Source organism: Vreelandella janggokensis (assembly GCF_031451615.1).
Lineage (GTDB): Bacteria > Pseudomonadota > Gammaproteobacteria > Pseudomonadales > Halomonadaceae > Vreelandella > Vreelandella janggokensis.
Genome location: NZ_JARWAJ010000004.1, coordinates 287,181 through 344,851, shown reverse-complemented (window position 1 = coordinate 344,851; position 57,671 = coordinate 287,181). Strand labels below are relative to the sequence as shown.

General features: G+C 58.2%; 51 protein-coding genes (1 of these 51 only partly in view). 28 read left to right on the top strand and 23 right to left on the bottom strand.

What is annotated here, in order from left to right:
• Positions 1–102 precede the first annotated feature (102 nt).
• Positions 103–1,683 (top strand): L-aspartate oxidase, encoded by a 1,581-nt coding sequence (gene nadB / locus QC816_RS13450; RefSeq protein ID WP_199285083.1) that lies wholly within the window; start codon positions 103–105, stop codon positions 1,681–1,683.
• 20 nt (positions 1,684–1,703) lie between these two features.
• Here nadB and QC816_RS13445 read toward each other — a convergent pair whose 3' ends face one another.
• Positions 1,704–2,102, bottom strand: coding sequence for a hypothetical protein (locus QC816_RS13445; protein WP_139839339.1), 399 nt, complete (start codon positions 2,100–2,102; stop codon positions 1,704–1,706).
• Positions 2,062–2,355, bottom strand: a complete 294-nt coding sequence (locus QC816_RS13440) for an FAD assembly factor SdhE (RefSeq protein ID WP_085917476.1) — start codon at positions 2,353–2,355, stop codon at positions 2,062–2,064. Before QC816_RS13440 ends, QC816_RS13445 begins: the two co-directional genes overlap by 41 nt.
• A 206-nt stretch (positions 2,356–2,561) precedes the next feature.
• Between QC816_RS13440 and QC816_RS13435 the strand changes: the two genes are divergently transcribed.
• From QC816_RS13435 to lapB, 3 genes are all read left to right on the top strand, one after another.
• Positions 2,562–2,858, top strand: coding sequence for an integration host factor subunit beta (locus QC816_RS13435; protein WP_085917475.1), 297 nt, complete (start codon positions 2,562–2,564; stop codon positions 2,856–2,858).
• 126 nt (positions 2,859–2,984) lie between these two features.
• Positions 2,985–3,290 carry a lipopolysaccharide assembly protein LapA domain-containing protein gene (locus QC816_RS13430; protein WP_085917474.1) on the top strand — a complete coding sequence of 102 codons (306 nt, stop codon included), beginning with the start codon at positions 2,985–2,987 and terminating at the stop codon, positions 3,288–3,290.
• Positions 3,291–4,490, top strand: a complete 1,200-nt coding sequence (lapB, locus tag QC816_RS13425; protein ID WP_309782796.1) for a lipopolysaccharide assembly protein LapB — start codon at positions 3,291–3,293, stop codon at positions 4,488–4,490. It abuts the gene before it with no gap.
• Positions 4,491–4,502: 12 nt separating this feature from the next.
• Here the strand turns inward: lapB and pyrF are convergent, their stop codons facing one another.
• Positions 4,503–5,201: an orotidine-5'-phosphate decarboxylase gene (gene pyrF / locus QC816_RS13420; protein ID WP_199285082.1), complete on the bottom strand. Its 699-nt coding sequence runs from the start codon at positions 5,199–5,201 to the stop codon at positions 4,503–4,505.
• 220 nt (positions 5,202–5,421) lie between these two features.
• On the opposite strand from pyrF, the gene QC816_RS13415 reads away from it, so the two are divergent.
• Positions 5,422–5,706 carry a ComEA family DNA-binding protein gene (locus tag QC816_RS13415; RefSeq protein WP_085917471.1) on the top strand — a complete coding sequence of 95 codons (285 nt, stop codon included), beginning with the start codon at positions 5,422–5,424 and terminating at the stop codon, positions 5,704–5,706.
• 54 nt (positions 5,707–5,760) lie between these two features.
• Here QC816_RS13415 and QC816_RS13410 read toward each other — a convergent pair whose 3' ends face one another.
• From QC816_RS13410 to QC816_RS13385, 6 genes are read right to left on the bottom strand one after another with little or no spacing between them, the layout of a single operon-like run.
• Positions 5,761–7,251 (bottom strand): bifunctional 2-methylcitrate dehydratase/aconitate hydratase, encoded by a 1,491-nt coding sequence (locus QC816_RS13410; protein ID WP_264826305.1) that lies wholly within the window; start codon positions 7,249–7,251, stop codon positions 5,761–5,763.
• Positions 7,252–7,262: 11 nt separating this feature from the next.
• Positions 7,263–8,447, bottom strand: coding sequence for a 2-methylaconitate cis-trans isomerase PrpF (prpF, locus tag QC816_RS13405; RefSeq protein WP_309782793.1), 1,185 nt, complete (start codon positions 8,445–8,447; stop codon positions 7,263–7,265).
• Positions 8,448–8,461: 14 nt separating this feature from the next.
• Positions 8,462–11,086: a Fe/S-dependent 2-methylisocitrate dehydratase AcnD gene (acnD, locus tag QC816_RS13400; RefSeq protein WP_309782791.1), complete on the bottom strand. Its 2,625-nt coding sequence runs from the start codon at positions 11,084–11,086 to the stop codon at positions 8,462–8,464.
• A gap of 12 nt (positions 11,087–11,098) precedes the next feature.
• Positions 11,099–12,226 carry a bifunctional 2-methylcitrate synthase/citrate synthase gene (gene prpC, locus QC816_RS13395; protein ID WP_199285079.1) on the bottom strand — a complete coding sequence of 376 codons (1,128 nt, stop codon included), beginning with the start codon at positions 12,224–12,226 and terminating at the stop codon, positions 11,099–11,101.
• Between the two features lie 56 nt (positions 12,227–12,282).
• Positions 12,283–13,185, bottom strand: a complete 903-nt coding sequence (gene prpB, locus QC816_RS13390) for a methylisocitrate lyase (RefSeq protein ID WP_199285078.1) — start codon at positions 13,183–13,185, stop codon at positions 12,283–12,285.
• A 42-nt stretch (positions 13,186–13,227) separates the two neighbouring features.
• Positions 13,228–13,968, bottom strand: a complete 741-nt coding sequence (locus tag QC816_RS13385) for a GntR family transcriptional regulator (RefSeq protein ID WP_309782785.1) — start codon at positions 13,966–13,968, stop codon at positions 13,228–13,230.
• Positions 13,969–14,242: 274 nt separating this feature from the next.
• Between QC816_RS13385 and pabB the strand changes: the two genes are divergently transcribed.
• Both pabB and QC816_RS13375 read left to right on the top strand, forming a co-directional pair.
• Complete coding sequence (gene pabB / locus QC816_RS13380) at positions 14,243–15,598, top strand: aminodeoxychorismate synthase component I (protein ID WP_309782783.1); 1,356 nt, start codon at positions 14,243–14,245, stop codon at positions 15,596–15,598.
• A 117-nt stretch (positions 15,599–15,715) separates the two neighbouring features.
• Complete coding sequence (locus QC816_RS13375; RefSeq protein ID WP_264826312.1) at positions 15,716–16,336, top strand: phosphoadenosine phosphosulfate reductase domain-containing protein; 621 nt, start codon at positions 15,716–15,718, stop codon at positions 16,334–16,336.
• A 13-nt stretch (positions 16,337–16,349) separates the two neighbouring features.
• Here QC816_RS13375 and cysB read toward each other — a convergent pair whose 3' ends face one another.
• Positions 16,350–17,324: an HTH-type transcriptional regulator CysB gene (cysB, locus tag QC816_RS13370; protein ID WP_085917463.1), complete on the bottom strand. Its 975-nt coding sequence runs from the start codon at positions 17,322–17,324 to the stop codon at positions 16,350–16,352.
• A gap of 254 nt (positions 17,325–17,578) precedes the next feature.
• Between cysB and trxA the strand changes: the two genes are divergently transcribed.
• Positions 17,579–17,962: a thioredoxin gene (trxA, locus tag QC816_RS13365; protein ID WP_139839338.1), complete on the top strand. Its 384-nt coding sequence runs from the start codon at positions 17,579–17,581 to the stop codon at positions 17,960–17,962.
• 43 nt (positions 17,963–18,005) lie between these two features.
• Here the strand turns inward: trxA and QC816_RS13360 are convergent, their stop codons facing one another.
• Complete coding sequence (locus QC816_RS13360) at positions 18,006–19,109, bottom strand: AI-2E family transporter (protein ID WP_085917462.1); 1,104 nt, start codon at positions 19,107–19,109, stop codon at positions 18,006–18,008.
• Positions 19,110–19,313: 204 nt separating this feature from the next.
• Between QC816_RS13360 and QC816_RS13355 the strand changes: the two genes are divergently transcribed.
• Positions 19,314–20,147 (top strand): SIMPL domain-containing protein, encoded by an 834-nt coding sequence (locus tag QC816_RS13355; protein ID WP_309782773.1) that lies wholly within the window; start codon positions 19,314–19,316, stop codon positions 20,145–20,147.
• On the opposite strand, the gene serS is transcribed toward QC816_RS13355, so the two are convergent.
• Positions 20,092–21,369 carry a serine--tRNA ligase gene (serS, locus tag QC816_RS13350; RefSeq protein ID WP_309782771.1) on the bottom strand — a complete coding sequence of 426 codons (1,278 nt, stop codon included), beginning with the start codon at positions 21,367–21,369 and terminating at the stop codon, positions 20,092–20,094. The two genes, QC816_RS13355 and serS, sit on opposite strands and share 56 nt — an antisense overlap.
• A 162-nt stretch (positions 21,370–21,531) precedes the next feature.
• Between serS and QC816_RS13345 the strand changes: the two genes are divergently transcribed.
• The 4 genes from QC816_RS13345 (at position 21,532) to QC816_RS13330 (ending at position 29,622) form a co-directional block, all read left to right on the top strand.
• Positions 21,532–22,122 carry a DUF4202 domain-containing protein gene (locus QC816_RS13345; RefSeq protein WP_199285073.1) on the top strand — a complete coding sequence of 197 codons (591 nt, stop codon included), beginning with the start codon at positions 21,532–21,534 and terminating at the stop codon, positions 22,120–22,122.
• A gap of 88 nt (positions 22,123–22,210) precedes the next feature.
• Positions 22,211–25,309, top strand: a complete 3,099-nt coding sequence (gene ydiJ, locus QC816_RS13340) for a D-2-hydroxyglutarate dehydrogenase YdiJ (RefSeq protein ID WP_309782769.1) — start codon at positions 22,211–22,213, stop codon at positions 25,307–25,309.
• A 74-nt stretch (positions 25,310–25,383) separates the two neighbouring features.
• Positions 25,384–26,460: an efflux RND transporter periplasmic adaptor subunit gene (locus QC816_RS13335; RefSeq protein WP_254902834.1), complete on the top strand. Its 1,077-nt coding sequence runs from the start codon at positions 25,384–25,386 to the stop codon at positions 26,458–26,460.
• Positions 26,461–26,478: 18 nt separating this feature from the next.
• The gene (locus QC816_RS13330; protein WP_309782766.1) at positions 26,479–29,622 is read left to right on the top strand and encodes an efflux RND transporter permease subunit; all 3,144 of its coding nucleotides are present in this window, start codon (positions 26,479–26,481) and stop codon (positions 29,620–29,622) included.
• Here the strand turns inward: QC816_RS13330 and trpC are convergent.
• The 3 genes from trpC to QC816_RS13315 form a co-directional block, all read right to left on the bottom strand.
• Positions 29,619–30,422, bottom strand: coding sequence for an indole-3-glycerol phosphate synthase TrpC (gene trpC, locus QC816_RS13325; RefSeq protein WP_199285070.1), 804 nt, complete (start codon positions 30,420–30,422; stop codon positions 29,619–29,621). The genes QC816_RS13330 and trpC overlap by 4 nt on opposite strands.
• Positions 30,423–30,523: 101 nt before the next feature.
• Positions 30,524–31,543 (bottom strand): anthranilate phosphoribosyltransferase, encoded by a 1,020-nt coding sequence (trpD, locus tag QC816_RS13320; RefSeq protein ID WP_085917455.1) that lies wholly within the window; start codon positions 31,541–31,543, stop codon positions 30,524–30,526.
• A gap of 35 nt (positions 31,544–31,578) precedes the next feature.
• A complete protein-coding gene (locus tag QC816_RS13315) occupies positions 31,579–32,184 on the bottom strand; it encodes an anthranilate synthase component II (RefSeq protein WP_479694316.1) in 606 nt (201 codons plus the stop codon).
• A gap of 271 nt (positions 32,185–32,455) precedes the next feature.
• Here QC816_RS13315 and QC816_RS13310 point away from each other — a divergent pair, with 271 nt between their 5' ends.
• Positions 32,456–33,373, top strand: coding sequence for a metal ABC transporter solute-binding protein, Zn/Mn family (locus QC816_RS13310; protein ID WP_309782761.1), 918 nt, complete (start codon positions 32,456–32,458; stop codon positions 33,371–33,373).
• An 18-nt stretch (positions 33,374–33,391) separates the two neighbouring features.
• Here the strand turns inward: QC816_RS13310 and QC816_RS13305 are convergent, their stop codons facing one another.
• Positions 33,392–34,060: a phosphoglycolate phosphatase gene (locus tag QC816_RS13305; protein ID WP_309782759.1), complete on the bottom strand. Its 669-nt coding sequence runs from the start codon at positions 34,058–34,060 to the stop codon at positions 33,392–33,394.
• Positions 34,061–34,205: 145 nt separating this feature from the next.
• On the opposite strand from QC816_RS13305, the gene QC816_RS13300 reads away from it, so the two are divergent.
• Complete coding sequence (locus QC816_RS13300; RefSeq protein ID WP_199285067.1) at positions 34,206–35,504, top strand: NAD(P)/FAD-dependent oxidoreductase; 1,299 nt, start codon at positions 34,206–34,208, stop codon at positions 35,502–35,504.
• Between the two features lie 22 nt (positions 35,505–35,526).
• Here the strand turns inward: QC816_RS13300 and rpe are convergent, their stop codons facing one another.
• Entirely contained in the window at positions 35,527–36,222 is a 696-nt protein-coding gene (rpe, locus tag QC816_RS13295; RefSeq protein WP_309782755.1) for a ribulose-phosphate 3-epimerase, read from the bottom strand.
• Positions 36,223–36,453: 231 nt separating this feature from the next.
• Here rpe and cysP point away from each other — a divergent pair, with 231 nt between their 5' ends.
• Genes cysP through QC816_RS13275 form a run of 4 tightly spaced genes read left to right on the top strand, consistent with a single transcriptional unit; the run spans position 36,454 to position 40,258 of the window.
• Positions 36,454–37,461 (top strand): thiosulfate ABC transporter substrate-binding protein CysP, encoded by a 1,008-nt coding sequence (cysP, locus tag QC816_RS13290; RefSeq protein WP_085917449.1) that lies wholly within the window; start codon positions 36,454–36,456, stop codon positions 37,459–37,461.
• Between the two features lie 24 nt (positions 37,462–37,485).
• Complete coding sequence (gene cysT / locus QC816_RS13285) at positions 37,486–38,340, top strand: sulfate ABC transporter permease subunit CysT (RefSeq protein WP_085917448.1); 855 nt, start codon at positions 37,486–37,488, stop codon at positions 38,338–38,340.
• Positions 38,340–39,167 carry a sulfate ABC transporter permease subunit CysW gene (cysW, locus tag QC816_RS13280; protein ID WP_085917447.1) on the top strand — a complete coding sequence of 276 codons (828 nt, stop codon included), beginning with the start codon at positions 38,340–38,342 and terminating at the stop codon, positions 39,165–39,167. Before cysT ends, cysW begins: the two co-directional genes overlap by 1 nt.
• Positions 39,164–40,258, top strand: coding sequence for a sulfate/molybdate ABC transporter ATP-binding protein (locus QC816_RS13275; RefSeq protein ID WP_309782753.1), 1,095 nt, complete (start codon positions 39,164–39,166; stop codon positions 40,256–40,258). Before cysW ends, QC816_RS13275 begins: the two co-directional genes overlap by 4 nt.
• 77 nt (positions 40,259–40,335) lie before the next feature.
• Here QC816_RS13275 and QC816_RS13270 read toward each other — a convergent pair whose 3' ends face one another.
• Positions 40,336–40,953, bottom strand: coding sequence for an alpha-ketoglutarate-dependent dioxygenase AlkB family protein (locus QC816_RS13270; protein ID WP_085917445.1), 618 nt, complete (start codon positions 40,951–40,953; stop codon positions 40,336–40,338).
• Between the two features lie 174 nt (positions 40,954–41,127).
• On the opposite strand from QC816_RS13270, the gene QC816_RS13265 reads away from it, so the two are divergent.
• Positions 41,128–41,721 (top strand): YajG family lipoprotein, encoded by a 594-nt coding sequence (locus tag QC816_RS13265; protein ID WP_085917524.1) that lies wholly within the window; start codon positions 41,128–41,130, stop codon positions 41,719–41,721.
• Between the two features lie 35 nt (positions 41,722–41,756).
• Here QC816_RS13265 and QC816_RS13260 read toward each other — a convergent pair whose 3' ends face one another.
• The 3 genes from QC816_RS13260 to QC816_RS13250 are packed head-to-tail and all read right to left on the bottom strand — an operon-like array spanning position 41,757 to position 43,424.
• Positions 41,757–42,392: a class I SAM-dependent methyltransferase gene (locus tag QC816_RS13260; protein WP_085917444.1), complete on the bottom strand. Its 636-nt coding sequence runs from the start codon at positions 42,390–42,392 to the stop codon at positions 41,757–41,759.
• Between the two features lie 21 nt (positions 42,393–42,413).
• Positions 42,414–43,049 carry a TIGR04211 family SH3 domain-containing protein gene (locus QC816_RS13255; protein ID WP_085917443.1) on the bottom strand — a complete coding sequence of 212 codons (636 nt, stop codon included), beginning with the start codon at positions 43,047–43,049 and terminating at the stop codon, positions 42,414–42,416.
• 48 nt (positions 43,050–43,097) lie between these two features.
• Entirely contained in the window at positions 43,098–43,424 is a 327-nt protein-coding gene (locus QC816_RS13250) for a DUF1820 family protein (RefSeq protein WP_085917523.1), read from the bottom strand.
• Positions 43,425–43,798: 374 nt separating this feature from the next.
• Here QC816_RS13250 and QC816_RS13245 point away from each other — a divergent pair, with 374 nt between their 5' ends.
• A complete protein-coding gene (locus QC816_RS13245; RefSeq protein ID WP_309782750.1) occupies positions 43,799–45,841 on the top strand; it encodes a hypothetical protein in 2,043 nt (680 codons plus the stop codon).
• A complete protein-coding gene (locus tag QC816_RS13240) occupies positions 45,838–46,596 on the top strand; it encodes a TlyA family RNA methyltransferase (RefSeq protein WP_309782747.1) in 759 nt (252 codons plus the stop codon). The genes QC816_RS13245 and QC816_RS13240 overlap by 4 nt, the downstream gene beginning before the upstream one ends.
• Here QC816_RS13240 and mscK read toward each other — a convergent pair.
• Entirely contained in the window at positions 46,593–49,925 is a 3,333-nt protein-coding gene (gene mscK, locus QC816_RS13235) for a mechanosensitive channel MscK (RefSeq protein WP_309782745.1), read from the bottom strand. The two genes, QC816_RS13240 and mscK, sit on opposite strands and share 4 nt — an antisense overlap.
• A gap of 152 nt (positions 49,926–50,077) precedes the next feature.
• On the opposite strand from mscK, the gene QC816_RS13230 reads away from it, so the two are divergent.
• From QC816_RS13230 to QC816_RS13215, 4 genes are all read left to right on the top strand, one after another.
• Positions 50,078–51,115, top strand: a complete 1,038-nt coding sequence (locus QC816_RS13230; protein WP_085917439.1) for a phospholipase A — start codon at positions 50,078–50,080, stop codon at positions 51,113–51,115.
• A gap of 71 nt (positions 51,116–51,186) precedes the next feature.
• On the top strand, positions 51,187–51,519 hold the full coding sequence (locus QC816_RS13225) for an ElaB/YgaM/YqjD family protein (RefSeq protein WP_085917438.1): 333 nt from the start codon (positions 51,187–51,189) through the stop codon (positions 51,517–51,519).
• Positions 51,519–51,920 carry a phage holin family protein gene (locus tag QC816_RS13220; RefSeq protein ID WP_085917437.1) on the top strand — a complete coding sequence of 134 codons (402 nt, stop codon included), beginning with the start codon at positions 51,519–51,521 and terminating at the stop codon, positions 51,918–51,920. Before QC816_RS13225 ends, QC816_RS13220 begins: the two co-directional genes overlap by 1 nt.
• Complete coding sequence (locus tag QC816_RS13215) at positions 51,895–52,215, top strand: YqjK family protein (protein ID WP_199285063.1); 321 nt, start codon at positions 51,895–51,897, stop codon at positions 52,213–52,215. Before QC816_RS13220 ends, QC816_RS13215 begins: the two co-directional genes overlap by 26 nt.
• A gap of 19 nt (positions 52,216–52,234) precedes the next feature.
• On the opposite strand, the gene QC816_RS13210 is transcribed toward QC816_RS13215, so the two are convergent.
• Positions 52,235–53,419, bottom strand: coding sequence for a BaiN/RdsA family NAD(P)/FAD-dependent oxidoreductase (locus QC816_RS13210; RefSeq protein WP_309782742.1), 1,185 nt, complete (start codon positions 53,417–53,419; stop codon positions 52,235–52,237).
• A 177-nt stretch (positions 53,420–53,596) separates the two neighbouring features.
• Between QC816_RS13210 and QC816_RS13205 the strand changes: the two genes are divergently transcribed.
• Both QC816_RS13205 and QC816_RS13200 read left to right on the top strand, forming a co-directional pair.
• Positions 53,597–54,664 carry an efflux RND transporter periplasmic adaptor subunit gene (locus QC816_RS13205; RefSeq protein ID WP_309782740.1) on the top strand — a complete coding sequence of 356 codons (1,068 nt, stop codon included), beginning with the start codon at positions 53,597–53,599 and terminating at the stop codon, positions 54,662–54,664.
• A protein-coding gene (locus tag QC816_RS13200; RefSeq protein WP_309782738.1) for an efflux RND transporter permease subunit crosses the window boundary here: on the top strand, positions 54,664–57,671 show its 5' portion. 106 nt of this gene lie beyond the right edge of the window; 3,008 of the gene's 3,114 nt are visible here — the first part of the coding sequence; the start codon lies at positions 54,664–54,666; the stop codon falls past the right edge of the window. Before QC816_RS13205 ends, QC816_RS13200 begins: the two co-directional genes overlap by 1 nt.

Here is a 57,671-nt window from a genome sequence, read left to right as displayed (position 1 = left end):
CTGCCTGACACCGCGCTATGATGCCTGCCGTCACCCCAAACGCTATCAGCCGTCGCTGATCCGCTGACTCAAAGCCCAGGACAAGCCCGCTAAGGAGCCCCCATGACGACGCCCACCTCAGAGATATTGATCATCGGTGGCGGCGTTGCCGGCTTAACCCTTGCCTTGACCGCTGCTGAAACGCACCGGGTGGCGCTGATACGACCGGCTCAGGACGACAAGGGGGCCAGCCGCTGGGCACAGGGCGGCATTGCCGCTGTGCTTTCGCCCGACGATCATGTCGATGCCCACGTCAACGACACACTGATTGCCGGTGACGGCCTGTGCGATGAGCAAGCGGTGCGCTTCACGGTCGAGCACGGTCCGGAAGCCATTGCGTGGCTGATTGATAGCGGTGTGCCCTTTACACCCGACCACTCTGCCGAGGCACGTTATCCCTTTCACTTGACGCGTGAAGGCGGGCATAACGCACGGCGTATCATTCACGCTGACGATGCTACCGGGCGCGCCGTGGTCGACACCCTGTTACAGCGCGTCACGGCACATCCCAATATCCAGCAGTACCATCACCTTAGCGTGGTGGGGTTGATACAAGATGATCAAGGGATATGTCTAGGCGCTTACGCACTCGACGAGCAACACCAGTGGCATACGCTGACAGCACAACACACGGTACTCGCCACCGGGGGGGCCAGCGGCCTCTACCAGCACACCACGACCCCCGCCCCCAGCAGCGGCGAAGGCATGATCATGGCGGCAGAACTCGGTGCCACCCTGATGAACCTGGAGTTTCAACAGTTTCATCCCACTTGCCTGTACGACCCGGACGGCCCGGCCTTTCTGATTAGCGAAGCCGTACGTGGCGAGGGCGGTCACCTGCTCAATGCAGCAGGTAAGCGCTTTATGCCCGCACTGGACGCCAGAGCCGAGCTTGCCCCCCGTGATGTTGTCGCGCGCGCCATCGACGCCGAGATACAGACTCAGGCGCTACCCCATGTATGGCTGGACATACGCCACTTAGGTGTAGAGGCTATACAGCATCACTTCCCGACGATTCAAGCGCACTGCGCATCGCGCGGTATCGACATCACCCAACAGCCTATTCCCGTGGTTCCCGCGGCGCACTACAGCTGCGGAGGTGTCGCCACTGACCTTACCGGCGCCACTGGCGTGCCGGGACTATTCGCCATCGGCGAAACAGCCTGCACGGGGCTGCACGGGGCCAACCGCATGGCCAGCAACTCACTGCTGGAGTGCCTGGTGTTTGCCCGGAGTTGCGCCCATGCCATTCAAGCGACCGCCTCCGTCACAAGGCAATACGACGTCAACTTGCCGTCGCTCCCCGGCGCCGATGCGTTTATCGATACCCAGATCGCAGCGTTGCGCAAACAGCTACGTGCCACCATGAGCCAGCATGTCGCCATTGTGAGAAGCACTGCTGGCCTCGCTTCTGCCAGCAAGGCCCTCACTGAGATAGCCGCCGCACTTGGCGAGCTGAGTAATGGCCAGATGACGGTGGAGGCACAGCGTTTGCAGCAGTTGATCAACCTTGCACGATTAACGGTCACCGCGGCGCAGCAGCGGCATGAATCAAGAGGCTTGCACTACACCATGGATTGGCCTGGGCACGCTGAACACAGCCAGCCGTCCCGGCTCACGCTCAAGGATCTACCCAAGGGCTAGACACCTGTCGGACGGAACGTTTAGCGACCGGGAGAGTGAAACAAACGGCGCACCGCCCGGTGCGCTTCCCGGGGAACGCTATCAGGCCACAGCCAGACGCGCTGCTGGCCCACCTTCAGGCCTACCAGCCATGGCGTCAGGTAGTCACAGCTGACGACCAATGACGCATCAAGCTCGCCTTGCGGCAGCAACCAACGGCCAAGAGGGCCTTCCGCCCGAGGCAGAAGATAAAGGGTACCGCGAGGCAGGCAGCGAACGCTGCGCCACAAGCAACCCCCGCCCACCCCTATCACCATAGCGGCCGTTAGCCACCCCATAGTGGCCAGGCACATCAAAGCAAGCCCCAGCAGCAGGCCACTGTGTAGCCCACCCCATAGCCTAGAGCGTGCGATAGGCAGAATTATCGGTGCTTTCGGCATGCTCGACGATCATCTTCACAACACGGCGCAGGACGGGGTCGCCCGGCCATTCCCGGCGCATCAGCCAGACAAACAAATCTTGATCTTCTTCCTCAATCAGTTGTTGAAAAGCAAGCTGGTCACCCTCCTCCAACTGGTCGTAACGCTGTTCCAAAAAGGGAATTAACAGTAAATCCAGCTCCCACATACCTCGACGTGAGTGCCAATAAAGCCGCTTGCGGGCGATAGCGGCTGGGGATGTGTCGTCGCTCAACGTTGGCCTCTCTTGGGAAAAAATGGAATGAGGGATCAGTATACCTAAGCCACAGGGTCGCGCCAGGGCCTCGCTTGGCCTATGCTAATATCGATTGTAGTACCTTGTTTTATCTAAATTGTTTTATCTTCGATTGCGCAGTATGCTGAATGAGGTGACAGAAAGGCCGTATTGATCGACCTTAAACGTCCGCAGGGAGCCAACCGATGACCAAATCTGAATTAATCGAACAAATTGCCATGCACCAGCCCGAGCTGTCTGCCAAAGAAGTCGAGACCGCCGTCCGGATTATTCTCGACGACATGACCGACGCACTGGCCAGTGGCGGGCGGGTGGAAATTCGTGGTTTTGGGAGTTTTTCACTTCACTACCGCGAGCCAAGAACCGGGCGTAACCCGAAAACCGGCGAACCCGTCGAGCTTGACGGGAAGCACGTTCCCCATTTCAAGCCGGGCAAGGAATTACGCGAACAGGTCGATGCGAGCCGTGCATTGGGGTATTGATATAGCAGGGCGTTATTGTCCTTGGCCAGGCATTAAAAAGCGGATTCATGCCTTCTTTGGGATGACGTCGGGCGGCGACTCGTACACAATGTCACTACCGTGAAAGCTACTGATTAGGAACTTCTCATGCGTTGGATAAAAGGGCTGATTCTGGCCATCATTTTGCTGGTAGTGCTACTGGTGGGTATCTTGTTTGCGGTCAATAACCAGCAAGCCATTGCGTTGAACCTGATTTGGCTGGAGCTACCCGCCGTCTCGTTATCCGTCTGGCTATTGGCAACGTTAACGTTCGGCGTACTTATTGGCATGTTGGCCATGATCGGCGTGTATGTACGTCTAAAAGCCAGACTGGCTCGTAGCGAACGCCAGAACAAACAACAAAGCAAGGAACTTGACCAGCTACGTACGCAGGAGTTTAAGGAACTGGCTTAGATGCTGGACTTCGCACTGCTGGGCGTTATATTCATCGCTATTGCGATTGGCTACGGGCTCGGCTTTCGCAAGGCATCCCGGCGGTCAAACGAACGCTCGGGATCTACTCACGGTAGTCTATCCCGGGATTACTTTGTCGGGCTCAACTATCTGCTCAACGAGCAGCCCGACGAAGCCATCAATACCTTTATCAACGCACTGGATGTCAATAGCGATACGGTTGAGACGCACATCACACTGGGGCGACTATTTCGTTCGCGGGGCGAAGCCGACAAAGCCGTAAGCATTCACCAAAATCTTCTGGCACGTCCGGCACTCTCCGATGCCACTAATGCGAAGGTTCAACTGGAACTCGCGCGTGACTTTGTAGCGCTGGGTGTCCATGACCGGGCACAGCGACTGCTTAGAACGCTACTCGACCAGGACCACGACAGCGAGCTGCGCTACCCTGCCAAGCGACTGTTGATCGATCTGCTAGAGCGCGAAAAAGACTGGCAAGGCGCCTTGGATACCGCCGCCCCGCTGGTTAAGCAGCATCCCAATATCCGCCGAGCAGCGGCCCACTGGCAATGCGAACTGGCCGAACTCGAGACCGCCAATGCCAGCCGCGCACTTGCCAAACGCCATTTGAAAAAAGCCCTGCAGCTTGACTCCCATTGCGTCCGCGCCAACCTGTTGCTTGCCGGACTTGAAATGGAAAATGGTCATTATCCGCAGGCAACCGGCTACTTGACGCGCATTCTTGACCAAGACAGCGCCCATCTTCCGACCATGCTGCCCGCATTAAAGCGCGCCTATCTGCGCAACAACGATGAAGGCGGGCTTGAAGCCCATCTACGCCAGCTGATTACCATCGTGCCCTACACCAGCTTAATCATCGAACTGGGTGAGCTTATCCATCACCGGGATGGGGTCGATGCCGCGATTGGCGTCACCGGCGAACTTCTCGGCCAGGCCCCCAGCTTGCGGGGACTCAACTACCTGGTTGATCTGTATATCGAGAGCCAGCGCCTTCAGGGTAGAGACGCACCGGACACACGGCTGGTGCTGCTTAAGCATCATACCGAAGCATTGCTGAAGGGTCGCCCCCGCCACCGTTGCCAACGCTGCGGCTTTACCAGCGATGCCTTGCAATGGCAGTGCCCCACTTGCCGTTACTGGGGCACTATCAAACCGATTATCGGGGTTGAAGGCGAATAACGGTTTCGTTCCCTATTCCAGCTCTTGCTGGATAGCCTTCAACGCCTCCATGGGACGCTCTGCCTGGGTAACCGGCCGCCCGACGACCAAGTGCGTGCTACCTGCCTGCATCGCGTCCCTGGGCGTCATGATCCGCTGCTGGTCATTAGCCGCAGCGAAGGCAGGTCGAATGCCTGGCGTCACTTTCAAGAACTCGTCACCACATAGCGATGCAAGTTGAGTCGATTCCTGAGCCGAACACACAACACCGTGCAAGCCACTCTGTTTGGCGAGCTGAGCCAGCCGCGTCACCTGGTCGCTAACCGATGACGGTATACCGACATCCACCAGATCACGGTCCTGCATGCTGGTCAGCACCGTCACAGCGATCAGGTGCGTGGTGAGGCGCTGTTGCGCCAGGCGCGTTGCGGCGGCTTCCATCATTGCCCGACCGCCGCTGGCGTGAAGGTTGACCATCCACACCCCCTGCTCTGCTGCCGCCTCTACGGCGCTGGCCACCGTGTTGGGAATGTCATGGAACTTGAGGTCCAGGAACACATCGAAGCCACGCCCGTGCAACGCTTCAAGGACGGCCGGGCCGCTGCGGGTAAATAGCTCTTTACCGACCTTCAGCCGACACCAGGACGGATCCAACTGATCCGCCATGCATAGCGCCGCGTCCAGTGATGGGTAATCAAGTGCGATAATCAGCGGTGATTCAGTGACAGCCATACCAAGCTCCCCAAGTGTTTCGGCGCATTATATCAGTCCCTTTCGCTCGCCATGTAAGCCTTTTGCCATGCGTGTATAGCAAAAATCTTACATAACGTATCGCTAATTTCCGACAGCATCGCTCCGGAATCCAGTTAAGGTGAAAGAGCGGGGACTTCCCCGCTCACAATAGGACTGATAACCGCCATTAGGACTGAAACCACTATTAAAGGGGCTTAGGATGAAGCTATCACTGAAAGGATTATTCGCCGCATTACTCTTCAGCATCGGCATTGGGGTTGCAAGCAACGGGGTGGCCCAGGACATTGCCCCGATCAACGTCAACAGCGCCGACCCCGAATTACTCGATGAGCTACCGGGTATCGGCCCCAGCCGAGCCGAAGCTATCATTGAAGAGCGTGAAGCAAACGGCGACTTCGAAAGTGCCGATGACCTTACCCGCGTCAGCGGTATTGGACCGGCAACGGTTGACCGTATGCGCGATCAGGTCAGCGTTGAAGACTAACATGACAACACTAAACGCCGCCCGATTACGCTAGTGAATCGGGCGGTTCGTCGTTTAGGGTGTCATCTCCCATAGCGCCATAAAGCGGTTAACCGGCATGGATGCAAGCGCTGCATGATCCTCGCATACCCGCATGATCTGCTCGCACCGATGTGCCGGGAACCGCGTGGCAAGGTGGCGATGAAATTTGTCAAGTAACAACGGCATACCCTCGTCCCGTCGCCGCCGATGACCCAGCGGGTACTCCACGGCGACCTTTTCAGTGGCTGTGCCATCATCGAAAAACACCTGCACGGCATTGGCAATCGAACGCTTTTCGGGGTCCAGATAAGCGCTTGAATAATCAGGGTCCTCTTCCACTTCCATCTTTTCGCGTAGCTGATCAATCAGCGGGTGTGTGGCATGGAAGTCATCTTCATAGTGATCCGCGGTTAATGTCCCCTGTATCAGCGGGACGGCCACCATGTACTGCAGGCAGTGATCGCGGTCAGCGGGGTTGGCGAGCTGGCCGGTTTTGGAAATAATCCGGATAGCCGCCTCATGGGTCGTGATCACAACGCGCTCGATAGACGATAAGCGATCTTTAACCTGCGGATGTAATGCCACCGCCGCTTCACAGGCCGTCTGGGCGTGGAACTCAGCGGGAAATGCCACCTTGAAGAGAATATTTTCCATCACGTAGCAACCCAACGTGCGCTGGAAGCGAAGTCGACGCTCGCCGTCAGGCTTAAGACGGAGGTCTTTATTACTATGACTGAAGGCGATGTCGTAAAACCCCCATTGAGGCGCGCTCAAGGCACTGGGAATACCCATTTCACCGCGCATGGCGATATCCGCGAGGCGCACGCCGCGTGAGGTGGCATCGCCTGCCGCCCAACTTTTGCGGGAACCTGCATTCGGGGCGTGCCGGTAGGTGCGCAAGCTCTGTCCGTCGACCCAGGCATGGGAAAGCGCCGACAGCATCTGCTCACGGTCGGCGCCCATCAGTTTCGCGACAACGGCGGTGGAGGCCACTTTAACCAGTACCACATGGTCCAGCCCCACGCGGTTGAAACTGTTTTCCAGCGCCAGCACCCCCTGGATCTCATGGGCCATGACCATGGCGTGCAGGACGTCCGCCATCACCAAAGGTGCAGCGCCTTCGGCCACTCGCTTCTGGGAAAGATGGTCGGCAACGGCAAGAATCGCGCCCAGGTTATCAGAGGGGTGTCCCCACTCAGCGGCGAGCCATGTATCGTTGTAATCGAGCCAGCGCACCATCGCACCGATGTCCCAGGCCGCCTTGACCGGATCCAGTCGCAGCGATGTGCCGGGTACGCGAGCGCCATGCGGCACTGTCGTCCCCTCGACCAACGGGCCAAGGTGTTTGGTACACGCAGGGAAACGCAACGCCAACAACCCACAGCCCAGCGTATCCATCAAACAGTAGCGCGCCGTCGTCAGCGCTTCCTCGGAGGGGGCACGAAAGTTGAGAACGTAGTCGGCCAGCGTTTGCAACTCAGGGTCATAGTCCGGACGATCATTCACATCGGCGGTGGTATGCATGTCTTATTCCCCTACTGGTTCAGCGTATCACTCGGAACGCGCACGGTTCCTTCCATCAATACGCGTGCGCTGCGGCTCATGACAGCTTTGTCTATTTGCCAGCGTCCGTCCACCAGGCTTGCCTGAGCCCCCACCCGCAAGCTGCCCGAGGGGTGGCCGAAGGTGACCGCATCACGTTCGACGCCTCCCGCCGCCGCGTTGACCAGGGTGCCTTTAATCGCGGCCGCCGAGGCGATCGCGACAGCGGCGGTGCCCATCATGGCATGGTGGAGTTTACCCATGGAGAGCGCACGCACCAGCAGGTCGACATCACAGGCGTCAATCATTTTGCCGCTCGACGCCGTATACCCCGCAGGTGGTGCAACAAACGCCACTTTAGGCGTGTGCTGCCGGTTGGCCGCTTCATCCACGTGTTTCATCAACCCCATACGGACGGCACCATGGGCTCGGATGGTTTCAAACATCGAAAGCGCTTGGCTATCGCCATTGATCGCCTCTTGAAGCTCAGTACCGGCATACCCGATGTCGGCGGCGTTAATAAACACCGTGGGAATACCAGCGTTGATCATGGTGGCTTTGAGCGTGCCTACCCCTGGCACCTCCAGATCATCGACAAGATTGCCGGTGGGGAAAATAGCCCCTTCGCCGTCGGCTGGATCCATAAAGGCCACCGGAATCTCGGCAGCGGGAAAGGTGACGCCATCGAGCTCAAAGTCGCCGGTTTCCTGTACCTCTCCGTTGGCCATCGGCACCCGCGACACGATCGTTTTCTGGATATTGACCTGCCAGATACGCACCTCGACCACGCCGTTTTTAGGAATGCGCCCGGGATCAACGAGACCGTGGGTAATCGCAAAAGGGCCGACCGCCGCCGAAAGATTGCCGCAGTTCCCGCTCCAATCGACAAACGGTTTGTCGATTGCGACCTGACCAAACAGATAATCCACATCGTGCTCGGGCGATTCACTTTTCGACAGAATTACCGTTTTACTGGTGCTGGACGTCGCGGCGCCCATGCCGTCGATTTGTTTCTCGTAGGGATCTGGGCTACCTATTACCCGTAACAGCAGCTTGTCGCGCGCCTCGCCAGGCTGCCGGGCGGCGTCGGGCAAGTCGTCGAGTTTAAAAAACACACCCTTGCTGGTCCCGCCACGCATATAGGTGGCGGGAATTTTGAGTTGAGGGCCGTAGGGCATTACGTCATCTCCAGCTAGGCGGCAGTGGATTCGAGAAAGTCCTGAGCAAAGCGTTGCAGCACGCCACCAGCGGTGTAAATCGACACTTCCTCGGCGGTATCCAGGCGGCAAATCACCGGTACGCGTTCGGAGCTGCCACTCTGGCGATGAATCAACAACGTGAGCGTGGCGCCCGGCTGCGGGGTGCCCTCCACATCGTAAATTTCGGTGCCGTCCAACTCCAGCGTGTGGCGCGTTTTGCCTTCTTCAAACTGCAGCGGCATAACGCCCATGCCGATCAGATTGGTGCGGTGGATGCGCTCGAACCCCTCGGCCACAATCGCCTCGACGCCAGCCAGCGCAACGCCCTTGGCAGCCCAGTCACGGGAAGACCCCTGGCCGTAATCGGCGCCCGCAATAATGATCAGCGGCTGCTTGCGGGCCATGTAGGTCTCAATGGCTTCCCACATCCGGGTAACCTTACCCTCCGGCTCAATACGGGCAAGCGACCCTTGCACCCCATTACCCTGCTCGTCACGTACCATTTCATTGAACAGCTTGGGGTTTGCCAAGGTGGCGCGCTGAGCAGTCAAATGATCACCCCGGTGGGTCGCGTAGGAGTTAAAGTCCTCCTCCGGCAGGCCCATCTTGTCCAGGTACTCACCCGCTGCGCTGTTCAACTGAATCGCATTAGAGGGCGACAGGTGATCGGTAGTGATATTGTCCGGCAGAATTGCCAGAGGTCGCATCCCTTTCAATCCGCGCTCTTTGGCCATATTGCCTTCCCAGTATGGCGGACGACGGATATAGGTGCTCTGAGGGCGCCATTCATACAGCGGGCTGACCTGAGTGCGGGCACTTTTATCCAGGTCGAACATGGGGATGTACGTATCGCGGAACTGCTCAGGCTTTACCGCCGACTTCACGATGGCGTCGATCTCGCTGTCGTCGGGCCAGATATCCTTGAGCGTGACCGGGTTGCCTTCAGCATCGTGACCCAGAATATCCTTTTCGATATCAAAGCGAATCGTGCCCGCGATAGCGTAAGCCACCACCAGCGGCGGCGAGGCCAGAAATGCCTGTTGGGCATGGGGATGTATCCGTCCGTCGAAATTACGGTTACCGGACAATACCGCCGTCGCGTATAAATCCCGGTCGATAATTTCCTGCTGAATCTTCGGATCCAGCGCGCCGGACATGCCGTTACAGGTGGTACACGCATACGCCACCACGCCAAACCCAAGGTCTTCCAGCTCGCCCATCAGGTCGGCTTCTTCGAGGTACATCTTGACGGTTTTGGACCCCGGAGCGAGCGATGACTTGACCCAGGGCTTGCGGGTAAGACCCAGCTTATTGGCATTTCGGGCAATCAGGCCCGCCGCCACCATATTGCGCGGGTTCGACGTATTGGTGCAGCTGGTAATCGCGGCGATGATCACTGCGCCATCCGGCATTCTGCCCGCCTGTTCTTCGGCGCGGGCTTTATCCAGATCAACCGCAATACCGCGCTTGGCAAGCTCTGAGGTCGGCAAATGCGCATGGGGGTTGGAAGGCCCCGCCAGCGTGCGCGTCACGCTGGATAAGTCAAAACGCAGCACCCGCTCGTATTCGGCGCTTTTCAAGCTGTCGGCCCAGAGACCGGTATGCCTGGCGTAAGCCTCGACCAGCGCCACCTGCTCGTCCTCGCGCCCGGTAAGCTTGAGGTAGTCGATGGTCTGGCTGTCGATGTAAAACATGGCAGCCGTCGCACCGTATTCCGGCGTCATGTTGGAGATCGTTGCACGATCGCCGACGGTCAGCGCATCAGCGCCCTCACCATAGAATTCCAGGTAGGCGCCGACCACGCGCTCGCTGCGCAGAAACTCTGTAATCGCCAGCACCATGTCGGTGCCGGTCACGCCCGGCTGTAGTTTACCGGTGAGTTCGACACCGACGATATCCGGTAGGCGCATCATTGAGGCGCGGCCGAGCATCACGCTCTCTGCTTCTAGGCCGCCGACACCCACCGAAATCACGCCCAGCGCATCGGTCATCGGTGTATGACTATCAGTACCCACGCAGGTATCAGGGTAAGCCACACCTTGCTGGACCTGGACCACTGGCGACATCTTCTCCAGGTTGATCTGGTGCATGATGCCGTTGCCAGGCGGGATCACATCGACGTTCTCGAAGGCCACTTTCGTCCAGTTGATAAAATGGAAACGGTCGTCGTTGCGGCGGTCCTCTACCTGGCGGTTTTTTTCAAAGGCGTCTTTTTCAAAACCGGCGTGCTCGACAGCCAGCGAATGGTCGACGATCAGCTGCGTCGGCACCACCGGGTTGACCTTCGCCGGGTCGCCGCCTTTATCGGCAATGGCATCGCGCAGGCCCGCCAGGTCGACCAGCGCGGTCTGGCCGAGAATGTCGTGACACACGACCCGCGCCGGATACCAGGGAAAGTCCAGGTCGCGCTTGCGCTCGATCAGCTGTTTGAGGGCAGCCGTCAGCTGCTCTGGATCACAGCGGCGCACCAGCTGCTCGGCCAGTACTCGTGAGGTAAACGGCAGCGTTGCGTAGGCGCCAGGCTGGATATCCTCCACGGCCTGGTAGGTATCAAAGTAATCAATGGCAGTCCCGTCGACCGTGACACCCGGCAGCGGTTTGCGATAATTGGTGTTCATCGTCACTCTCACTTAATCACGGGCTTCAATGGGTACCCATTCGCTCTTCTCAGGGCCGGTATAGTCAGCGCTGGGGCGAATAATGCGGTTGTTTTCACGCTGCTCAAACACGTGGGCGGCCCAGCCGGTAAGCCGTGACATCACGAAAATCGGCGTGAACAGCTTGGTGGGAATATCCATGAAGTGGTAAGCGCTGGCATGGAAGAAGTCCGCGTTGCAGAATAGTTTCTTCTCCCGCCACATGACCGCTTCGCAACGCTCAGAAACGGGGTAGAGCACGCTATCGCCCACATCGTCGGCGAGCTTTTTCGACCAGTGCTTGATGATGGCATTACGCGGATCTGACTCGCGGTAAATGGCGTGCCCAAAGCCCATGATTTTTTCTTTGCGCTTCAGCATGCCGAGCATTTCCCGCTCAGCTTCTTCAGGCGAGGTCCAGTTTTCGATCATCGCCATCGCCGCTTCGTTGGCGCCACCGTGTAGCGGCCCACGCAGCGTCCCAATCGCCCCGGTCACACAAGAGTGCATGTCGGAGAGCGTTGAGGCGCAAACCCGGGCGGTGAATGTGGAGGCATTGAATTCGTGCTCTGCGTAAAGGATGAGAGATACGTTCATTACCCGGGCATGCAGCTCGGAGGCCGGTTCACCGCGTAGCATATGCAGGAAGTGACCACCTACCGAGGCATCGTCGGTTTCGGTATTGATACGTACGCCGTCATGGCTGAAGCGATACCAGTAGCAAATGATCGAGGGCAGCACGGCCAGCAGACGGTCGGCCACGTCTTCCTGCTCTTCAAAGCTTTCCTCGGTCTCCAGATTACCCAGCATGGATGCCCCGGTACGCATCACATCCATGGGATGAGCGTCTTTGGGGATTTCTTCCAGCACGTTTTTCAAGGCGCTGGGTAAGCCACGCTGGCTTTTGAGTTTGTCAATGTAATCGTCCAGCTCAGCTTGATTGGGCAGTTTGCCCTTTAGCAGCAGATAAGCGACTTCTTCAAACTTGGCCTTTTCAGCCAGTTCTTTAATGTCGAAGCCACGGTAGGTTAATCCAGAGCCTGTTTTACCGACGGTACACAGCGCGGTGGAACCGGCGCTCTGGCCACGCAGTCCGGCACTGTTTTGCGGTTTATCAGCCATGTAGGTCTCCTGCTAGCGTATTTTATTGGTTATAACGTTGTAAGGGTTAACGGCGATTAGGTATCTTTCTGCTCGGCGAACAGCGCATCGAGCTTTTGTTCGAAGTCGTGGTAGTTCAAAAAGTCGTATAGCTCATCGCGGGTTTGCATGGTGTCCAGCACGTCTTTCTGATGGCCGTTGTCCAGAATGCTCTGATAGACATGCAGCGCGGCGGCGTTCATGGCGCGGAAAGCCGAAAGCGGATACAGCACCATTCGGCAGCCCACCTCCCCCAACTCCTGCTGAGTGAAAAGCGGCGTCGCGCCAAACTCAGTGATATTGGCAAGGATCGGCGCATTGACCCGTTCGCAAAACGCCCGGTAATCGTCCAGCGTATGCACCGCTTCAGCGAAGATGGCGTCAGCACCTGCCTCGATACAGGCATTGGCACGCTCGATCGCGGCATCCAGCCCCTCTTTCTGAAAGGCGTCAGTGCGGGCGATGAGGTAAAAGTCAGGGTCGAGCCTGGCATCCGCCGCGGCCTTGATGCGATCGACCATTTCCTGCTGGGAGACGATCGCCTTGTTGGGGCGATGCCCACAGCGCTTCTGGGCGACCTGATCTTCCAGGTGTACCGCCGCCACGCCCGCACGCTGCATTTCCTTGACGGTGCGCGCAATATTAAACGCCCCGCCCCAGCCGGTATCGATATCCACCAGCAGCGGCACATCCGTCGCACCACAAATACGGTGAGCGTCTTCCACCACGTCGTTCATGGTGGTCATACCCAGATCGGGCAACCCAAAAGAGGCATTGGCCACGCCACCGCCGGACAGATAAATCGCCTGGTGCCCTACCCGTTCGGCCATCATTGCCGTGTAGGCATTGATCGTGCCAAGAATGGGCAGCGGCCGATTCGCCTCTAGCGCTGCGCGAAAACGTGCACCGGGGGTAAGCCCTGACTGGGGAGATTGAGACATGGACGTGGACTCCTTTGTATTGCGACACAGGTAGATGGCGTTTTATTCCGAGGGTGTCGATGATTGTTGTTCAAGAATAGTGGCGTAACGGTCGGCAACATTGGCGCGGGAGGCGCTGACGTGACGGCGCATCAACAACTCGGCGAGTTCGGCATCACCGGCTTCAATGGCATCGACAATGCGATGGTGCTCCACAAAGGCCCGCTGGGGACGCGCGCCGCTGGCGCTGAACTGGGTACGATAAAGACGGACAAGGTAATAAAGGTCGTCGCAGAGAAGGTTCATCAACATCTTGTTGTGGCTGCCCTGAACGATCCGATAGTGAAAATCGAGATCGCCTTCACGCTGATAGTAGGCCTCACCGCGCTTCAGATCACTCTGCCCTTCGTGGAGCGCCAGTACATCCCGCAGCCCCCGGATCTCGTCTGCAGACATGTGCTCGGCGGCCAGCCGAGCGGCCATGCTTTCCAGGGCCTCGCGTACGTCAAACAACTCAATCAGCTCCTTCATTGAGAGTTTGACGACCCGCGCCCCGACATGGGGAACCCGCTCGATCAAACGGTGTGCTTCCAGACGTCGCATCGCTTCACGCAGCGGCCCCCGCGAAATACCGTAGGTTTTCGACAGCCCCGGCTCGGTGATCTTGCTGCCTGGGGCGAGCTCACCGCGAACGATAGCGTCCTGGAGTTGTTGGAAAACCCGCTCGGCCAGCGTGCGCACTTCCGGAGAGGCTGCTTCATGATCCGATGAATCTTTGTGTGTCGTCACAGCTGATAAGGTCATGGGTAAATTGTCGACAATTAAATGATGGAACAACTTTAGTCCTCTGCAAAACCGCCGTCAACCTTGCTTACCGTACGATCAGGTAGGCCTTTTGTCGTAGGACCCAGGGCAATAACGTCTTGCGGTGTCAACAATCTAGCGAGAAGCAGGAAAGCGTCGGAGGCAATATCTTTCACCATGTGATTAACGTGAGAAAGCCGTCGAGAAGACCGACTGGTGTCCTTGTTTAACGCCCTCTAAAATATGCTGCCCCACTTGGCTAGGCGTTTGCTTCATGATATCAGCGTTAACACTGACGGCACTGCCCTACCTACCCGACCCCTTGACGACGTTCGCGGCACTTCGCTCACGTTCAGGCGCTGTGTTGCTCGATAGCGGGCGCCCGTTGGCCAATGGCCGGTTTGACATCATGAGCAGTGACCCACTGGCGACGCTTGAGATTGATACCAACGGGCAGTCAAAGATCGTATCCGATCAACTCAATCCGCCACTCGACTGGCCGGATGCCTTTGCCCCCCAGCAGTGGCTGCTTGACCAGTTGCCTGTGCCATCACAAGACATGGGCGAGCTCCCCTTTGCAGGCGGCTTGATCGGTTACTGGGGTTATGACCTGGGCCGTGAGCAGCAGTCGATTGCCAGCCAGCAGCCGTGTGTCACCGACCTGCCCCAGGCCCGAATTGGGCTCTATGACTGGTGCGTCACGTTTGACCACCACACCCAGCAAGCATGGCTGGTCGCCACCGACGAGCGCCGCGAACAGGTCATGCACTGGCTTGGCCGCTCGTTGCCAGCGACGGCGCCGTTTTGCCTGACCGCTTCTTTTCAGGCGGAGCTCAGCCGCGCTGACTACCATCAGCGCTTTCATGCCGTGCAAGATTACATTCGCGCCGGAGACTGCTACCAGATCAACCTTGCCCAACGTTTTTCGGCGTCTTATCAGGGTGATGAGTGGCAAGCCTATTTGCGACTTCGCCGGGCCACCCCCACGCCTTTTTCAGGGTTTATGGCGTGGCAGGACAAAGCAGTGCTTTCACTCTCCCCCGAACGGTTTATTCGTAGCCATGAAGGCCAGGTGGAAACCCGCCCTATCAAGGGAACGCGCCCCCGCGGCATGACCCCTGAAGAAGATCAAGCACTCGCCGAGCAGTTACTTAACAGCCGTAAAGACCGCGCTGAAAACGTCATGATCGTGGATCTTTTGCGTAATGACCTCGGCCGTATCTGCCTTCCCGGTACGATCAGGGTGCCTCAGCTCTGTCATCTGGAAAGCTATCCCAACGTTCATCACCTGGTCAGCGTGATCCAGGGACAGCTCCCCGACCCGCGTGCCGCCCTCGCCCTACTCGCCGCCGCGTTTCCCGGCGGCTCGATTACCGGCGCACCCAAAATTCGTGCCATGCAGATCATCGATGAGCTGGAGCCCTGCCAGCGAAGTATTTACTGCGGCAGCCTCGGGTATGTCGACGTACGGGGAAGCATGGACACCTCGATTGCCATCCGCACGGTGGTGGCAGACGCCGGTAGGCTTCACGTTTGGGGAGGCGGCGGGCTGGTAGCCGACTCCAACGTCGACGAGGAATACACTGAGACACTGGACAAAATTCGTCACTTGATCAAAGCGCTGGAATAAGCAAGCACGGTCTTTAAATCAAAAAGGAATATAAAAGCCAAACCAAACGGTATTGGGGCGACCTGCCTGCTCTTTGGTAGCCTATCGGCATGATCTTTCCGACGATAAGGAGGAAGCATGTCCTCAGAACTTGAAGCGATCAACAATGAATTTGCCAACAACCCTCAAGGGTTAGTTGAGTGGGCACTGGCTCAGGGCACACGGCCCATCTGCACGACCAACTTCCGCCCGTTCGAAGCGGTCATTCTGCACATGGTGACCCAGGTACGCCCGGATATTCCCATCGTATGGATGGATAGCGGCTACAACACCGAGGCGACTTACCAATTTGCTGATGACGTCATCAAGCAGCTTAACCTCAACATCGTCAGCTTCCTGCCCAGGCGGACCCGCGCGCATCGCGAGGCACTGGAAGGCCCCATGCCAGGCATTGATGACCCGCGCCACGATGCCTTTACCCAGGAAGTCAAAATCGAACCCTTTGAACGTGCCCTGAGGGAAATGCATCCGGACGTGTGGCTCACCGCCCTGCGGGCAGAAGACACGCCGGAACGTGCCAGGATGCAACCGGTCAGCCGCAATGCTGACGGCCTGTTGAAAGTCGCGCCGTTACTCCAGTGGACAGCCAAAGATATGTACCAGTATCTGCAAGCCCACAATCTGCCCAACAACTTCGATTACTTTGACCCCACCAAGGTCGAGGAAAAGCGCGAATGCGGACTGCATTTACAGCACTAACCCACACGGCGGGTTAGTACTCCGGCAGGTCCAGGTCGTCAAATAACGACTGCTCATGACGCGGGCCCGCGGTCAGCGCCTCTTCCACCCGATCACGGGTAAGATGAGGCGCAAAACGGGTTAGAAAATCGTACATATAACCGCGCATGAAGGTGCCACGACGAATACCAATCTTGGTCGTGGAGCTTGCAAAAAGATGCCGTGCGTCCAGCGCCACCAGGTCATCATCCAGGGCCGGGTCGACGGCCATATGGGCCACAATGCCCACGCCCATGCCAAGCCGCACGTAGGTTTTGATCACATCGGCATCTGCCGCCGTGAGTACCACGTTAGGTGTCAGCCCTTTGGCTTTGAATGCATCATCCAACTGGGAACGCCCGGTAAAGCCAAACACATAGGTGACCAGCGGATGCTCCGCCAGCGCTTCCAGTGTCAGCGGCGCATCCAGATGGGCCAGCGGATGGTCTTTGGGTACCAGAACACAGCGGTTCCAGCGATAGCAAGGCAGCAGAATAAGATCGGTAAACAGTTCCAGCGACTCGGTGGCAATGGCGAAATCCGCCTGGCCCTCACTGACCATCTGGGCGATTTGCTTGGGTGTGCCCTGCTGCATATGCAGGGCCACATCGGGGTATTTCTGGGTGAAAGCGCTGATAATGGGCGGCAGCGCATAGCGCGCCTGGGTATGAGTGGTGGCAATCGCCAGACTACCGCGCCGTTCGTCGCTGTGCTCCTGGGCCACATGCTTGATGTTCTCGGTCAACCGCAGCACTTGCCCGGCCAGATCAATGATCGACTGACCTGCTGGCGTCACACGGGTCAGGTGCTTGCCACTACGAGCAAAAATCTCGACACCCAGTTCGTCTTCCAACAAGCGAATCTGTTTGGAAATTCCAGGCTGCGAGGTGTAAAGACTTTGCGCGGTGGCCGAAACATTCAAATTGTGCCGATTCACTTCCCAAATGTAGCGAAGCTGCTGCAGTTTCATAGTGTCACCTAACCGGTCAATGCACGGATGATTGCGTTGAAACGACAAGCGCTGCCTTTGCACTTGGCTCACACAACCATTATTAGAATAAAAAAAATCGCTATAATGCCTTTATAGTATAAAAAAACGGCCCTAGCAGCACCTATTACTTTTTACTATTTTATCGATTTCGTGCCGTTCGCATTTGCCACACCCCGTTTCGCCCGCTAACATTTGCCGACTTGGCGCGATGCAATGCGCTATGTAATCGCGTGATGACCGTTGCTCCATTTGAGGCAACGAAACAGCAAGAGCAACGCAAACGGGAGAAGCAAATGGCTACTAATGTTGATGTTACTAACGCCAATTTTGAGCAGGAAGTCCTCAACGCCGAACAGCCAGTCCTACTGAAGTTTTGGGCCCCCTGGTGTGGCCCCTGCAAAGTCATGGCGCCGGTGGTCGATGAAGTCGCCGACGAACAAGGCGAAAACCTCAAGGTGGTCAGCGTGAACGTTGATGACGCCCCCGAGATCGCGGCAGAGCAAGGCGTCCGCGGCGTTCCTACCGTCATGCTGTTTAAAGCCGGCACCAAGGTGGCATCGCTGGTGGGTGCTCAATCGAAATCGCAGCTAACCCAGTTTATTGACCAGAACGCTTGACGTAAAAAACCGCCGACTACGTCGGCGGTTTTTACGATTCCATTCAGTGACGTCTTAACCAAGGCGGTCGCCGAGCGTCCAGCTTGCTGGATTTTTCCCCTCTTCGACTGCCTGGACCCAATAAGTGCGCCATCCATCGCGTTTGCGGGTGGCTGTCCAAGGCTATCTTGAGCGTCATGGTCAAAACGACCGACAGCAACATCCCGGCAACCCCGAATACCCATCCCCATACCACCAGCGATAAAAACGCCACAAAGGTGGAAAGCCCCAGCGCCTGCCCCATGATCCGCGGCTCAACCAAGTTACCCAGCACGAAATTGATTGCCAGGTAAGTGGATGCCAGCAGCAATGCCTCCCAGATCCCTCCATTCTGAGAAACCAGCAGCAATAATACCGGCGGAATCGCGGCTATCGCGGAACCGATATTGGGAATAAAGTTGAGCGCAAAGGCCAGCACCCCCCAAAGCAGCGGAAACTCAACCCCCACCATCAGGCAAGAAAGCCATACCAAAATCCCCGTCGCCAGGCTAATCACCGTCTTTACGGCGAGGTAGCGCTTCAACGTCAAGCTGAATTCGCTGAAACGCTTCAAACTCGGCGCCGGGTTTTCCAAGGCCCGCGACACCTTATCGCGAAAATTCAGCGTTTCGAACATCAAGAAAATAACCAGCAACGCGACAATGCTGCTCTGCATGAACAGATTGCCTAGCTCTCCCAGCAAGGTTTGCATCCAGGACCCTTCACCTTCCATTTCCAGCATCGAGCTTAGCTGATCAGGATCTATCGCCAGGCCGCGCGAGGCCAACGCATTTAATATATCCCAGTAGTGCTCGTAGAGACGCGTTTCAATATCAGGCAGGGCTTGAATGAAGGTACTGAAACTGTTCACCACCAGCAGGCCGATCAGCGATATAAACACCAGCATGAAAATCAAGGTGAGAAACACGGCGAGCCGTAAGCTAAGCCCGCAACGATTCAGCCAATGCACGGGGGATGTGCATACCACCGCGATAAAAATGGCGAGCAGCAGTGGCACCAGCAGATCCGAGCCCATTTTCATGCCCGCCATAATGACCACCAAAGCCGCCATGGCCAGCGTGGCATTCAACGGAATACTGCGGTAACCCTCATCCGATAACTTCGACATACCCCTCCATCCCTAAGCAATATCGCCTTCTAAACCAGAAGACAACGGAATTTAGCACCAAGCGTGCAAACTTCTAGCAACAACTTTCCACCACACCGCTACGGCTGAACTTTCTTTGGCCTACCGCATTCCAAGCAGAGTCTAGTCTTACTCTTTCTCCTCCGCCATGTGCCTAGCGCACACGCAATAATAGGGATGTTACCAATGAAATGTCGCTTACCCTCTAAAACACCACTACGCCAAAGCCTCGCCGTCGGCGCACTGCTTACCCTGATCAGCATTCCGATGGCCCAGGCAGCCCCAACGCCCCCGAGCTTACATGTACAAGCTCAATCCTTTGTTGAGGTCTCGCCTGACAAAGCCACCCTCAATGCCCGTTTATGGGAAAAGACGCCCGCACTATCAAGCCTTGAAGACACCGACAGCGAGGAATTAACCGCTGCACGGGAGCGTCTTGAACGCCGGGCCAGCGAGCTGATAAACACCATGGAAGATAGCGGCCTTGAGCGCGATGCGATCAGCGCCGGTTCCTTGAATATTTACCCTGAACAGGTATCAGGTCCGCGTGGCAGTAATGGCGAGGGTGAAACGCTACAACGCACGCGGCTCGAACGCCCGGTCACCGTCGAATTGACGGATATCGACCAGCTTGGTGACGTGCTGGACGCCTTGATGGATGCAGGCGTGAACGCCTTGGACGGCGTGCAATTCGACCTACAGGACCGTGACGCTGCTACCGACGAAGCGCTGGTCAAGGCACTGGAAAAAGCCCGGCACAAGGCCGAGCTAATGGCCGGAACGCTGGAGACTGACCTCGGTCATGTTCAGCACATTGAAGAAACCCAATCGCCCATTTTTCAACCCCGCATGATGTCCATGCGTGCGGAAGGCAGCATCAGTGCCGATACCCATGATAGCCCCAGCCGCGAATACCGCCCTGGGACCATCCGCATAGAAGCAGGCGTTAACGTGGAATGGGCGCTTAAAGGGCCAGACGCTCCAGCCCACCCAGATACCGACGTAGCGGCTCAGGAATAACTATCGAGCCATCCGCCTGCTGGTGGTTTTCAAGCACCGCCAGCAGGCAACGCCCAACTGCCAGCCCTGAGCCGTTCAGGGTATGCAACAGTTGGGGCTTTTTCGCCTCCGGATGACGGAAGCGCGCCTGCATACGCCGCGCCTGGAATTCCTCACAGTTGGAAACCGAGGAAATTTCGCGGAAGGTATCCTGACTGGGTAGCCATACTTCCAGGTCGTAGGTCTTCGCCGCCCCGAAACCCATATCGCCAGTACACAGCGTCACCACGCGATACGGCAACTCAAGCGCCTGCAGGATCGCCTCAGCATGGCCGCGCATTTCTTCCAGCGCCTCATAGCTTTTGTCCGGCTCGACAATCTGGACCATCTCGACCTTGTCGAACTGATGCTGGCGGATCATGCCCCGAGTATCGCGCCCGTGTGAGCCCGCCTCAGAACGAAAACACGGCGTATGCGCAGTGAGCTTCATGGGCAGCGCTGCCAGGTCAACGATTTCATCGCGCACAAAGTTGGTCAGCGGCACTTCCGAGGTAGGAATCAGGTGGTATTCACGCTCATCATCCAGGCGGAACAAGTCTTCGCCAAACTTGGGCAACTGGCCGGTGCCCGTTAGCGATGCGCGGTTGACCATGTACGGTACATAGCACTCTTCGTAGCCGTGCTGCTCGGTTTGGGTATCCAGCATGAACTGCGCCAGTGCGCGATGCAGACGCGCCACCGGCCCGCGCATCACTGCAAAGCGTGCGCCGGTGATCTTGGAAGCCAAATCAAAATCGAGATAGCCTGACTGCTTGCCCAGATCAACGTGATCCAGCACCTCGAAATCGAATGCACGAGGCGTGCCCCAACGGTGCAGTTCAACGTTATCGTCTTCGCTTTTGCCTTCCGGCACGCTGTCATGGGGAATATTGGGAATCCCACTGACCGCATCGTCCCACTCGGCCTGCACCTCCGCCAGCTGCTGTTTCGCGGCATCCAGGCGCTCGCCCAGGTCACTGACCTCGTCCAGTAGCGGCTGAATATCCTCACCGTTGGCCTTCGCCTTGCCAATTGCCTTGGAGCGGGTATTGCGCTCGTTCTGCAGTTGCTCAGTCTGGGTTTGCAGCTCGCGACGGCGGGACTCCAGCGCCTGAAGTCCTTGTTTATCCAATACAAAGTCCCGGCGTGCCAGTTGTTGCGCCAGCGCATCAAGATCACCGCGCAGCAGTTTCGGATCGAGCATGAGGTATCCCTTGGCCTGAATTCAGTGAACCACGGCGCAAAGCGCCGACAACAAAGGCAACTATTGTAGGCAAAAGCACGGCGGGGGGCTATGGGGTTATCCTGCTGCGCGCAGCACTGCTAACATAAGCGTATCGACCTTGATTAGCCAAGCGAGCTTCAAATGACCTCCGCTTTTGAGCAAACACTCGACGCCATTGATGCGCTTCATGCCCAGGACCCGCGTTCCACCACGCTTGACGATGGCACCACCATGCCTCAGGAGTTGGCTTATGCCCAGCGGATGAGCAAGTGGCTGGAATCTGTTTTTGATGCACCCGGCGAGCTATTGCAACTGGCGGTACGCGCCCAGCACTTGCAGCGCTGGCAGGTCCCCCGCGAAGACTATGATAAAGGACGGGTGGGCTATTTGACCTGGCGGCGCGACCAGGGCAAACGGGCAGGCGAAACTACTGCCAAACTGATGGAGAAAGCCGGTTACAGCGTTGAGGAGGCCAAACGCGTCGCGGCAATGATCGGCAAGAAAGGTCTGGGGCGTGATCCCGAGGTACAGGCGCTGGAAGACTGTGCCTGTCTGGTGTTCCTGGAAAACTACTTCGCCGATTTCTCGCGCAAGGTCGAGCACGATCATATGGTGCGAATCGTACAGATGACCTGGCGTAAAATGTCCCCGCGTGCCCATGAGCTGGCGTTGACGCTGCCCATGTCGCCATCATCGACCGCGCTGGTCAAAGAAGCCCTGGGCGAGGCATAACGCCGCCGCCCTGATGCACCGGCGGCGACGCTGCGGTAAAGTAGCTGTCTTCTCTTTTCCGCTTTCGGCAGTGACGACCTGATCAATTATGATTGCATCTCTGGATTCACGCACCGCGCCATTTGAACGCCTGGGCGCCCATTACGTCCGTTTTCTCGAGGCGCTGAAAACGCGTGGCTTTGAAGGCGAGATCGCGCCGGATTACGCCAACCGCACGGTACTGGCGACGGACAACTCGATTTACCAGCGCCTGCCACAGGCGGCGGTCTTCCCCAAGCACGCCGAAGACCTGGAGCGTCTGACCAGACTGGCGGGCGAAGTGCCCCATCGCAATATCGTACTCACCCCACGTGGGGGCGGTACCGGCACAAACGGCCAGTCGCTGACCGACGGCATTGTGGTGGATGTTTCCCGCCACATGAACCAGATTATCGAGATCGACGCGGATAATCGCCGGGTGCGCGTCCAGGCGGGCGTGGTCAAAGACCAGCTCAACGCCGCGCTCAAGCCTCACGGGCTGTTTTTCGCGCCGGAGCTCTCAACCTCCAATCGCGCCACCATTGGCGGCATGATATCCACCGACGCCAGCGGCCAGGGCAGCTGCGAGTACGGCAAGACCCGCGACCATGTGCTTGAACTCGACACGGTGCTGCTGGGGGGTAAGCACTTACATAGTCGCCCGCTGAGCGTTGAAGAAGAAACCGCTGAATGCGCGCAAGAAGGCATTCTCGGCCGGATCCACGCCACCGCCGCCAAGATTATCGACCAGCAGCGCGAACTGATCGAGACCACCTTCCCGCCGCTCAACCGTTGTCTGACTGGCTATGACCTGGCCCACCTGCGTGACGATAGCGGCCAGCTCAACCTCAACAGCCTGCTCTGCGGCTCAGAGGGCTCACTGGGCTTTCTGAACGAAGCGGTATTGAACGTTTTGCCGATTCCCAAGCACTCGACGCTAGTGAACGTTCGCTACGCCGGTTTTATGGAGGCCCTGCGTGACGCCAAAGCACTGATGGCGTCAAGCGCTCGCCCCACGTCCATCGAAACCATCGACGACACCGTGCTGCAACTCGCCATGGACGACTTCGTATGGGACAGCGTGGCCGAATTTTTTCCGGCCGGTGACACCGCCATTCGCGGCATTAACCTGGTCGAGTTCAACGACGACGACCCCGATGCGCTGACCCGGCGGGTTCGCGCGTTCACCGAGCATTTGCGCCATGATGCCACCGTCGAGCGGCTGGGCTACACCCTGGCCGAAGGTCGCGGTCAGATCCAGACCGTCTACGGCATGCGCAAGCGCTCGGTGGGGCTTCTGGGCAACGTTCAGGGCGAAAAGCGCCCGCTGCCGTTTGTGGAAGACACCGCGGTGCCGCCCGAGCACCTGGCCGACTATATTGCCGAATTCCGCGCGGCGCTGGATGCCCGGGGGCTTGACTACGGCATGTTTGGCCACGTGGATGCTGGGGTACTGCACGTTCGTCCGGCGCTGGATATGAAAGACCCGGCTCAGGAAGCGCTGATTCGGGCAATCTCCGATGAAGTGGTCGCGCTCACCCAGAAATACGGGGGGCTTTTATGGGGCGAGCACGGCAAGGGCGTCCGATCGGAATACTCGCCGACATTTTTTGGTGAGCTCTACCCCAGCTTGCAGCGAGTCAAAGCCGCGTTTGACCCTTATAACCAGCTCAACCCCGGCAAGATCGCCTCCCCTGGTGAAGGGGACAAGCTGATCGCCCGGGAGCACGACCCGGAGCTGCTCACCATCGACAGCGTGCCGATGCGCGGCCAGCTTGACCGCACCATCGATGAACGGGCCTGGCAGGCCTACGACGCCGCGGTCTACTGCAACGGCAACGGCGCCTGCTACAACTACGACGTCGACGACCCCATGTGCCCTTCCTGGAAGGCCACTCGCGACCGCCGCCATTCCCCCAAGGGCCGCGCCAGTTTGATCCGTGAGTGGCTACGCCTGCAGTCCAATGCGGGTATCGACGTGGTGGAAGAGTCGCGCAGGAAAAAAGCCGAAAGCAGCTGGGGCTTTATCAAGCACTTCCCACGGCGGGTAGCCAACACGCTGAGCCGCAGGCAGCACCACGACTACTCCCATGAGGTCTATGACGCCATGGCGGGCTGCCTGGCGTGCAAATCCTGCGCCGGGCAGTGCCCGGTCAAGGTCAACGTACCGCAGTTCCGCTCGCAGTTTCTGGAGGTCTACCACGGTCGTTACCTGCGCCCGCTGCGGGACTATGTCATCGGCGGCACCGAGTTCATGTTGCCGACCTTTGCAAGAGCCGCCCCGCTGTACAACGCCATCATGGGCCAGCACTGGGTCGAGCAGTTGATGCGCAAAGGCGTAGGCATCAGCGACTCCCCGGCGCTGTCCCGGGCCAACCTGAAAAAGAAGCTGCGCGCCTGGGGGGTGGCCGAGGCCACACCGACCTCGCTTGCGCTGCTCACTGAACAGCAGCGCGCCAACAGCGTGATCATCGTGCAGGACGCGTTCACCAGCCACTTTGAAGCCAAGCTGGTGATGGATATCGTTGAACTGCTGTCGCGGCTCAACCTGCGGGTGTTCGTCATGCCGTTTTCCGCCAACGGCAAGCCGCTGCACGTCCAGGGTTTCCTGGGAGCGTTCGAACGCACGGCGCGGAAACAAGCCGAGCGGCTGCGTACGCTGGCGCACTTTGACATCCCCCTGGTGGGCATCGACCCGGCGATGACCCTCACCTACCGCCAGGAGTACGTCAAATCGCTGGGCAGCGCGGCCGTGCCCGAGGTGCTGATGCTCCAGGAGTGGCTGGCCACCCGCCTCAACACCCTGCCTAGCCGCCCGGTGGAACTGAGCGACCCCAGCTTCAAACTGCTTTCCCACTGCACCGAAAGCACCAATGCGCCGGGCTCCCCCAAGGCATGGCAGCAGGTATTCGCCGCCTTCGGGCTGGAGCTTGAACTGGTCAGTACCGGCTGCTGTGGCATGTCCGGCACCTACGGCCATGAAACCCGCAACGTGGCGACCTCTAAGGTCATCTACTCGCAGTCCTGGCAGCCGCAGGTTGACGCCGAAGAGAATGCGGGCAAGCTACTGGCGACAGGCTACTCCTGTCGCAGCCAGGTGAAGCGTTACTCAAGCCAGGTGCTGCCTCACCCGCTGCAGGCGCTATTGAGCGCGCTCAAGCGCGGATAACGTTGATACCACCAACGCCAACCGACCGTTTGATTCTGGCATGCTGGGCGCAATCCTAGAGCCGGGGAATCATCTTGCGACGATTGTTGACTATCGCTCGCGCCCTTCGGGCGTGCGCCACGACACTGGCCCTGCTGATGGGTGGCATCGGCGTGGCCGCCGCACAGGACGCCCGAGTCGAAACCCAGCGGGTTGAAGACACCCCGCGTATCGAGACGCTGCGTCTGACCGGTAGCGTTTCCGCCCCGCGCACCTCGCAGCTTTCCAGCGCCGAAGCGGGCCAAGTCGCGTCCCTTGACGTCGCCCTCGGCGACCGGGTCAGCCAGGGTGAACGGCTGATGGCACTGGATAGCCGTGAAGCCGAGCTGGAGCGCCAGCGCGCCCAGGCCAATATCGATCAGGCCCGCGCTGATCGCGACGATGCCCGTCAGCGCCTCAACGAAGCCAACCAGCTCTCCGCACAACAAAATATTGCGGTCAGCGAACAGCGCCGGCGGCAAAACACGCTGGCAGCGGCCGAGGCCCTTCTAGACGCCCGGCAGACCGAATACGCGCTCTGGGAGCTACGCGTGGCCCGCCACACCATCACCGCGCCCTTCGATGCGCTGATCACCCAGCGCGACAGCGAGCTGGGTGAATGGGTCACGCCCGGGGACACCCTGATGACGCTGGTCGACATTGACGCCTTGAGGCTGGACTTCCCTGTGCCTTTCTCGGCCTATGGCCGCATGGATGACGCCACTCTCGAGATCCGGCTGGAAGGCGATACCCGATGGTACGCCGCCCGCCCCCAGGCACGGGTACCCCAGGACGCCACCAGCCGCCAGTTCCTATTGCGCGCCGAGCCTGCTGAAGCCCTCAGCCTGCTGCCCGGCATGGCGCTCGAAGGGCGACTGTTGCTTGAAGGCGAGACAGGCCCAAGCGTCCCCCGCGATGCCTTGATCCGCCGCCCGGACGGCAGCGTGAGCGTATGGCTGGCCCGCCAGGAAGACGACGCATGGCGCGCCTATGAACAACGCGTGGAGATCGGCAGCGGCCACGAGGGCAACGTTGCGGTGCTGGACGGTATCGAGGCGGGCGATCGCGTCATTGTGGTCGGCAACGAACGCCTGGAAGAGGGGCAGACCTTGTCCCTTATCGACGACGATTAACAAGGAGCGCCCTCGCGCATGTTTGCCGCCATCATCCGTCACGGCATTTTGGTCAGTGTCGTCACCCTGATTCTGCTGATCGTGGGCATTGCCGCCATCTGGCGGATTCCCGTGCAAATGATTCCCGACCTGGAAACCCGGGTGATTGGCGTTGAAACCCAGTGGGCCGGTGCCAACCCGCAGGATATCGAAAAGGATATCCTCATCGAGCAGGAAGAGTATTTACGCAACGTCCCCAACCTGCAGCGTATGGAATCCACCGCCAGCAGCGGCAGCGCCGAGGTTGAGCTGGAATTTCCGTTTGGCGTTGACCTCACCGAAACGCTCATTCGGGTCAACAACGCCCTGAGCCAGGTGCCCTCCTACCCCACCAACGTTGACCAGCCGCGCATCGTCGCCAACTCGTTTTCGGCCAATGCGTTCATGTACTTCAACGTCGGCCCCCGCGAAGGCAATCCGCGCGATCTGGACATGCCAGCCATGCGCGACTATCTGGAAGATAACGTTCGCCCGCGCATGGAAAGCGTCAGCGGCGTGTCGGAGGTCACCGTCTCCGGCGGCGCCGAACGGCAGATGCAACTACTGCTCGACCCCGACGCCCTCGCCGCCCGCGACATCAGCATCAGTGATATCCAGAACGCATTGCGGGAACGCAACCAGGACGTCTCCGGTGGCCAACTGGAAAGTGGCAAACGCCGCTATCTGCTGCGCACCGTCGGGCGTTTCGAGGATGTCGAGAGCCTGGAAGCGTTGATCCTTGACCGCCAGGGCGATGAGGTAACACGGCTTGGCGACGTTGCCGAGGTGCAGCAGTCCTACGCCGAGCTGACCTCGCGCTCTTACAACTCGACTGGTGAGCCAGTTTTGAGCGTTCAGGTGCGTCGCGAGCCGGGGGCCAACGTCATCGACATCAAGCGCGCCATGCTGGACGAGGCGGAGGCTCTGAATGAAGGCCTGCTGGCCGAACAGGGCATGCAGATGATCCTATCCAGCGACGACGTTCGCTACGTGGAGTCCTCGATTGCCAACGTCTGGGTCAACCTGGGCCTGGGGGCGCTGTTTGCCACTCTGGTGATGTACGCCTTCCTGCGCTCGGCCCGGGCCACCTTCGCCAGCATCATCGGCATTCCCATCTGTACCATTGCGGCATTTCTCGGCCTTCTGCTTGCCGGGCGCACCCTGAACGTAATTTCCCTGGCCGGGGTGGCCTTTGCTATCGGCATGACCATCGACAACACCATTGTCGTGCTCGAAAGTATCGAGACCCAACGGCGGCGCGGGCTGGCCCGTTTCCAGGCGGCGCTTGAAGGCGTCAAGCAGGTCTGGTCGGCAGTGCTCGCCTCGACGCTGACCACAATTCTGGTGTTTGTGCCGATTTTCTTTATCGAGCAGGAAGCCGGCCAGCTGTATTCCGATATTGCCGTGGCGATCTCCACTTCGATCCTGGTCTCGATGGTGGTCGCCATTACCGTCATCCCCACGCTCGGCGCGCATATCGATTTCCGGGGCCGCGATAACGGCAATGGCACTCGCCCGCGCTGGATGAGCGCCTGCCTGTGGGTGGTCGACCGCATGATCAAAAGCACGGCGCGGCGCACGGCGGCCGTGGTGTTGGGCATCGTTGGCGGTGTGGCGATTTTTGTCGGGCTGACGCCGCCTGCGGAATACCTGCCCGAGGGCGAGGAAGCCAAGACCTTCGCCAGCATGAACGCCCCGGCAAGCTACAACCTCGCCACCATGGACGCCATCGCCCAGGACCTGCAGCGGGAACTCGAACCCCACGTCGGCGCCGACCCTGAGGACTTTGAACGCGGCGACACCGACGTGCCCCCCATCCGCACCATGGGCATCCAGGCCGAAGCGCAGAGCCTGCGCATCATTGCCGAAACCATCGACCCCAATCATATCGAGGCGCTGATGGACGCGCTCACCACACGCTACGAGGCCTACCCGGATATGCGCGCCTTTGCCGCGCGCGGCTCGATCATCTCGAGTAACGACGGCGGCACGCGCAGCATCACGCTGGATATTGCCGGTAATGACCTGGAAACCCTCTACGCAACGGCCAATCGTATTTACGAACGCGCCCAGGCGACCTTCGACAACCCGCGTATTCAATCCCGCCCCTCGGCGCTGGATCTGGGCCAGCCGTTGATCGAGATTTATCCGGACTGGGAGCGCGCCGCCGAGCTGGGCTTTGATACCGAGGCTCTGGGCACCGCGATTGCCGTGCTGACCAACGGGTCGTACCTGGACGATTTTTACCTAGGCGATGAGAAGATTGATCTTTACGGCTATGGCCCGGAGGCCGGCGATATCGACCTCGACCGCTTGGCCAGCCTGCCCTTGCATACGCCTGCCGGCTTCAACGTACCGCTGAACGACGTCGCCGATATCGAAGAAACCGTTGGCACCGCCACCCTACGCCGGGTTGATGGCCGGCGCAGCGTGACCCTGAATGTGATCCCACCGCGCAGCGTGGCGCTGGAAGCGGGTATCGAACGGATGCAGCGCGAAGTGATCGAGCCCATGCGCGATCAGGGCGAGCTACCTGGCGGTATCGATATCACGGTAAGCGGTGCGGGCGACCAGCTCGATGCCACCCGCCAGTCTCTCACCGGCAACGGCTTGATTGCCCTGGCGATCGTATATTTATTGCTGGTGGCGATTTTTGCCCACTGGGGCTATCCGCTGCTGATTCTGGCGACCATCCCCCTCGGCGCCGCCGGAGGGATTGTCGGTCTGTGGCTGATGAACAGCGTGGGCGCGATGCTGCCGCGTATCGGCTTGAACGCCATCAGCCAGCCTTTCGACATGATCACCATGCTGGGCTTTTTGATCCTCATGGGCACTGTGGTCAACAACCCGATACTGGTCGTCCATCAGGCACGCATCAACCTGCGCGAGACGACCATGGACGTACGCGATGCGGTATACAGCGCCGTGGAGAGCCGCCTGCGGCCCATTGCCATGACCACCTTGACCACGCTGTGCGGGCTATCGCCGCTGGTGTTTTTACCCGGCGAGGGCACCGAGCTGTATCGCGGCGTCGGCGCCATCGTGCTGTTCGGGCTGCTGGGCACCGCCATCGTCACCGTCACCTTTCTACCGGCGCTTACCGTGGCGGTACTTAGCCGGCGGACTAAGCGACAGCCGGATTAGAAAAACAGCTGCTTGAGGGCTGCACCCGGGTCGGCTTCACGCATGAAGACCTCACCCACCAGGAAGCCGTTAATTTCGTGGTCACGCATTAGTTCCACGTCGTCACGGGTGTGGATTCCCGATTCCGTTATCACCGTGACACCCTCTGGAATACTGGGCAGCAACTCCAGCGTGGTGTTCAAACTGGTCTCGAAGGTGTGCAGGTTGCGGTTGTTGATGCCGATCAGCTTGAGATCCAGCGCCATGGCCCGTGACAGCTCGTTGGCATCGTGGACCTCTACCAGCACGTCCATGCCCAGGGCGATGGCTTGCTGGTTCAGGTCACGAAGCTGGGCGTCGTCCAGCGCGGCGACAATCAGCAGAATACAGTCAGCCCCGATCGCCCGCGCCTCGGACACCTGATAGCCGTGGGTAATGAAATCCTTGCGAATCACCGGCAGCGAACAGGCATCACGCGCGGCGATCAAGTAATCTTCGTGGCCCTGGAAAAAATCCGCATCGGTGAGAACGGACAGACACGCCGCGCCGCCCTGGGCATAGCTTTTGGCGATATCCGCCGGGTGAAACTCCTCACGAATCACCCCCCTGGAAGGCGAGGCCTTTTTAACTTCGGCGATGATAGCGGCATCCCCGGCGGCGATGCGGGTATTAAGCGCATCGATAAATCCCCTGGGCGCGCTCTGCTTTTCACCCAGCGCCAGCAGGTCGGCTTCCGAAACGGCCTGGCGGCGCTCGGCCACTTCTTGGTCCTTGCGGTCCAGAATGCGCGTTAAAATAGTCGGCGTTGCCTGTTGAGTCATGGTGATCTCTTCTTGTTTAAAACTAACCTTCATTAAAACTATTTTTTTAAAATTAATCTTTATTAAAATTAATCTTTTTTAAACATAGTTTGTTTAAGCGCCTACTGCTTGAAAACGCTGGTGAAGTGGGACAATTCTTTTAGCTTTTCAAGCGGTAATTTGGAGGCCTGGGCATCCTGAGCCAACATCACGCCCTCTTTCAAGCTATCCGCCACGCCCGCGCAATACAGGGCCGCACCTGCATTCAGCGCGACCATGTCCGCCGCCGCACCGTCACCACTCAGCGCCGCTTTCACCAGCCGCAAGCTATCTTCCGCGCTGGTGGCCTTGAGCGTAGCCAGACTCTGGCGCTCGATGCCGAAGTCCTCGGGATTAATGGTGTACTGGGCAATCTCGCCGTCCTTAAGCTCTGCCACCTGGGTCGGGGCGGCCAACGAAATTTCATCCAGGCCGTCTTCGGAATGCACGACTAGCACGTGGCGACTGCCAAGCTTCTTCAGCACTTCCGCCATCAGCGGCACCAGCGACGGCGCATAGACACCCAACACTTGATTGGGCGCGCTGGCCGGGTTGGTCAGCGGCCCCAGAATATTGAACAGCGTGCGCACGCCCATTTCACGGCGTGGGCCAATGGCATGGCGCATCGCTGGGTGGTGGTTGGGGGCAAACATGAAACCGACACCTACTTGCTCGATACAGCGGGCAACCTGCTCAGGCTTCAGGTCGAGGTAAATATCCGCCACGTCGAAAAGGTCGGCACTGCCAGACGACGATGAAACGCTGCGGTTGCCGTGCTTGGCCACATGGGCGCCAGCAGCGGCAGCGACAAAACTGGCGGCAGTGGAGACGTTAAACAGGTTGGCGCCATCGCCGCCGGTGCCGACGATATCCACGATGTTGTCGGCATCCAATTCAACCCGCTTCATCAAGTCTCGCATTACCTGGGCGGCAGCACTAATTTCAACTGCACTCTCGCCTTTCATGGCAAGCCCCACCAGCAGACCGCCAATCTGGGCATCGGACGCTTCACCGGTCATGATCTGGCGCATCAGCGCGTGCATGGCATCGAAAGAGAGGTCTTCGCGGCGCATCACCGCGTTAATTGCGTCTCGCATTTGCATGAACAGGAAAGCCCCTAAAGCTGTATTTCCGGCGATCAGCCGCGTTGTAAAAAGTTGGCCAGTAGCGCATGACCTTGACGGGTAAGGATGGATTCAGGGTGAAACTGAACGCCTTCGACATCGAGTTCGCGGTGTCGCAAGCCCATGATAACCCCTGGCGTAACGTCGTCATCAGCGGTCAACGCGGTTATCTCCAGGCAGTCGGGCAAGCGTTGCTTATCCACCACCAATGAATGGTAACGGGTCACTTCCAACGGGTTATCCAAGCCGGTAAACACCCCTTGGTTATCATGCTCTACCGCTGAGGTTTTGCCATGCATGACCTCTGGGGCGCGCACCACATGGCCGCCGTAGACCTGTCCAATGGCCTGATGCCCGAGACACACCCCCAATACCGGCAGCGTGCCGGCAAAATGTTCAATGGCCGACAGGGAAATTCCGGCCTCATTGGGCGTACAGGGGCCTGGCGATATAACCAGATGGGTTGGCGAGAGTGCCGCCATCTGCTCAATGGTGATCTCGTCATTACGATGGGTCACGACCTCAGCGCCTAACTCGACCAGATACTGGACGATGTTAAACGTGAAGCTGTCATAGTTGTCGACCATAAGGACGCGCTGCGCGACCTCTCCTTGCACCATTGGATATCTACCCCGTCTAGGTATAACGATCATTAACAACTGCCATCCCGCGATGATACCCCAACCCGGTGCGTCATTGCAGGCGTTAAGAAGGCGACCAGGAGACGTTGACGCCGGGCCACCCACAGGAACACGCTATGCTGTTAAGGTATAAGTTGCCAGCGCAGTGGTCACGTAGCGTTTGCGGGACGCCTCCCAGCTAACGGGAACTGGTATCGCGGTAGAACAATCTTTATTATCAGTCGCTTTTCAAGAGAGTCAGGAGCGTGGGATGCGTAACAATGTCATGAAATGGGGGCTGCTCTTGCTGGCATTGATGATCGCCAGCCCCTCGACAACGGCGCAAACCTCGCTTCGGGTGGTGGTGTCATTTTCGGTGATCGCTGATCTGGTCAAGCGAGTGGCGGGTGACGCTGCAAGCGTGGATGTGATCGTTCCTGCCGACGAAGACGTCCATCGTTGGGAGCTTACCCCGCCCAATGTGCTGGCATTGGAAGAAACCGATCTCGTGTTTTACAACGGCCTGGAATTAGAGCCCTGGCTGCGCGATGTAAAAGCCATTGTGGAAAATGATCTGCCCATGGTGGCCTTGGCCGAAAATGCAGATTACCCTGCGCTGCCGCTTACCTCTGGTCGCTATCAAGGCTACGCGAACCCCCACATGTGGATGGCCCCCGAGGGCGCCGCTGCTTATGTGGACGTTATCGCCGAAACCCTGTCAAAACATGCACCGGACCATGCTGACGCGTTCGATCAACGCGCCGCGGATCTCAAGCAGACACTGAAAGAGCTCGATGCCGATATTGAAGAGCGCCTGGGCGGCATTCCCCAGACGAACCGAACGCTTGTGACCAGTGAAGCAGGCCTTGCCTACTTCGCCGACGCCTACGCGTTCGAGTACGACGCTTTGTGGGGCGTCAATCACGAAACTCTGGGGACCCCGGCCGCGATGGCCCGCCTGCAGGCAAGGCTGGCCGAGAAGCGACCACCCGGCCTGTTTTTCGAGAGCACCACACCAAGGATTCACATGGACGCCCAGGCACGTTATGTCGGTCTTCCCCTGGCGGGGCCACTCTACGTGGACGCCCTCAGCGGCGGTGACGGACCGGCATCCAGCTACGCGGACATGCTGCGCCACAACGCCGAACAGTTGCACGCCACCCTGGGTGGTGCCAGAGAAGAAGACTAGGAGCCTGGCAGCTTCATATCAGGTGATCATCTCGGCGAGTGACGTCAGTACGGCATCAGGATCGCTGTGGCTGATCGGTTCGCCGTGATTATAGCCATAGGGCAACGCCAGGGTGGTAAAACCAGCGGCTTTACCCGCTGCGATATCATGTCGTGAATCCCCCACCATCACGCAATCGCCGGGGGGCACACCGCAGGCGTTAGCAGCGTACAGCAGCGGTAACGGGGAAGGCTTCTTCTCAGCCAGGGAATCACCGCCCAGGCACAGATTAAAGCAGGCGTTCAACTCGAAGTGGTCCAAAATAGGCGCAATAAAGCGCTCTGGCTTATTGGTGATCAGCACCAGGATATAGCCTGCTTCGCGGAGCGCCGTCAGTGCTTGCCCGACGTGAGGAAATAAGGTGGTCAACTGATTGGGGGCCGCCGCATAATGGTGTAAAAACCCCGCGTAAGCACGCTCAAAAAGCCGGGCATCGGGTGGCGTGCCCAGCGTCCAGGTTAATGCCCGCTCAACCAGCACGGCAGCGCCGTTTCCCACCCAGTCGCGAACGTTATCTGACGTTGGCATTGTCAATTTCTGGTCGGCCAGCGCATGGGCAACCGCGACCGTTAGATCGGGAACCGAATCGATGAGCGTGCCATCGAGGTCGAAGGCAATCATACGCTTGCCGTGAAGAAGTGGGTGCAAGTGACCATCCTTTCTACTTAAAAATCACCTAAAGCTGGCTCCAGGACGCGCCCTGAGGCCGGCTTTGCTATATGAAACGCAGCTTAATTCGTCACTACCGCAAGAAACCTCTATGCTGAGTCTTATTTCAGTCAAGGAGTAAGACATGAGCCTTCCCACCATCGTGATCGTTGGCGGCGGTGCCGGCGGACTGGCCCTGGCAACTCAATTGGGACGTAAGCTTGGCAAGCCTGAGCGCGCCAATGTTGTCTTGCTTGACCGTAATACAACCCACGTCTGGAAGCCGTTGCTGCACGAATTGGCCACCGGGGTACTGAACTCCAGCATGGACGAAGTGGATTACCGCGGTCATTCGTCGGCGCATCATTATCGCTACCAGCGTGGCTCGCTGTCCGGCATTGATCGCCAGGCCAAGCAGCTGCACCTGGCCCCCATTGTGGATGAACAAGGCGAGGAGGTTCTCCCCGCAAGACAGCTAGGCTACGACTACCTGGTCATGGCCCTTGGCAGCGTATCCAACGACTTTGGCACGCCAGGGGTCGCCGAGCACTGCCATTTTATCGATTCGCCCCAGCAAGCCAAGGCGTTTCAGCGCGATATGATCAATACCTTCCTGCGCTACACGGACCCATCGCTGCGCCAGCATCCCCAACTGACCATCGGTATAGTGGGCGGTGGCGCTACCGGGGTGGAACTGGCCGCCGAACTGTTTGACGCCTCAAGGATGCTCAATGCCTACGGGGTGACCGCCACCGACCACCAGCAAATCAGCGTGCACCTGCTCGAGGCTGCACCGCGCTTGCTTCCGGGCCTGTCCGAACGCATCAGCCAGACCGTTCAGCAAGAGCTGGAAGGCATGGGCGTCACGGTCCACGTGGGGACTGCGATCAAAGAGGCCCAGGCTAGCTGTCTGGTTACCGGCGACGATGACGTGATCGAGACCGACCTCAACGTCTGGGCGGCGGGCATCAAGGCACCGCCGTTTCTCGCGGAGCAGGGACTTTCGACCAATAACAAAAACCAGATCAAGGTCGCTAAAACGCTTCAAAGCGTCGATGATCCGGCGATTTTTGCCCTGGGCGACTGTGCCGACTGCCCGCAGGGGGACGACAGCGCCGTACCCCCGCGTGCCCAGGCCGCTCACCAGCAGGCCAAACACCTGGTCAAGAACCTGGTCAATCAGCTGGAAGGCAAACCGCTCGCCGATTTTCGCTACCGGGATCACGGCTCGCTGGTGTCCCTTGCCCGTTACGATGCCGTCGGCAGCCTGATGCGCAGCTCTGCATCACGCGGGCTATTCCTGGAGGGTTGGCTGGCACGCCGTGCCTACGCGTCGCTCTACCGAATGCACCAGCTATCGATCCATGGCGCGCCCAAAACCGGCCTTGCCTGGCTGGTCGATAAGCTCAATCGTTACCTGAAACCCCGCATGAAGCTGCATTAATCAATTAAACCAAGCATTTAAATCAGGCACTGGCAATCGCTTCGCGCAACTGCCGAATCACGGAATCATAGCCGTGCGGGTCACTTTGCTGGTGGGCATTAAAGATCGCCGACCCGGCGACGAAGGTATCCGCCCCGGAAGCGGCGATATCGGCTATGTTATCGGCCTTGACGCCACCGTCGACTTCGAGGCGGATCGCGCGCCCTGACGCATCAATCCTCGCGCGCGCATCGCGCAGTTTATCCAGCGTACCGGGGATGAACGACTGCCCGCCAAAACCGGGGTTGACGCTCATCAGCAGCACCATGTCGACCTTATCCATGACGTAATCGAGATAGGAAAGCGGCGTTGCGGGGTTGAATACCAGCCCGGCTTTGCAGCCGCTGTCGCGTATCAGCTGCAGCGAGCGGTCAATGTGCTCGGAGGCTTCCGGGTGAAAGGTAATATAGCTGGCCCCCGCCTCGATAAAATCGCTGATCATGCGATCCACTGGCTTGACCATCAGATGCACATCAATGGGCGCTGTCACGCCGTGTTGGCGTAATGCCTTGCAGACCATCGGCCCGATGGTGAGATTGGGCACATAGTGGTTATCCATGACATCGAAGTGGACGATATCCGCTCCTGACGCGAGCACATTGTCCACTTCCTCTCCCAGGCGGGCGAAGTTGGCGGAAAGAATCGAGGGAGCAATTAAGCAATCACGCGCAGCGGTCATATCAACAATCCTGCTTTACCAAAGTGAGTAAACAACGGCCATTACCGCATTCAAGGGGTTGCATGTTACCAGAAGCGTCGCGCAGCGGGGTTTGTCAGGCATTGTCTTTAACATATATTCTAAAAAAGAATATAAAACAGAATTGTAATTCCACAATCACAGGTTTAAGCTTGCTAACTATATTATCAATACCAGATTGCCAACACTGGCTGAGTTATTAAGGAGCTTAGAATGTCATTTGTCGTTTTCCGTCGTAGCGTCTTGGCGTTGGCTATCGGCGCCACGCTTTCAAGCCCTGCCATTGCCCAGGAACGCGAACTGCTGAACTCCTCCTACGATATTGCCCGGGAGTTGTTTGCCGAGATCAACCCCAAGTTTGAAGCCTGGTGGGCAGAAGAACACGGTGAAGACGTTGAGGTCAGCCAATCCCACGGCGGTTCATCTGCCCAGGCACGCGCCATCATGCAAGGGTTGCGCGCTGACGTCGTGACGTTCAACCAGGTGACCGATGTCAACGTCCTCGCTGAGGCGGGCCTGGTTGATGAAGACTGGCAAGAGGCGCTGGACAACAACGCCTCGCCCTACTACTCCACCACGGCGTTTTTGGTGCGCAAGGATAACCCCAAGGACATCGAAAACTGGGACGACCTGGTGAACGAAGACGTTGAAATCGTTTTCCCCAACCCGAAAACGTCGGGCAACGGCCGCTATACCTACCTGGCCGCCTGGGGCTTTGCCGACGAGCAATTTGACGGCGACGAAGAGCAGATTCAGGACTTCATGCGTACCTTCCTCGCCAACGTGGAGGTCTTCGACACCGGCGGTCGCGGCGCGACGACCAGCTTTATCGAACGTGAGATCGGCGATGTGCTGATCAGCTTCGAGTCCGAGGTGAATAACATTCGCAAGGAATATGGCAGCGATGATTACGAAGTCATCGTGCCGCCTACCAGCATCCTTGCTGAGTTCCCCGTGGCCGTCGTAGGCGAAAATGCTGAGCGAAACGGTAACAGCGACCTGGCGCAAAGCTACCTGGAATATCTCTACCGTGAGGACACCCAGCGACTGCTGGCAGGCTTCAACTACCGTGTGCACCATGAGGCGGTGGTCGAGGAATTTGCCGATCAGTTCCCCGAAACCGACCTGCTGAAAGTTGAAGATGTTTTCGGTAGCTGGCCAGAAGCGATGGAAACGCACTTTGAAGGTGGCGGCATGCTGGACCAACTTCAGCGCCGCTAATTCTCTAATCCGCCGGACTGAGCCATGAGCCACTTCGCCCTTCGACACTCCGGCAGCGCGCGCGTGCTGCCGGGTTTTGGTCTTTCCATGGGTATCAGCGTGCTGTTTATCTCGCTGGTACTGCTGCTGCCCATTACCGGGCTGTTTGGCCAACTCGCCGGACTGAGCTTCGCTGAATACTGGGCAATCATCACTGAAGGCCGTGTCGTCGCCAGTTACATGGTGACCATTGGGGCGGCCGCCCTCGCGGCGTTGGTCAATGCCGTCTTTGGCCTGCTGCTGGCCTGGGTGCTGGTCCGCTATGACTTCACCGGCAAGCGGCTGCTCGACGCGCTGATGGATTTGCCCTTCGCCTTACCTACAGCGGTGGCTGGCATTACCCTGGCAACGCTCTACGCGAGCAGTGGCTGGATGGGCGGCTGGCTGGAGTCACTGGGATTTCAGGTTGCCTACACCTGGGTCGGTATTGCTCTGGCCATGGCGTTCACCAGCATCCCGTTTGTGGTCCGCACGGTACAACCCGTACTGGAGGACATGCCCGCTGAAGTCGACGAGGCGGCGATGTCACTGGGCGCCACTGACGGTGTCGCGTTTCGTCGGGTCATCATGCCCCACTTATGGCCGGCGCTGGTCACTGGCACGGGGCTTGCGTTTGTGCGCTCACTCGGCGAATTCGGCGCCATTATCTTTATCGCTGGCAATATGCCTTACGAAACCGAGATCACCGCGCTGATGATTTTCGTCAAGCTGCAGGAGTACGACTACGCGGGGGCTTCGGCAATCGCCTCGGTGGTGCTGTTTGTTTCGCTGACCCTGTTGCTTGCGATCAATGTCTGGCAGGGGCGCTTTATTCGTCGCTTGCATGGAGGTAAGGGGTAATGCGTCGAATTGGGGATGCACCACTGATCCGCCGCCTGCTGATTGCAGCGGCGGTGGGCCTATCGGGGCTATTTCTACTGCTGCCGCTGGTCGCCATTTTCGCTCAGGCCTTCTCGCAGGGTGTCAGCGTGTTCTGGTCAAACGTCAGTGACTTTTACACCCTGCACGCAATCGGCCTGACGCTGGGTATTGCCCTGCTGACAATTCCGGTCTGCCTGGTGTTCGGGGTGGCACTTGCCTGGTTGGTGACGCGCTTCAGCTTTCCTGGCCGTCGACTGCTACAAACGTTAATCGATATACCGTTCGCGGTATCTCCCGTCGTCGCCGGGCTTATCTACCTGCTGCTCTACGGGCGCAACGGCTGGATCGGCGGCTGGCTGGACAGCTACGATATTCAGCTGATGTTCGCCTGGCCGGGGATCCTGATGGTGACCATCTTTGTCACCTGCCCCTTTGTTGCCCGGGAACTGATCCCCTTGATGCAGGCCCAGGGCTCACGTGAAGAAGAGGCGGCCGTAACGCTCGGTGCATCGGGATGGACGACGTTTCGGCGCGTTACCCTGCCCAACATCCGCTGGGCACTACTTTACGGCATCATTCTCACCAACGCCCGCGCGGTCGGTGAGTTTGGAGCCGTCTCGGTGGTATCCGGGGCGATTCGTGGCCAGACCAACACCCTGCCCCTGCACCTTGAGCAGCTTTATCAGGATTATAACGCCGTGGGGGCTTTTGCCTGCGCGGCTCTACTCGCATTGATTGCCCTACTGACGCTCGCCGCCAAGGCCGGGCTGGAATGGCGCTCGTCGCGCCGGGAGGCATTTGCATGAGCATTCGCTTACACAATATCGCCAAGCACTTTGGCGCGACTCAAGCGCTGGAACCGATCAATCTGTATATCCAGGAAGGCGAACTGGTTGGTCTGCTAGGTCCTTCCGGCTCGGGTAAAACCACCCTGCTACGCATCATTGCAGGGCTTGAAAACGCCGACCAAACACCGACGCCCGGCAAGATTTTATTCGGCGAGCGCGATGTCACCCACGTGCATGTCCGTGACCGGCGGATTGGCTTCGTGTTTCAAAATTACGCCTTGTTCCGCCACATGAGCGTCTACGACAACGTCGCGTTTGGCTTGACTGTCATGCCGCGTGCGAAGCGGCCCTCTGCCCAGGACATTCGGGCCCGGGTGTATCGGCTGCTTGAAATGGTCAAACTCGAAGCCTTTGCCCACCGCTACCCGGCGCAGCTCTCCGGTGGCCAGCAACAGCGCGTTTCACTGGCCCGTGCGCTCGCCGTCGAGCCGGATGTTCTACTGCTTGACGAGCCGTTTGGCGCGCTCGATGCCAAAGTACGCCAGGAGTTGCGCCGCTGGCTGCGTCATCTACACGAAGAGTTTAACTTCACCAGCGTGTTTGTGACCCACGATCAGGAGGAAGCCCTTGAGCTCTCTGACCGCGTCGTTGTAATGAGCAACGGGCGTATTGAGCAGATCGATACGCCGGAAACCCTCTACCGGGCACCCCAGAACCGCTTTGTGTTTGAGTTTCTCGGCGACGTCAATTACCTGGAAGGCAAGGTACACAACGGCACGCTTACCTGCGGCGACGCGCACCTGGCGGTGGACCTGCCGGATGGCGACGAAGAATTGTTGCTGCGGCCCCATGAGATTCGCCTGGCCGAGCAGCCCGCCCCGGAGAGCCACCTGCCAGTGACGATCACCGCGATTTCCCCCGTGGGCGCCGAAGTCCGGGTGGAACTGGAAGCCGACTGGCTGGCAAAGCCCTGGCTGGCAACGGTGCGCCACGCCGATTTCAACCGGCTGGGATTACGCCGCGGCCAGCGGCTTTACGCCCACCCGAGGCATTGGCGACGCTTCCCCGACGCAACAGAAAACACGATGGCGAAAACTCAAGTCGCATAGTGAGTTACACAGTCCGTCGGCTGCCCCGTACGGGGCAACCGACGTCAATAACAGGATTATGTTTTCTGACTCAAGCCTCAGAAACGCATCTGCCTGAAGGTCAAATTGACCCGCGGATCAGAGACTTTTTTGGTTTTGGGCAGGCTATGTAGCCAGTTTTTCTGGGTACTGCCTTTCATTATCAACAAGCTGCCGTGCTCAAGGCTCAGCGACACCCGTTCGCCGGTGACTTTATGTTTAAACGAGAATTTTCTCGCACTGCCTAGCGTCAACGACCCGATCGCCCCCTCTTCAACCAGCTCTTTTTCGCCATCGCTGTGCCACCCCATGCCTTCATCGCCCGAGCTGTAAAAATTACACAGGCACGAATTGAAGATATCGCCACTGCTGCTCTCCACCCGCTGCTTAATCTCGCGCAAGACGTCAGGCCACATCAACGCCGTCCTGGTATGCCCGGAGTACGTATAGGAGACGGGCTCATCCGCGTACCAGGCCATCTTCCTCTGGGTCACGATCTCTTTGCCAAACATGAACGCACGATCATGCGCCCAGCTCAGTTGATCAATACATTGCTCCAGATAACGATCCGCCGCGCCAGCATCCAGGATTTTTCCGTGGTAATAGGCTTCGCCGTCCTGCGGCAACAGGTTAATCAACTTCATTTCGTCATTTTCAAATAGATCGGTATACGTCATCACAACGCCTGGTTAGTGTCCATGGAGCGAAGCCAGCTTTGCACGGCCGAGAGTGGCTCACAGTCAGCGGTTAAAAACAACTTGGCAAACCCGCATCGTCTGATCATACCGCTGGCGCACTACCAGCGTTATACTGACGCTCTGATGACAGTTTCAACAACAGCGGAGAACTCCATGCTACGGCGTCATTTGCTCACTTTATCTGCCTCCTTGCTGGCCACTGTGTGGCTTGCGGGCTGTGCCAGCCCCCACTACCTGCAGCTTTCCCCGGAACGCACCGCCAACGTACCTTCAGTCGGTCAGGGGCAGGAAGTGACTGTCCTGGCGCAGGATGGTCGTGACAGCGAGGTGATCGGCAACCGTGCAGGCGGTGGCATGTCGACCGCGAAAATCACCGTCAACAGCCATGAAATCATCCCACGCTTGCAGCAGGAAGCCGAGCGGGCAGTCGCCGATATGGGCTTCACGCCCACCCGGCAAGCCGCCGACGGGCGTCCCAGCCTGACGCTGGAACTGGCAAGCCTTACCTATGTGCAGGGCAACAGCGACCAGCCATTGATCGACGAAGCTCGGATTGAAGGCGTGTTACGCGCCATCGCGCGCAATGACGGCACCACCTACACGGGCACCTACACCTCCAGGCGCACTCAGGAGTATGCGGTCAAGCCCGACAAGGATACCAACACGCGAATGGTTAACGACCTACTAAGCGATGCGCTGAATCGCGCCTTCAGTGATCAGGACCTTGGCCAACTGCTGGCCCGCTAACCCCTTTGACCATTACGTTAGTGCGTCAGAGGTTTTTATGGTTCCAGCGGCCCTCGACGCACTAAATGCCAAACGGTTTCCGTTATCCCGCGCGCATCCGGCTCGGTCTCTTCCAACAGCGACAACCGGAAATTGGGCGTCAACAGTGCCTCGACTTCCTCATGCGGGACGCTGTAAGGAGGGCCCCCGCCCTCTCCCTGGTGTGCCACACTCACCAGCAGCCCTTTGGCCCCCGGCGGCGTCAGTTGGGCAAGATGAAACGCATAACGCTGGCGCGTCGCTTCTGGCAGGGCGATTAGCGCGGCGCGGTCGTAAAACGCGCCGATTTCGCTTGCCTGCTGAATGTGCAAGTGAAAAAAATCGCCGCACCACAACTCGATATTGCCTTGGCGGCTGATGTTGAACCCCGCCTGTTGATAACGCGATACCGGAGTCGATGACTGGGCAAGAAACTGCTCGATTGCCTCAGGCGCCAGCTCAACACCCAGCACTGGATGCCCCGCTTCAGCAAGCCAACGCATATCCAGCGTTTTACCGCAGAGGGGAACCAGTACCTTGGCGCGGTCAGGCACGCCAAGCGATGGCCAGTAATGTGTCAGCGCGGGGTGGGGTTGGGGCAAATGAAAGCCAATACGCCCCTCCTGCCACCGGGCTCGCCAGAGATCCGTCATTTTTGGTCGCTCATACGCCCATTAAAACCAGCGATCGCGTTTTTTACGCCGACGTGGCAGGTGAGGCACGATAAGACCGACAACCAGGCCAGCACCGGCGACGCCTCCGCCATACATGAAGTAGCGCAGCAGCAGGTCCTCTTCCTGGGTATCAAGCCGTGCTTGCAGGGCGCGCACTTGCTCACTCGACTCATCGACATTACTGCTCAGTTGGTCGTTACGCGTTTCCAGTTCATCAATGCGCTGCTGACGTGCTTCCAAGGTATCGCGCATGGTGGCCACGCGCTGCTCCCATTCTTCGTTGATACCGTCTAACTCATCGGTAAGCGCGGCCACCCGTGACTCGAGTTCTGGCAGCTGCTCGGTGGCACTGGGCGTTTCCTGGAGCTCATCGCTCAAAATCCATACGGTATCGCCGCCATCACCGCGCACGCGGGTGTAGTCGCCGCTGGTTTCAAGCACCTCAACCTGCTCGCCGGCATTCAGCGTCCCCACAATGCGGTAGCCATCCGTGGGGCCACTGCGTACATAGGTTGAAAGCTCATCACTTACCCAGGCCTCATTTTCCGGCTGGGCCACCCCATTGACACACCACACACTGACTAATACACCGGCGGCAACCGCCCGGTAACGATGACAAAATTGAGCTATCTGCATGACGTAATGTCCTGATTAAGTCACTGCCCTTCGGCAGCGCTAACGTGTCTAATCTCCGCGCGGTGGGAGTGAAAACGGACGAGGAAACTCCGCCACCTGCGCGTCGCTTTTAACGGCTTTCAAAGGTCCCTCACGCTCCACTTCATCAATGCGCACGATCGCGTTGAGCGGGAGGTAACTTCGCTTCACGCCTTCGAAGGTGCGCTGCAATTTTTCGCTCGCAGGGTCGATTACTACCCTCGAGGAATCTTCAAAGACAAACTCCTCGACTTCAATAAAGCCCCAGAGTTCGCTTTGGAATATCTCGCGCACGTATAAATCCCAAATTTCACCCTGCTGGTGCACCACCACTCGGTAAATTGGCTTGGCCGCCATCTTGGCCTTTTCCTCTTGCCGCTGGAACGTTAATTTAGCGGTGAAGCTTAACATATTCCCGTATGCAAGCGTTTGCCGTTCGGACAACCCTTCCATGGCCGAAACCTCTGCTTGTGTGTAGGGTAGTCAAGTCTGTTTGACTTTTTTGTCCTTCATCCAGAAGCAATCACCCATGCAAAGGGCCCAAACAGGAGCAATAGCGATCTTCCTGGCTGGTGCTTCAGTGCCATCACCCAAAGTATCCCGCTTGGTACCCACTGCGGTCTGGTCTACTTTAAGGGTGAGAATGCACATTCGCTTCGCGATCTACTAAAACATCAAGAAGATCTCGACTTCTATGTATAATCCCCGCTCACCCGGGACAAGGAGTCATCGTGACCACCGATCAACAGCCAGCGACGCAAGACGATAAATTTAACGGGCTGCTGACCAACTTTGACGACGCCGTGCACCTGCTGTCGCAAGCGCCTGCGTTATCAAAACCAGCGGAACTACCCCGCGTCTTGGACACAGCACGCGAACTTTTAATGCTGGACGGCGGCGCCCAAGCGCTCGAGGAGCGTGCGCAAGCATTTGAGGCGGCGGGCGTCTTCTTGGGTTCCGACTGGGAAACCCCCCAGTATCTGGTGCCAACCCTGACCACGTTTGCACTTAAAAGCACCGACCCCAACGTGGTGGTCATCGAGACGCTCAGCGAGATTCGTTTACTCGCCGTGGCAAAAGGTGGTTATGCGCACCCATTGGTATCGGAAGAATTTTCGCATCACTACCTGACCCAGGTCATCGCCATCAATCTATGGCTGCTGTTTACCGCGCCAAGCGAAGCTGAGCGTGAACAGCAGGGACGCCTGGCCGTTATTCCACGCCAACTCTTCCAGTATCTGGCGGAACGGATTGGTTACGAACACATCATCGACCAGTTGATTGACGAAATATGGCGCATTCTCAAGCAGCGCCCCATTCAGGTCGATTCCATCAAACAGATGATTACCCAAATCTCCCTGTGCCAGGCAAACCCCGAGATCGACCTGGGGGCCAGCGGCCAGGGGGCCGACAGGCTGGTAAGCTCGCTCTTCGGGCCAACCCAGGCGTGTCGCGAAGACCCAGGCATTGATATCTACCGCGAGCGGCTGGATGGCATGGACCAATCGGCTCTACAGGCTGAAGCAACCGGGTTCGCACGAGCCATGCACGACACCGGGCTGGTATCGCCCTACCACGCGGTCCTGCTGCGTCACTTGCTCGAAGAGGGTGATCATCTGGTGTCTGAAGCCTTCGGGCTCTCGTCAACCGGCCGTGATTGCCTGCTGTGTTACCGCGAGCTGGTTCATGCACTGATTCGCGGCAGCGTATATCCAGCCACGGCCCAGGCCGTCTACGGGCTGGCCCTGATGCTCGAGCGAGGGATTCTTTACCAGCCCCCGGTGGCACCGGCCATGTGGCGCCAGCTCAACCTGCCTCTTTCCGAATGGTCTCAGGCACGCCTGAATATTGCCTATGGCGAGATAGCGTCGCCAAGGGCTCGCCTGCTGGAAGGCGTGCTGTGCATGCTGGGCTTGCCGTTAGGTGTTGGTCAGGGCAATAACCCGACCTGTCAGTCGGCCCGCGCGTTATCAATGTGGGCTTACAATGACCCGGACTACTTGTTGCAGATGGTCACCTGGGCCGCACGGGATGACGAGATCATCATGCACTTCGAAGGCCAGGCCATCTCTTCGATGGCGAGTTTATCGGGCGTGGCTTCGGAGCTACCGATAGACCTTGACCCCGTTTCATTGATTGTGGTGCCGCATCTGGACCGTATCTACGCCGAAATGGGTCGACGTTGCATTAGCCGTGAAGGCGACCCCCACCGCTGGGTGAATCCGGAATTTCACGGCTGGTGGTCAGGCCGCGGCTTTCGTATCAATGTCGATGTGGCTACCGGCAAATTAGTCGACTTGAATGATTTTATTCGTCACTTCTACGCCTGCTACCACCCTTACTACAATGGCAACCAGCCACTGATTCATCCGCAGCCTGCCGGTATTGCCGTCACCGACAGCGCCGCCCGTTTCATTGGCTGGCACGCCATCACCATCCTGCGCGCCTCACTTGATCCTAACGACGTGATGCGTATTTATTTTTACAATCCCAATAACGATAGCGGTCAGGATTGGGGGGATGGTGTAAAAGTCAGCACCGCGGGGCACGGCGAACGCTTCGGCGAAGCCTCGCTGCCGTTTTCGCAATTTGTTTCGCGGCTGTATATTTATCACTTTGACCCGCTTGAACGCGGTGAACTGGCGACAGTCACCGAAGACGAGCTCGATACCGTTAAACGTTACCTGCAGCAAAGCTGGGGGGCCGAACGGCTACCCGCCACAGAGCTGCAAGCCAACGAAGGCCCTTACCACACCCCACCCAACGACACATGATGCGACTTGACCAACTGCTCGTCAGCCAGGGGCTGACGAGCTCGCGCACCCGCGCTCAGCGCCTTATCCGCAATGGCCGTGTCTCGCTTGATGAGACGACGCAGGCACTCACCAAACCCAGCGAAAAGTGGCCCGAAGATACCCGCCTGTACGTTGCCCCGGACCCTGAGGAGCGCTTCGTATCACGTGCCGGCCTCAAGCTGGAGGCCATGCTTGACACACTTGAGCTCCGACTCGACGGACTGGGTGTCCTCGACGTCGGCCAGTCAACCGGGGGGTTCAGCGACTGTGCCTTGCAAGCCGGCGCGCGCCACGTGATTGGTGTCGAAGTCGGCCATGGCCAGTTAGATGCACGCCTTAGAAACGATCCACGGATCACCTGTCTGGAAGGCATCAATGCCCGCGCCATGCGCGGGGAAAAGACCCTGCAACAGGCGCTCGCCGAGCACCCCGTCGATTTGGCGGTCATGGACGTATCGTTTATTTCGCAAACCTTGATCCTGCCTGAAATAGCCGCCCTGCTGCCGCGCCACGGACGGCTAATTTCTCTGGTGAAACCGCAGTTCGAGCTGACACCGAAAGCACTGGACAAACGCGGCGTGGTCCGCGATGACGCGAATTATCATGACGTTGAGGAACGCTTAAGGAAAGCATGCCAGTCACTGGGGTTCACCGTCCAACATTGGCAAATCAGTCCGATTACCGGCGGCGACGGTAACCGCGAGTTTCTGCTTTACGCGCAAAAAACCGACTAGTCATTGGAAGTTCCCGGAGACGGCTTTAGCGTTTCCACTTTCACCGACTCCCCCGACGCCCGGTGCAGCCAGACATCCATTTGCTCAAAGGCAATGCGTACGCCCGCTTCGCGGAACAGCGCATCCACCCGGCAATTGATCTCATCGGCGGCAAACAGTCGATCCAGCAGATCGTTGACAAAGATACGCAGTTCAAAGTTGAGGCTATGGGGCCCATAGCTCATGCAGAATACCTGCGGCTCGGGATCGGCAAGCACACGGACATTTTCATCCGCCGCTTGGCGCAACAAGCGGTGTACCGTCGCCAGATCTGAGCCATGGACCACGCCGTAGGTCAGCACCACGCGGGTCACGTTGTCGGAGAGCGACCAGTTGATCAATTGATCGGTCACGAAGGTTTTATTGGGAATGATGATCTCTTTGCGATCAAAATCGGTCACGGTCGTCGCACGTATGCGAATACGGCTCACCGTGCCGTGCAGATTACCCAGGGTGATGGTATCGCCAATCCGGATGGGGCGTTCGAACAGAATAATCAGACCGGAGATAAAGTTGGCAAAGATCTCCTGCAGCCCAAACCCCAGGCCCACACTCAAGGCCGCTACCAGCCATTGTAATTTGTCCCATGACACGCCCAGCGTGCCCAAGGCCGACACGATACCGGTACCGACAATGGTGTACGACAGCAAGGAAGTGATCGCATAGGCACTGCCCTGCTTTAACGTCAGGCGGGAAAGCACCATGACCTCCAGCAACCCCGGCAGATTGCGTGCCAGAATAAACGTCAGTGCCACCACCAGCAGGGCACCCGACAGGTCGGAAATCGACAGCGCACTATCGACCAATTCGCCATCGGTGTTCTCCCATAGCGATACCTGGTCCAGATAGCTCAGCACTGAGAGCAGGTCTGCCCAGACCAGATACAGCAAGCCACTGAAGGCAACCAGTAAAATCAGTTTGGAAAGGCGTAGCGACTGAGTATTGATCTGCTCCATGTCCAGCGGCGGCTCTTCTACGACTTCCAGACCGCCTTCGGCACCCTCCTGAACCTGGGCGCGTCGCCTTGCCAGTGCACGCCGATAAGCCAGGCGCCTTGCCGCCACGGCCAAACTACGCACCACTGTGGCTTCTACCACCACCCACAAGCCCAGTAGGTAGAGCGTGGCAACAAAGCGACCCACCAGCCTCAGCGCCGTGTATTCATATCCCCATACCACCAGCCCCAGCAAGACGATAGGCACTGCCGACATGGCCAAACCGAGTAGCAGGCGAAACAGGCGAACGCCAAAAATGGGCACGTGAGCCAGGATCAACCTGGCCAAGCACACGCTCATCGCCAGCAGTCCCAAGGTTAACAGTCCCATGGCAACCGGCCGCTGGGCGAGCGGCGTCTGAAGATTGTCGGCCAGTGTCGAAATGGCAATCACCGGCACCAGCGCCACCCCTAGCCCCGCCAGTAAACGCCGCAGTTGGGCGTTATAAGCAGGCGACCAGGTAAAGTGTTGCTCGGCCACGCCATCCGCCACCAACAGCCGTCTCCCCCAGGCGACAACAACCCAGCTCAACGCCAACTGCAATAAGGCAGGAGCCAGGTTCGCCGCCAGCAGACTCTCGGTAGCGCCCAGTGCCACCCCCACTCCCGCCAGTGCCAACGGCCCTGGCATCGCCAGCAAGGCATTCAGAAAAACGGCTCTGGGCGTATGCAGCTGGGTGTCGCTCTTTAGTCGTCCAATTTGGCCGTGTAGTGTCGCCAGGCGCTTCTTGATCCGGCGGCGTAGAACGGCCAGCAAAAGTCCAGCGGCAAAAAAAGGAACACCGCTCAACATTTCCCAATCCGGTGACGGCCAGCGATTCGGCAAAGCAGCGCGCCACTCGCCTTCCTGCCACTCGATGCGTAGATGTTGAGGTAACTGCCGGAGCCAGTTAACGTCCAGTGGTCGGCTATTGGCCACCCAGAACAACTGCTCGTCAATGGTACTGCGCAACGCTTGGGTAGTGGCCAACAACTGCTGTTGATTAAGCTGTAGCTCGACGGCAGCGCTTAGCAACCGTCCATAGACCTCTTCAAGCTCATCGACCAATTCGCGGCGTGACTGGTAGAGCCTTGACAGCGTATTGATCAGCGCGGGGGTCGGTTCGACATTGGCATCCTTGAGACGTTGCCTGGCCAACTGCTCAGCCTGACGTAGCTGGTCGCGCTGGCGAACCAGATCGAACTGTTTGAGACGCAAGTCGGCAATCTCATCCTGCAAATCGCGACGAGGTTGGACATTAGGCAACGACTGGCGCTGCTCGCGTAGTATCCGTGACAGCAACTGGCTGCCGCGAATCGCCTCTATCTGCTCGTTCAAACTACGCTGTAGTTGGCGCACATGTTCAAGCTGGCGCTGGGCATCGATATTGTCGCGCACCAGGCTGTTATCCCGCTCACCCGCCTGCAATAACGCCAGACTAAGCGATTGGTTACGCTGCTGAGCCTGCACCACAACAGGGTGTCCAGCCGCAATCAGGGGATCTGTCTGGGCAGCATCGGCAATCGCCTGTTCTGATGCCAGCCGTCGCTCCCTATCTATAACGTTTTGCAGCAAATTAAGCCGCTGCTCCTGTTGATCAATTTTCAGCATCAACAGGTCCCGACGCTGCTGGGCAAGATCACGCAACCGTCCATTGGCGCTCAGCTGGCGCTGATAAAGAGCCACCTCACGATCGGCGACGGCCCGCTCAAGACGCAGTTGAATCATGCGGGCATCATTCAGGGCGGATAGCTGACGATCCCCCAGCAGTGTTTCACGTTCAGTAGCGTCACGGCGCAGCGACTCCATGCGCTCAAGCGTGACGGCCATGGATTGCTGGGCGCGTTCGGGCAACGTTTGAGCCGTCAGAAATTGCGAATTCACTTCCGCAAGCTGGCTCTGAAGCTGCTGGAGCTGGGTCAGCGCCTCTGCCTGCTCGGATTCCAGTGCGGCCAAGGGTAAGTTGCTGAGCTCATCGATCGATGGCATGTCATCGCTATCTTCAGTCTCAGCGAGCTCACGCTCGACGGCAATCAGCGCATCAGGCGCCTGGCTTACCCGCTCCTCCAGCTCCGCGAGCTGCTGTTCGATGGCATCCAGCCGCTCGTAAGCCTCCAATGCGGCGATCAACGCTTGTTGATCCAGCGCCTGCTGAGGGTTTAATGTTTCCTGAGATTCAAGCTGATCAAGCCGTTCCTGGAGAGAGGCTTCGTCGGGCACATCGTCCACCGTCGCCGCTTTCAAGGCAACGCTACAAAATAGTAGCATCAGGACCAACAACCCTTTCATTGCCAAACGGAAGACGAATTTCTCCACAGCGCTATGCCTCGCTAACGCATCAGTATTGAGCTTGGCTATTGTCGGGGGTTGGCAGTCGCGGCGCAATCATAACAGTTGACTTACGTCGTCAGCATGATAGAACAGCTCAAGCACAGGCACGTGCCCCACCCTATCCATGTGAGTTATCGATGGTCATTCGACACCGACGTCTAAAAAGCTTCTTTTTACTTTGCGGCCTGACCGTCTTCAGCGCTTTCTCCCACGCCAATACCCGCGAGGATATTGAGGCGCGTATTAGCGAGCTGAACAATGAGCTCTCCCGGCTTCACCAGCAACTGCAGCAGGCCGAAGCGCTTGAAGAAGAGGGTCAAACGGACACTGGCGATATTCGACCACCTGAAGAAGTCGCGATTGAAGATCTCAACGAGCGGCGTCAGTTGGAACAGGAATCCAGCCGCAACCCCTTTTCGATTACCACGCACCGGACCAACTACCTATTTCCGGTGAGCTATAATGAAAAACAGAATCGCGAAAACTTCAAAAGTGTCTCCTCAGATGCCTCACCGGATAGCACCGAACTGAAGTTCCAGTTCAGTGCCAAGGTCAATCTGGCAGAGAATGTACTATGGGGCGAGTACGGCGACGTCTATTTTGGCTATACCCAACGTAGTTGGTGGCAGGCCTTCAATACAGAAGCCTCTTCGCCGTTTCGTGAGACCAACTACGAGCCAGAAGTGTTTATTGACATTGATGCACCGTGGGGGGCCTTGGGCTGGGTCAACACCCGCAACCGTATCGCAGTCAACCATCAGTCCAACGGCCGTTCGGACCCGTTCTCGCGTAGTTGGAACCGAGTCTATCTCGAGAGCATCTTTCAAAGTGGCGACTGGGCCGTCACCTTTGCGCCCCACTGGCGGGTTCCCGAATCCGAAGGCGACGACGACAACCCGGATATTGACCGCTATATGGGGTACGGCGACATTCGTATCGCCAAACGACTCGATGACAACCATGAGGTCAGTGGCCAACTGCGAGGGAACCCCAGCGCTGGCAATATGGGAACGCAAATCGACTACAGCTGGCCAGCCTTCAATTCTCTACGCGCTCACGTACAGTACTACTACGGTTACGGCGAGAGCCTGATTGACTACGATCACCGCGTGCATCGCTTGAGCATCGGGTTCAGTTTAAACCCGTTATTCAGCGCCAGCGGCCTGAACCGATAGCCAATTCGCTTGTCAGTGACTATGCGACTGCTATGCTGATAGCTGTTCATTAACCGTCAAAGGAAGACATCATGGCTAAACGTCAAAACGAAAGCACCGCTCAGGCCGATCAACTGAAAGAAGATCTGCGCCATCTGAGCGATACCGTCGAAGAACTGGTCAATGCCACCTCGAAAGACGCCAGCGGCGAAATGCGCGACCTGCGCACCCGCGCCGAACAGCGTCTCAAGGATACCCGTCAGCGCCTGGAAGCGCGTGGTGAGCGTATTTATGAAGACACCCGCGATTCCCTGACACACCAGGCTGATGCCTGCGACCGCTATGTCCACGAAAACCCCTGGACCAGCATCGGAATCGGTGCAGCGGCCGGCGTTATCATCGGTATGCTTATCGGTCGTCGCTAATGGCTTTGGGGCCTACCCAACGCGTTTTTTCAGCCGCTAAACGCTTACTCAACTCGCTGATCGCCAACGGTGAAACGCGCTTGCGTTTAGCGGTAGTAGAGCTGGAAGAAGAACGCTCACGACTGCTTGTGCTGATGTTGTTGGCTGGCGCCAGTCTGCTTTTGCTACTGCTTGGTGTCGCCACGCTGGTGGCACTGGTCGTGGTACTTTTCTGGGATACCTACCGGCTTGCCGCTATTGGCGGAAGCGCCCTGGTATTGATTGTGGCCAGCTTTACATTGGCCGTGATAGCGCTTCGCCAAGCGAAACAGCACACCTTGCTGAAAGAAACGCTGAACCAATTAGCCGCCGACCGCGCCTTGCTGGAGGCAAAAAATGAGTCCGATCAACGCCCCCGCTAAGCCACCAGGTGCCGATACCAAGCCGCTTTCCAGGGCAGAGCGAAAGGCGCACCTGTTAGCCGAGCTGGAGCAGCAGCGTGTGGATATTCTGGTCGACAGTGATCAGTTATTGCGGGCGGCATCTCCCCTCGACTCCAATTGGCAACGCTTTAAAATACCTGCTTATTTCGTCGGCGGTATCATTGCCTTGCGCCTGGCTCGTCATCCCCGAGGGGCGCTGGCAGGTGGCCGTAAAGTCTTGGCGGGCTACATGCTTTTCCGCAAGCTCAAGTTGCTTGCCAAAGCGACCACCTAGCCGACACAGTTTGCCTGGGTCAGCAAGCCTGGCCGCAGGCTACCCCGCTGGCCCAGGCCCACTGAAAGTTATACCCCCCCAGCTCGCCGGTCACATCGAGCACTTCACCGATGAATCGCAATTGGGGCAATCCGCTGACCTCAAAGGTCTTGGATGAAATTGCCTGGGTATCCACCCCTCCCATCGTCACCTCCGCCGTTCGCCACCCTTCCGTTCCGGCAGGTTTCAACTGCCAACGATTTAGCCGCGCCGCCCAACGCTCAAGCTGCGTATTGCTGTATTGCGCCAGCGGTTGCTTGTCGTGGCCTTCTGGATACCAGTCACAAAGCGATTGCGCCACTCGCTTGGGCAAATAATCCATCAACCAGGTGGCCAACTGGCGCTTAGGTGTGTGCTCTCGGGCATGGTGCAGCAACGCTTTGGCATCCTGCTGCGGTAATAAATCAATTTCAATCGCCTCGCCGGGTGCCCAGACGCTGGACGCTTGCAACATGCCAGGGCCGGATAACCCGCGATGGGTAAATAGCATGGGCTCGTTAAAACGTTGCGAGCCAGCGCTCACTGTCACCGGCAAGCTGACGCCCGACAGATCGCTGGCCCTGGCTTTCCACTGATCGCTGAGCGTAAACGGTACAAGACCTGGCGTCGTCGGCCGCACGGCAAGGCCAAACTGACGGGCGAGGTCGTACCCGAAACTACTCGCCCCCATGGTCGGAATCGACAGTCCGCCGCTTGCCACGACCACGACACCCGCATCGATACTACCTATTGAGGTCGTTAGCCGCATGGCACTGCCCTGCTCCTCGACGCGGGTGACCTGAGTACTGAGACGTATGTCAGCGCCCGCCCACTCGCACTCGGTGAGCAGCATGCGGACGATCTCTTTGGCAGAGGTCGCACAGAATAGCTGACCGGGCGTTTTTTCTACGTAGTCAATCCCATGACGCTCTACCAGCTCGACAAAATGCTCGGGCCGGTAGCGTTTTAACGCCGAAATACAAAAGTAGGGGTTTGACGAGTAAAAGTGCTGTGGCGTAGTGCCAAGATTGGTAAAGTTGCAGCGCCCCCCGCCTGACATCAGGATTTTTTTGCCGGCTTTTTTCGCATGATCAATCACCAACACACGCTTTCCGGCATAGCCCGCCTGGGCAGCACACATCAGGCCTGCCGCACCAGCCCCAATGATCACGACATCGTAGGTCATTCGTTAGCGCTCCAAGCTTGGCAAAAGGCGGCATTTTAACAGCCTCTCAAGGCTTTTTTATTGTATCATTGAAATAATAAATATAGCTTTTGTATAAAATTAAACAGCTATCGACATTGACAACATAAACCGCTGCCTGGCGTCAGCGCACGCGGTCCACGTATTGCAGAGAGACTTATGCCTTTATTGTGCCGCCGCCTGGCTGTCACGCTACTGCTCATCACTGCCCCCATCGCCAGCCTGGCTCAATCCGAGCCCAGCGTGATTGGTGTTCGCGCCATGCTTGCTCCCTGGTCTGACCCCATTGAAGCATTGGGTACGCTACGCGCCGATGAAAGCGTGACGTTATCGGCCACCGTCACCGATACCATTGCCGACATCAATTTTCAGGACGGCCAGCGTGTGACCGAGGGCGATACGCTCATTCGCCTGCAGGACGCTGAAGAGCAGGCACGTTTAAGGGTCGCACAATCGCTTCGAGACGAGCGGCTTAATGCCCTGGGACGCGCCTCTGAGTTACAGAACCGCAATTTGGCAGCTCGCGCTGACGTAGAAGATAACCAGTCGCGCGTTGACCAGGCCGAGGCTGAAATTGCGGCATTACGTGCACGTCTTGCGGATTATCGACTAACCGCCCCGTTCAGTGGCCGTGTCGGCATACGCAATTTGAGCCCTGGTGCATTGGTGACACCGGGTATGGAGCTGGTCACGCTTGACAAACTGGACGTCATGAAGCTGGATTTCAGTGTCCCTGAAACCTACCTCAGCCGACTTGCGCCTGGGTTATCGCTCAGCGCCACCACCGCCGCCTATCCAGACGAGGTTTTCAACGGTGAAATTGCCAGCCTGGGGACGCGCGTCGACCCGGTAACACGCAGCATTGGCATTCGCGCGGAAATCGACAATCCGGATGAACGGCTACGTCCAGGCATGCTAATGGAAATCGTAGTTCGCCAGCAGCCCCGACAAAGCGTGGTCGTCCCCGAAGCAGCTGTCCAACCCAATGGTAATCGCCACTTTGTGATGCTGATCGACGATCACGAGAGCACTCCTCGGCTTCGCCAGCAGAGCGTCGAATTGGGCGAGCGTCGGGCAGGCGAAGTGGAAATTAACGAAGGGCTAGCGGCCAATGACATCGTCGTGGTGCATGGCCTGCAGCGAGCCAGGGATGGTCAAGCGGTGAGGCTGATGGGCCTGATTGACGAGGATACCAGTGTACGCGAGTTACTTGAGGCTGATCGCTAATGCGCTTATCGGACATATCGGTTCAACGCCCTGTCCTGGCGGTGGTGATGGCGGCATTGATCATTGCCTTTGGCCTCCTGGCACTTGATCGCTTGCCGCTTCAGGAATACCCCACCGTGGATCCTCCGATCGTGAGTATTGATACCCGCTACCCCGGGGCCTCGGCAAGCGTCGTTGAAACACGCATTACCCAGGTGCTTGAAGACCGCATCGCCGGGGTGGAAGGAATCGAACTGATCACCTCCGAAAGTGAGGACGGCCGCTCACGTATTGATATCGAATTTGCCCTGACCATGGATATCAACGCGGCAGCCAACGACGTGCGCGACCGGATAGGCGGTGCGTTGCGCAACCTGCCCGACGATGCCGAGAACCCCGAGGTAAGCAAAGCCGATAGCAGCGAGGAAGTCGTGGTATGGCTAAGCCTTTCGGGAGATGGCTACTCGATCACCGAGCTTACCGACTATGCCAACCGCTTTCTGGTGGATAGCCTTTCGGTACAACCGGGAGTGGCCAGGGTGCGCGTGGGCGGTGGCCGTGACTATGCCATGCGCATCTGGATTGACCGCAACGCCATGGCGGCACGGAACTTAACCGTCAGCGATATTGAAGATTCATTACGGGCCGAAAACGTTGAGCTCCCCGCCGGTGCCATTGAATCCGAGGATCGCCAATTCATCGTTCGCTTACCGCGCACCTTTGAAACCGCCGATGACTTTCAGGCACTCCCGCTTGTCGAAGGCGACGATGGCTACCTGGTCCGCCTTGGAGACGTCGCCGACGTCGAGGTCGGCTCCGTGGAGGACCGCACGGTCTTCCGCGCCAACGGCGTTCCCATGGTCGGGCTTGGCATGATCATGCAGTCGACCGCCAACGTCGTTGAACTTTCAGACGCGGTGCGCCAAGAGCTTGAGCAGCTGCAATCGACGCTTCCCGATGGCATGTCACTCAGTTTGAACTACGACGCGTCGGTGTTCGTCTCGGGGGCCATCAAGCAGGTCGTGTTGACGTTATTGATCTCGATGGTATTGGTTATTGTGGTCATGTTCCTGTTTTTGGGCAACCTGCGTACCACGCTGGTCCCGGCGGTTACGGTGCCGATCGCCATCATTGGTGCCTTTACTGCGCTGGCGGTCATGAACTTTACCATTAACCTGCTGACCCTGCTGGCACTGGTGCTGGCGATCGGGTTGATTGTCGATGACGCCATTGTCGTCCTGGAAAACATCAATCGGCGCATGCATGACGAAGGCGAAACACCGCTGGTGGCCGCGTTTCGTGGCACCCGCCAGATCGCCTTTGCGGTCATTGCCACCACACTGGTGTTGATCGCCGTCTTTGTGCCGCTCAGCATGCTGCAGGGCGATATTGGGCGGTTATTTTCCGAGTTTGCCCTCACCATGGCCGCAGCGGTCGCCATCTCCACGTTGCTGGCACTAACATTGACACCGATGATGGCGTCTAAAATACTCTCGCCGCGCATGCACGACAGCCGCCTTTCCCAACGCGTGCAACGCATCATGCGCAGCGCCCAGCGCCGCTATCAATCGTTACTCGACGTGTTACTTGCGCGGCGCAGTTGGGTAATCGCCGTCTTTGGGCTACTGATTGCGCTAACCGCCTGGTTAAGTCAACTATTGCCCAACGAGTACACCCCCCAGGAAGATCGGGGTAACTTCATCGTGCTGGTCAACGGGCCCGAAGGCGCCACCTTTGACTACATGATGGATTACATGGATGAGATAGAAGCCCGCTTGACGCCAATGGTTGACAGCGGTGAGCTGGAACGGATTGTCGTTCGCGCGCCTCGCGGCTACGGCAATATTGAAAACTTCAACAGCGGTTTCATCATCGTCAATATGGCCGACTGGGGCAGTCGCCGTAGCGCTTGGGCAATCATGGACGATGTTCGCGCCGAGCTGAACACCTTACCCGGCGTCCAGGCATTTCCGGTCATGCGTCAAGGCTTCGGCCAGCGTACGCAAAAGCCCGTACAGTTTGTACTCGGCGGGGGCACCTACGAAGAACTGGCCGAGTGGCGCGACCGACTGATTGATCATATCCGCGACGATAACCCACGCATTCGCGCCATCGAAAGCAACTACGATGAGACGCAACCGCAACTCAACGTGGAGATAGACGAGCAGCGAGCCGCCGCTCTGGGGGTCACGGTCAGCGAGATCGGTCGCACGCTGGAAGTGCTGCTGGGTGGGCGCAACGTCACCCGCTATGTCGATAACGGTGAAGAATACGATGTCATCGTTGAAGGCGATCGCGCCAGCCAGAACAGCCCCCGCTCGCTGGATAACATTCAGGTCCGTTCACGGCGCTCGGGCGAGCTTATTCCCCTGGCGAGTCTTGTGACCTTAAGCGACGCGGCAGGGGCCAGTACACTTAACCGTTTCGATCGCGTGCGCTCGATCACCATCGAAGCCAACCTGGCGGATGGCTACCCACTGGGAGAAGCCCTCACCTACCTTGAACAAAGCGCGGATACGCTGCTGCCTGAAGAAGCGCAGACCAACGTCGCCGGGGCATCCAGGGATTTCCAGGACGCCAGCGGCGCGACCACTTTCCTTCTGGTGCTGGGCGCACTGGTGGTATTTCTGGTATTGGCTGCTCAGTTTGAAAGCTTCATTCACCCCTTGGTCATCATGCTCACGGTACCGCTTGCCATGAGCGGCGCCTTGTTGGCGCTGTGGTTAACCGGCCAATCGCTGAATATTTATAGCCAGGTGGGGCTGGTACTGCTGATCGGCCTCGCCGCTAAAAACGGCATACTGATCGTCGAGTTCGCCAATCAGTTGCGCGATGAAGGCAAGGCTTTCCGTGATGCCCTCATCGAAGCCTCGGTCACCCGCCTGCGACCGATTTTAATGACCGCCATCACCACCATGGCAGGAGCGGTTCCCCTGATCGTATCCAGCGGCCCGGGCTCCGAGTCGCGCTATGTGATCGGTATTGTCATCATGGCTGGAGTGGGAGCTGCCACGCTGTTCACGCTGTT

Bases quoted from the DNA above. Each gene is read 5' to 3' on its own strand.
- nadB (WP_199285083.1), top strand. From the start codon at position 103: ATGACGACGCCCACCTCAGAGATATTGATCATCGGTGGCGGCGTTGCC.
- QC816_RS13445 (WP_139839339.1), bottom strand. From the start codon at position 2,102: ATGCCGAAAGCACCGATAATTCTGCCTATCGCACGCTCTAGGCTATGG.
- QC816_RS13435 (WP_085917475.1), top strand. From the start codon at position 2,562: ATGACCAAATCTGAATTAATCGAACAAATTGCCATGCACCAGCCCGAG.
- QC816_RS13430 (WP_085917474.1), top strand. From the start codon at position 2,985: ATGCGTTGGATAAAAGGGCTGATTCTGGCCATCATTTTGCTGGTAGTG.
- lapB (WP_309782796.1), top strand. From the start codon at position 3,291: ATGCTGGACTTCGCACTGCTGGGCGTTATATTCATCGCTATTGCGATT.
- pyrF (WP_199285082.1), bottom strand. From the start codon at position 5,201: ATGGCTGTCACTGAATCACCGCTGATTATCGCACTTGATTACCCATCA.
- QC816_RS13415 (WP_085917471.1), top strand. From the start codon at position 5,422: ATGAAGCTATCACTGAAAGGATTATTCGCCGCATTACTCTTCAGCATC.
- QC816_RS13410 (WP_264826305.1), bottom strand. From the start codon at position 7,251: ATGCATACCACCGCCGATGTGAATGATCGTCCGGACTATGACCCTGAG.
- prpF (WP_309782793.1), bottom strand. From the start codon at position 8,447: ATGCCCTACGGCCCTCAACTCAAAATTCCCGCCACCTATATGCGTGGC.
- acnD (WP_309782791.1), bottom strand. From the start codon at position 11,086: ATGAACACCAATTATCGCAAACCGCTGCCGGGTGTCACGGTCGACGGG.
- prpC (WP_199285079.1), bottom strand. From the start codon at position 12,226: ATGGCTGATAAACCGCAAAACAGTGCCGGACTGCGTGGCCAGAGCGCC.
- prpB (WP_199285078.1), bottom strand. From the start codon at position 13,185: ATGTCTCAATCTCCCCAGTCAGGGCTTACCCCCGGTGCACGTTTTCGC.
- QC816_RS13385 (WP_309782785.1), bottom strand. From the start codon at position 13,968: ATGACCTTATCAGCTGTGACGACACACAAAGATTCATCGGATCATGAA.
- pabB (WP_309782783.1), top strand. From the start codon at position 14,243: ATGATATCAGCGTTAACACTGACGGCACTGCCCTACCTACCCGACCCC.
- QC816_RS13375 (WP_264826312.1), top strand. From the start codon at position 15,716: ATGTCCTCAGAACTTGAAGCGATCAACAATGAATTTGCCAACAACCCT.
- cysB (WP_085917463.1), bottom strand. From the start codon at position 17,324: ATGAAACTGCAGCAGCTTCGCTACATTTGGGAAGTGAATCGGCACAAT.
- trxA (WP_139839338.1), top strand. From the start codon at position 17,579: ATGACCGTTGCTCCATTTGAGGCAACGAAACAGCAAGAGCAACGCAAA.
- QC816_RS13360 (WP_085917462.1), bottom strand. From the start codon at position 19,109: ATGTCGAAGTTATCGGATGAGGGTTACCGCAGTATTCCGTTGAATGCC.
- QC816_RS13355 (WP_309782773.1), top strand. From the start codon at position 19,314: ATGAAATGTCGCTTACCCTCTAAAACACCACTACGCCAAAGCCTCGCC.
- serS (WP_309782771.1), bottom strand. From the start codon at position 21,369: ATGCTCGATCCGAAACTGCTGCGCGGTGATCTTGATGCGCTGGCGCAA.
- QC816_RS13345 (WP_199285073.1), top strand. From the start codon at position 21,532: ATGACCTCCGCTTTTGAGCAAACACTCGACGCCATTGATGCGCTTCAT.
- ydiJ (WP_309782769.1), top strand. From the start codon at position 22,211: ATGATTGCATCTCTGGATTCACGCACCGCGCCATTTGAACGCCTGGGC.
- QC816_RS13330 (WP_309782766.1), top strand. From the start codon at position 26,479: ATGTTTGCCGCCATCATCCGTCACGGCATTTTGGTCAGTGTCGTCACC.
- trpC (WP_199285070.1), bottom strand. From the start codon at position 30,422: ATGACTCAACAGGCAACGCCGACTATTTTAACGCGCATTCTGGACCGC.
- trpD (WP_085917455.1), bottom strand. From the start codon at position 31,543: ATGCAAATGCGAGACGCAATTAACGCGGTGATGCGCCGCGAAGACCTC.
- QC816_RS13315 (WP_479694316.1), bottom strand. From the start codon at position 32,184: ATGGTGCAAGGAGAGGTCGCGCAGCGCGTCCTTATGGTCGACAACTAT.
- QC816_RS13310 (WP_309782761.1), top strand. From the start codon at position 32,456: ATGCGTAACAATGTCATGAAATGGGGGCTGCTCTTGCTGGCATTGATG.
- QC816_RS13300 (WP_199285067.1), top strand. From the start codon at position 34,206: ATGAGCCTTCCCACCATCGTGATCGTTGGCGGCGGTGCCGGCGGACTG.
- rpe (WP_309782755.1), bottom strand. From the start codon at position 36,222: ATGACCGCTGCGCGTGATTGCTTAATTGCTCCCTCGATTCTTTCCGCC.
- cysP (WP_085917449.1), top strand. From the start codon at position 36,454: ATGTCATTTGTCGTTTTCCGTCGTAGCGTCTTGGCGTTGGCTATCGGC.
- cysT (WP_085917448.1), top strand. From the start codon at position 37,486: ATGAGCCACTTCGCCCTTCGACACTCCGGCAGCGCGCGCGTGCTGCCG.
- cysW (WP_085917447.1), top strand. From the start codon at position 38,340: ATGCGTCGAATTGGGGATGCACCACTGATCCGCCGCCTGCTGATTGCA.
- QC816_RS13275 (WP_309782753.1), top strand. From the start codon at position 39,164: ATGAGCATTCGCTTACACAATATCGCCAAGCACTTTGGCGCGACTCAA.
- QC816_RS13270 (WP_085917445.1), bottom strand. From the start codon at position 40,953: ATGACGTATACCGATCTATTTGAAAATGACGAAATGAAGTTGATTAAC.
- QC816_RS13265 (WP_085917524.1), top strand. From the start codon at position 41,128: ATGCTACGGCGTCATTTGCTCACTTTATCTGCCTCCTTGCTGGCCACT.
- QC816_RS13260 (WP_085917444.1), bottom strand. From the start codon at position 42,392: ATGACGGATCTCTGGCGAGCCCGGTGGCAGGAGGGGCGTATTGGCTTT.
- QC816_RS13255 (WP_085917443.1), bottom strand. From the start codon at position 43,049: ATGCAGATAGCTCAATTTTGTCATCGTTACCGGGCGGTTGCCGCCGGT.
- QC816_RS13250 (WP_085917523.1), bottom strand. From the start codon at position 43,424: ATGGCGGCCAAGCCAATTTACCGAGTGGTGGTGCACCAGCAGGGTGAA.
- QC816_RS13240 (WP_309782747.1), top strand. From the start codon at position 45,838: ATGATGCGACTTGACCAACTGCTCGTCAGCCAGGGGCTGACGAGCTCG.
- QC816_RS13230 (WP_085917439.1), top strand. From the start codon at position 50,078: ATGGTCATTCGACACCGACGTCTAAAAAGCTTCTTTTTACTTTGCGGC.
- QC816_RS13225 (WP_085917438.1), top strand. From the start codon at position 51,187: ATGGCTAAACGTCAAAACGAAAGCACCGCTCAGGCCGATCAACTGAAA.
- QC816_RS13220 (WP_085917437.1), top strand. From the start codon at position 51,519: ATGGCTTTGGGGCCTACCCAACGCGTTTTTTCAGCCGCTAAACGCTTA.
- QC816_RS13215 (WP_199285063.1), top strand. From the start codon at position 51,895: ATGAGTCCGATCAACGCCCCCGCTAAGCCACCAGGTGCCGATACCAAG.
- QC816_RS13210 (WP_309782742.1), bottom strand. From the start codon at position 53,419: ATGACCTACGATGTCGTGATCATTGGGGCTGGTGCGGCAGGCCTGATG.
- QC816_RS13205 (WP_309782740.1), top strand. From the start codon at position 53,597: ATGCCTTTATTGTGCCGCCGCCTGGCTGTCACGCTACTGCTCATCACT.